This window comes from Sessilibacter sp. MAH3 (assembly GCF_054658275.1).
Window position 1 is genome coordinate 132,638 of the sequence record NZ_BAAGIE010000003.1, and the last position, 57,671, is coordinate 190,308.

General features: G+C 42.9%; 44 protein-coding genes and 2 rRNA genes (1 of these 46 cut by a window edge). 32 read left to right on the forward strand and 14 right to left on the reverse strand.

Going from position 1 to position 57,671, the window contains the following annotated elements:
* Positions 1-29 precede the first annotated feature (29 nt).
* A 23S ribosomal RNA gene (locus ACYQ2C_RS03325) occupies positions 30-2,902 on the forward strand.
* 287 nt (positions 2,903-3,189) lie between these two features.
* Positions 3,190-3,305, forward strand: a 5S ribosomal RNA gene (rrf, locus tag ACYQ2C_RS03330).
* A 903-nt stretch (positions 3,306-4,208) separates the two neighbouring features.
* On the opposite strand, the gene ACYQ2C_RS03335 is transcribed toward rrf, so the two are convergent.
* From ACYQ2C_RS03335 to ACYQ2C_RS03350, 4 genes are all read right to left on the reverse strand, one after another.
* Positions 4,209-4,907, reverse strand: a complete 699-nt coding sequence (locus ACYQ2C_RS03335) for an OmpA family protein (protein WP_460103441.1) — start codon at positions 4,905-4,907, stop codon at positions 4,209-4,211.
* A gap of 196 nt (positions 4,908-5,103) precedes the next feature.
* Positions 5,104-5,376 carry a 30S ribosomal protein S20 gene (gene rpsT / locus ACYQ2C_RS03340; RefSeq protein ID WP_460052167.1) on the reverse strand — a complete coding sequence of 91 codons (273 nt, stop codon included), beginning with the start codon at positions 5,374-5,376 and terminating at the stop codon, positions 5,104-5,106.
* A 198-nt stretch (positions 5,377-5,574) separates the two neighbouring features.
* Positions 5,575-5,973, reverse strand: a complete 399-nt coding sequence (locus tag ACYQ2C_RS03345; RefSeq protein ID WP_460052169.1) for a hypothetical protein — start codon at positions 5,971-5,973, stop codon at positions 5,575-5,577.
* A 1,293-nt stretch (positions 5,974-7,266) separates the two neighbouring features.
* Entirely contained in the window at positions 7,267-7,578 is a 312-nt protein-coding gene (locus ACYQ2C_RS03350) for a YebG family protein (RefSeq protein WP_460103436.1), read from the reverse strand.
* A gap of 206 nt (positions 7,579-7,784) precedes the next feature.
* Between ACYQ2C_RS03350 and murJ the strand changes: the two genes are divergently transcribed.
* The 16 genes from murJ (at position 7,785) to ACYQ2C_RS03430 (ending at position 28,887) form a co-directional block, all read left to right on the forward strand.
* Positions 7,785-9,389, forward strand: a complete 1,605-nt coding sequence (gene murJ, locus ACYQ2C_RS03355) for a murein biosynthesis integral membrane protein MurJ (RefSeq protein ID WP_460103433.1) — start codon at positions 7,785-7,787, stop codon at positions 9,387-9,389.
* A gap of 77 nt (positions 9,390-9,466) precedes the next feature.
* Positions 9,467-10,435, forward strand: coding sequence for a bifunctional riboflavin kinase/FAD synthetase (gene ribF / locus ACYQ2C_RS03360; protein ID WP_460103430.1), 969 nt, complete (start codon positions 9,467-9,469; stop codon positions 10,433-10,435).
* A 95-nt stretch (positions 10,436-10,530) separates the two neighbouring features.
* Complete coding sequence (gene ileS, locus ACYQ2C_RS03365; protein WP_460103428.1) at positions 10,531-13,329, forward strand: isoleucine--tRNA ligase; 2,799 nt, start codon at positions 10,531-10,533, stop codon at positions 13,327-13,329.
* A 40-nt stretch (positions 13,330-13,369) separates the two neighbouring features.
* Complete coding sequence (gene lspA / locus ACYQ2C_RS03370) at positions 13,370-13,888, forward strand: signal peptidase II (RefSeq protein ID WP_460052175.1); 519 nt, start codon at positions 13,370-13,372, stop codon at positions 13,886-13,888.
* Between the two features lie 8 nt (positions 13,889-13,896).
* Positions 13,897-14,346: an FKBP-type peptidyl-prolyl cis-trans isomerase gene (locus ACYQ2C_RS03375; RefSeq protein ID WP_460103424.1), complete on the forward strand. Its 450-nt coding sequence runs from the start codon at positions 13,897-13,899 to the stop codon at positions 14,344-14,346.
* Between the two features lie 45 nt (positions 14,347-14,391).
* On the forward strand, positions 14,392-15,330 hold the full coding sequence (gene ispH / locus ACYQ2C_RS03380) for a 4-hydroxy-3-methylbut-2-enyl diphosphate reductase (protein WP_460103422.1): 939 nt from the start codon (positions 14,392-14,394) through the stop codon (positions 15,328-15,330).
* A 258-nt stretch (positions 15,331-15,588) separates the two neighbouring features.
* Positions 15,589-16,086, forward strand: a complete 498-nt coding sequence (locus tag ACYQ2C_RS03385; protein WP_460052179.1) for a type IV pilin protein — start codon at positions 15,589-15,591, stop codon at positions 16,084-16,086.
* Between the two features lie 328 nt (positions 16,087-16,414).
* On the forward strand, positions 16,415-16,930 hold the full coding sequence (locus tag ACYQ2C_RS03390) for a GspH/FimT family pseudopilin (protein ID WP_460052181.1): 516 nt from the start codon (positions 16,415-16,417) through the stop codon (positions 16,928-16,930).
* Positions 16,931-16,954: 24 nt separating this feature from the next.
* On the forward strand, positions 16,955-17,440 hold the full coding sequence (pilV, locus tag ACYQ2C_RS03395; RefSeq protein WP_460052182.1) for a type IV pilus modification protein PilV: 486 nt from the start codon (positions 16,955-16,957) through the stop codon (positions 17,438-17,440).
* Between the two features lie 30 nt (positions 17,441-17,470).
* Positions 17,471-18,520 carry a PilW family protein gene (locus ACYQ2C_RS03400; protein ID WP_460052183.1) on the forward strand — a complete coding sequence of 350 codons (1,050 nt, stop codon included), beginning with the start codon at positions 17,471-17,473 and terminating at the stop codon, positions 18,518-18,520.
* A 36-nt stretch (positions 18,521-18,556) separates the two neighbouring features.
* Positions 18,557-19,102 (forward strand): pilus assembly PilX family protein, encoded by a 546-nt coding sequence (locus tag ACYQ2C_RS03405; protein ID WP_460052184.1) that lies wholly within the window; start codon positions 18,557-18,559, stop codon positions 19,100-19,102.
* An 85-nt stretch (positions 19,103-19,187) separates the two neighbouring features.
* Positions 19,188-22,706, forward strand: coding sequence for a pilus assembly protein (locus ACYQ2C_RS03410; protein WP_460103416.1), 3,519 nt, complete (start codon positions 19,188-19,190; stop codon positions 22,704-22,706).
* Positions 22,707-23,135: 429 nt separating this feature from the next.
* Positions 23,136-23,594, forward strand: coding sequence for a type IV pilus modification PilV family protein (locus ACYQ2C_RS03415; RefSeq protein ID WP_460052187.1), 459 nt, complete (start codon positions 23,136-23,138; stop codon positions 23,592-23,594).
* On the forward strand, positions 23,591-24,589 hold the full coding sequence (locus tag ACYQ2C_RS03420; protein WP_460052188.1) for a PilW family protein: 999 nt from the start codon (positions 23,591-23,593) through the stop codon (positions 24,587-24,589). The genes ACYQ2C_RS03415 and ACYQ2C_RS03420 overlap by 4 nt, the downstream gene beginning before the upstream one ends.
* 9 nt (positions 24,590-24,598) lie before the next feature.
* Positions 24,599-25,129 carry a pilus assembly PilX family protein gene (locus ACYQ2C_RS03425; protein WP_460103412.1) on the forward strand — a complete coding sequence of 177 codons (531 nt, stop codon included), beginning with the start codon at positions 24,599-24,601 and terminating at the stop codon, positions 25,127-25,129.
* Between the two features lie 131 nt (positions 25,130-25,260).
* On the forward strand, positions 25,261-28,887 hold the full coding sequence (locus tag ACYQ2C_RS03430) for a pilus assembly protein (RefSeq protein WP_460103409.1): 3,627 nt from the start codon (positions 25,261-25,263) through the stop codon (positions 28,885-28,887).
* A gap of 695 nt (positions 28,888-29,582) precedes the next feature.
* On the opposite strand, the gene ACYQ2C_RS03435 is transcribed toward ACYQ2C_RS03430, so the two are convergent.
* Positions 29,583-30,155, reverse strand: coding sequence for a GspH/FimT family pseudopilin (locus ACYQ2C_RS03435; RefSeq protein ID WP_460052192.1), 573 nt, complete (start codon positions 30,153-30,155; stop codon positions 29,583-29,585).
* A 303-nt stretch (positions 30,156-30,458) separates the two neighbouring features.
* Between ACYQ2C_RS03435 and ACYQ2C_RS03440 the strand changes: the two genes are divergently transcribed.
* Both ACYQ2C_RS03440 and ACYQ2C_RS03445 read left to right on the forward strand, forming a co-directional pair.
* A complete protein-coding gene (locus ACYQ2C_RS03440) occupies positions 30,459-37,757 on the forward strand; it encodes an RHS repeat domain-containing protein (protein ID WP_460103405.1) in 7,299 nt (2,432 codons plus the stop codon).
* Positions 37,757-38,077, forward strand: a complete 321-nt coding sequence (locus ACYQ2C_RS03445; RefSeq protein WP_460103403.1) for a hypothetical protein — start codon at positions 37,757-37,759, stop codon at positions 38,075-38,077. The genes ACYQ2C_RS03440 and ACYQ2C_RS03445 overlap by 1 nt, the downstream gene beginning before the upstream one ends.
* Before the next feature lie 61 nt (positions 38,078-38,138).
* On the opposite strand, the gene ACYQ2C_RS03450 is transcribed toward ACYQ2C_RS03445, so the two are convergent.
* On the reverse strand, positions 38,139-38,243 hold the full coding sequence (locus tag ACYQ2C_RS03450) for a SymE family type I addiction module toxin (protein ID WP_460052195.1): 105 nt from the start codon (positions 38,241-38,243) through the stop codon (positions 38,139-38,141).
* A 250-nt stretch (positions 38,244-38,493) separates the two neighbouring features.
* Between ACYQ2C_RS03450 and ACYQ2C_RS03455 the strand changes: the two genes are divergently transcribed.
* The 3 genes from ACYQ2C_RS03455 (at position 38,494) to ACYQ2C_RS03465 (ending at position 41,543) form a co-directional block, all read left to right on the forward strand.
* A complete protein-coding gene (locus ACYQ2C_RS03455; protein WP_460103443.1) occupies positions 38,494-39,528 on the forward strand; it encodes a transposase in 1,035 nt (344 codons plus the stop codon).
* Positions 39,529-39,627: 99 nt separating this feature from the next.
* Positions 39,628-39,990, forward strand: coding sequence for a hypothetical protein (locus ACYQ2C_RS03460; protein WP_460103399.1), 363 nt, complete (start codon positions 39,628-39,630; stop codon positions 39,988-39,990).
* 554 nt (positions 39,991-40,544) lie between these two features.
* Positions 40,545-41,543, forward strand: coding sequence for a hypothetical protein (locus tag ACYQ2C_RS03465; protein WP_460103397.1), 999 nt, complete (start codon positions 40,545-40,547; stop codon positions 41,541-41,543).
* Positions 41,544-41,741: 198 nt separating this feature from the next.
* On the opposite strand, the gene ACYQ2C_RS03470 is transcribed toward ACYQ2C_RS03465, so the two are convergent.
* Entirely contained in the window at positions 41,742-41,984 is a 243-nt protein-coding gene (locus tag ACYQ2C_RS03470; RefSeq protein ID WP_460103394.1) for a hypothetical protein, read from the reverse strand.
* A gap of 508 nt (positions 41,985-42,492) precedes the next feature.
* Between ACYQ2C_RS03470 and ACYQ2C_RS03475 the strand changes: the two genes are divergently transcribed.
* The 3 genes from ACYQ2C_RS03475 to ACYQ2C_RS03485 all read left to right on the forward strand — a co-directional run bounded on the left by ACYQ2C_RS03475 (position 42,493) and on the right by ACYQ2C_RS03485 (position 44,325).
* A complete protein-coding gene (locus tag ACYQ2C_RS03475; protein ID WP_460103392.1) occupies positions 42,493-43,374 on the forward strand; it encodes a DUF4382 domain-containing protein in 882 nt (293 codons plus the stop codon).
* A 201-nt stretch (positions 43,375-43,575) separates the two neighbouring features.
* Positions 43,576-43,929: a hypothetical protein gene (locus ACYQ2C_RS03480; protein WP_460103390.1), complete on the forward strand. Its 354-nt coding sequence runs from the start codon at positions 43,576-43,578 to the stop codon at positions 43,927-43,929.
* Between the two features lie 48 nt (positions 43,930-43,977).
* On the forward strand, positions 43,978-44,325 hold the full coding sequence (locus ACYQ2C_RS03485; protein ID WP_460103387.1) for a hypothetical protein: 348 nt from the start codon (positions 43,978-43,980) through the stop codon (positions 44,323-44,325).
* Between the two features lie 99 nt (positions 44,326-44,424).
* Here ACYQ2C_RS03485 and dapE read toward each other — a convergent pair whose 3' ends face one another.
* The 7 genes from dapE to map all read right to left on the reverse strand — a co-directional run bounded on the left by dapE (position 44,425) and on the right by map (position 52,877).
* On the reverse strand, positions 44,425-45,576 hold the full coding sequence (gene dapE / locus ACYQ2C_RS03490; RefSeq protein ID WP_460103386.1) for a succinyl-diaminopimelate desuccinylase: 1,152 nt from the start codon (positions 45,574-45,576) through the stop codon (positions 44,425-44,427).
* Between the two features lie 369 nt (positions 45,577-45,945).
* On the reverse strand, positions 45,946-46,977 hold the full coding sequence (gene dapD / locus ACYQ2C_RS03495) for a 2,3,4,5-tetrahydropyridine-2,6-dicarboxylate N-succinyltransferase (RefSeq protein WP_460103384.1): 1,032 nt from the start codon (positions 46,975-46,977) through the stop codon (positions 45,946-45,948).
* A gap of 53 nt (positions 46,978-47,030) precedes the next feature.
* A complete protein-coding gene (locus ACYQ2C_RS03500) occupies positions 47,031-47,375 on the reverse strand; it encodes an ArsC family reductase (RefSeq protein ID WP_460103382.1) in 345 nt (114 codons plus the stop codon).
* Between the two features lie 104 nt (positions 47,376-47,479).
* Entirely contained in the window at positions 47,480-48,172 is a 693-nt protein-coding gene (gene nth / locus ACYQ2C_RS03505; protein WP_460103380.1) for an endonuclease III, read from the reverse strand.
* Positions 48,173-48,195: 23 nt separating this feature from the next.
* Positions 48,196-49,386: a succinyldiaminopimelate transaminase gene (dapC, locus tag ACYQ2C_RS03510; protein ID WP_460103377.1), complete on the reverse strand. Its 1,191-nt coding sequence runs from the start codon at positions 49,384-49,386 to the stop codon at positions 48,196-48,198.
* An 18-nt stretch (positions 49,387-49,404) separates the two neighbouring features.
* On the reverse strand, positions 49,405-52,104 hold the full coding sequence (locus tag ACYQ2C_RS03515; protein ID WP_460103374.1) for a [protein-PII] uridylyltransferase: 2,700 nt from the start codon (positions 52,102-52,104) through the stop codon (positions 49,405-49,407).
* Entirely contained in the window at positions 52,104-52,877 is a 774-nt protein-coding gene (gene map / locus ACYQ2C_RS03520; protein WP_460052213.1) for a type I methionyl aminopeptidase, read from the reverse strand. The genes ACYQ2C_RS03515 and map overlap by 1 nt, the downstream gene beginning before the upstream one ends.
* 471 nt (positions 52,878-53,348) lie before the next feature.
* Between map and rpsB the strand changes: the two genes are divergently transcribed.
* From rpsB to ACYQ2C_RS03550, 6 genes are all read left to right on the forward strand, one after another.
* The gene (gene rpsB, locus ACYQ2C_RS03525) at positions 53,349-54,092 is read left to right on the forward strand and encodes a 30S ribosomal protein S2 (protein WP_460052215.1); all 744 of its coding nucleotides are present in this window, start codon (positions 53,349-53,351) and stop codon (positions 54,090-54,092) included.
* 183 nt (positions 54,093-54,275) lie between these two features.
* On the forward strand, positions 54,276-55,154 hold the full coding sequence (gene tsf, locus ACYQ2C_RS03530; protein ID WP_460052216.1) for a translation elongation factor Ts: 879 nt from the start codon (positions 54,276-54,278) through the stop codon (positions 55,152-55,154).
* 241 nt (positions 55,155-55,395) lie between these two features.
* The gene (gene pyrH, locus ACYQ2C_RS03535; protein WP_460052218.1) at positions 55,396-56,139 is read left to right on the forward strand and encodes a UMP kinase; all 744 of its coding nucleotides are present in this window, start codon (positions 55,396-55,398) and stop codon (positions 56,137-56,139) included.
* Positions 56,140-56,175: 36 nt separating this feature from the next.
* On the forward strand, positions 56,176-56,733 hold the full coding sequence (frr, locus tag ACYQ2C_RS03540; protein WP_460052219.1) for a ribosome recycling factor: 558 nt from the start codon (positions 56,176-56,178) through the stop codon (positions 56,731-56,733).
* A 32-nt stretch (positions 56,734-56,765) separates the two neighbouring features.
* Positions 56,766-57,506 carry a polyprenyl diphosphate synthase gene (uppS, locus tag ACYQ2C_RS03545; protein WP_460052220.1) on the forward strand — a complete coding sequence of 247 codons (741 nt, stop codon included), beginning with the start codon at positions 56,766-56,768 and terminating at the stop codon, positions 57,504-57,506.
* Positions 57,499-57,671, forward strand: the 5' portion of a protein-coding gene (locus ACYQ2C_RS03550) for a phosphatidate cytidylyltransferase (RefSeq protein WP_460103368.1). 676 nt of this gene lie beyond the right edge of the window; 173 of the gene's 849 nt are visible here — the first part of the coding sequence; its start codon is at positions 57,499-57,501; its stop codon lies off the right edge, out of view. Before uppS ends, ACYQ2C_RS03550 begins: the two co-directional genes overlap by 8 nt.

A 57,671-nucleotide genomic window follows, 5' to 3' on the forward strand; every position in this document is an offset into this window, starting at 1 on the left:
CGAAAAAAAATCAGTGGCTTGAGTTATATGGTCAAGCGACTAAGTGCACACGGTGGATGCCTTGGCAGTTAGAGGCGATGAAGGACGTAGGAGCCTGCGATAAGCGCGGGGGAGCCGGCAAACATGCTATGATCCCGCGATTTCCGAATGGGGAAACCCACCTGTTTACAGGTATCTTACATTGAATACATAGGTGTAAGAAGCGAACCCGGAGAACTGAAACATCTAAGTACCCGGAGGAAAAGAAATCAACCGAGATTCCCTAAGTAGCGGCGAGCGAACGGGGAGAAGCCGATTGTTACTGTGTTAGTGGAACCTTCTGGAAAGTTGGGCGATACAGGGTGATAGCCCCGTACACGAAGATGCAGTAATGACACATTAAGTAGGGCGGGACACGTGTTATCCTGTCTGAAGATGGGGGGACCATCCTCCAAGGCTAAATACTCCTAACTGACCGATAGTGAACCAGTACCGTGAGGGAAAGGCGAAAAGAACCCCTGTGAGGGGAGTGAAATAGAACCTGAAACCGTGTGCATACAAGCAGTCGGAGCAGACTTGTTCTGTGACGGCGTACCTTTTGTATAATGGGTCAGCGACTTACTGTCTGTAGCAAGGTTAACCGTGTAGGGGAGCCGTAGAGAAATCGAGTCTTAATAGGGCGATAGTTGCAGGCAGTAGACCCGAAACCCGGCGATCTACCCATGGCCAGGTTGAAGGTGCCGTAACAGGCACTGGAGGACCGAACCGTCATCTGTTGAAAAAGATTCGGATGAGCTGTGGGTTGGAGTGAAAGGCTAATCAAGCCGGGAGATAGCTGGTTCTCCCCGAAAACTATTTAGGTAGTGCGTCATGTCTCACCCTCGGGGGTAGAGCACTGTTTGGGCTAGGGGGTCATCCCGACTTACCAACCCCATGCAAACTCCGAATACCGAGGAGTGCAATCATGGCAGACAGACGGCGGGTGCTAACGTCCGTCGTCGAGAGGGCAACAACCCAGACCGCCAGCTAAGGTCCCAAATTACAGTTAAGTGGGAAACGATGTGGGAAGGCTTAGACAGCTAGGAGGTTGGCTTAGAAGCAGCCATCCTTTAAAGAAAGCGTAATAGCTCACTAGTCGAGTCGGCCTGCGCGGAAGATTTAACGGGGCTCAAACTGTAAACCGAAGCTGCGGATGCTTTTAAGCATGGTAGGGGAGCGTTCTGTAAGCCGCTGAAGGTAAGTTGTAAAGCTTGCTGGAGGTATCAGAAGTGCGAATGCTGACATGAGTAACGATAAAGGGGGTGAAAAACCCCCTCGCCGGAAGACCAAGGTTTCCTGTCCAACGTTAATCGGGACAGGGTTAGTCGGCCCCTAAGGCGAGGCAGAAATGCGTAGTCGATGGGAAACGGGTTAATATTCCCGTACTTTTTATTACTGCGATGGAGGGACGGAGAAGGCTAGGCCAGCACGGCGTTGGTTGTCCGTGTTTAAGCGCGTAGGCTGAGGACTTAGGCAAATCCGGGTCCTTAAGGCTGAGACGTTACGACGAGCTCACATGTGAGTGAAGTGGTTGATGCCCTGCTTCCAGGAAAAGCTTCTAAGCTTCAGGTAATAAAGAACCGTACTCGAAACCGACACAGGTGGTCAGGTAGAGAATACCAAGGCGCTTGAGAGAACTCGGGTGAAGGAACTAGGCAAAATGGTACCGTAACTTCGGGAGAAGGTACGCCGGTTTTGGTGATGGGACTTGCTCCCTAAGCTGAGGCCGGTCGAAGTGACCAGGTGGCTGCAACTGTTTATTAAAAACATAGCACTCTGCAAACACGTAAGTGGACGTATAGGGTGTGACGCCTGCCCGGTGCTGGAAGGTTAATTGATGGGGTTAGCGTAAGCGAAGCTCTTGATCGAAGCCCCAGTAAACGGCGGCCGTAACTATAACGGTCCTAAGGTAGCGAAATTCCTTGTCGGGTAAGTTCCGACCTGCACGAATGGCGTAATGATGGCCACGCTGTCTCCACCCGAGACTCAGTGAAATTGAAATCGCAGTTAAGATGCTGCGTTCCCGCGGCTAGACGGAAAGACCCCGTGAACCTTTACTATAGCTTGACACTGAACTCTGAGCCTACTTGTGTAGGATAGCTGGGAGGCTTTGAAGCGGTGACGCCAGTTACCGTGGAGCCGTCCTTGAAATACCAGCCTGGTATGTTTGGGGTTCTAACGCTGGCCCATTATCTGGGTTGCGGACAGTGTCTGGTGGGTAGTTTGACTGGGGCGGTCTCCTCCCAAAGAGTAACGGAGGAGCACGAAGGTTGGCTAATCATGGTCGGAAATCATGAGGTTAGTGTAATGGCACAAGCCAGCTTGACTGAGAGACTGACACGTCGATCAGGTACGAAAGTAGGTCATAGTGATCCGGTGGTTCTGTATGGAAGGGCCATCGCTCAACGGATAAAAGGTACTCCGGGGATAACAGGCTGATACCGCCCAAGAGTTCACATCGACGGCGGTGTTTGGCACCTCGATGTCGGCTCATCACATCCTGGGGCTGAAGCCGGTCCCAAGGGTATGGCTGTTCGCCATTTAAAGTGGTACGCGAGCTGGGTTTAGAACGTCGTGAGACAGTTCGGTCCCTATCTGCCGTGGGCGTTGGAAAGTTGAGAAGAGTTGCTCCTAGTACGAGAGGACCGGAGTGAACGAACCTCTGGTGTTCGGGTTGTCATGCCAATGGCATTGCCCGGTAGCTATGTTCGGACGGGATAACCGCTGAAAGCATCTAAGCGGGAAGCCTCCTTCAAGATTAGCTTTCCCTGGGATCTTGAATCCCCTAAAGGGCCGTTGAAGACTACGACGTTGATAGGCTGGGTGTGGAAGCGTTGTGAGGCGTTGAGCTAACCAGTACTAATTGCCCGTGAGGCTTGACCATATAACTGAAGACATTGGTTGAGCGACAAGCTTAGGAAACTAAGCAAACGATACATCGACAGAGCTTAAACAGCTGTCACGGATTCTGACTCAGAGTAATGCAAAGTGTTAACTGAGCATTAACTTAAAGGGTCAAACAGCAAAGCAACTTCTATTACTTAAATACTTCTACCACCCTATTGCGTGATTGTGTTGACACTTGATCGCTATGTACTCTTAAAAGCTTAAAAGAGTGAATAGCAATAAAAAGTTCAAGAGAACGGAAAGACACAAACACCTACAGAATTGCTTGACGACCATAGAGCATTGGAACCACCTGATCCCATCCCGAACTCAGTAGTGAAACGATGCATCGCCGATGGTAGTGTGGGGTCTCCCCATGTGAGAGTAGGTCATCGTCAAGCTCTTAACTCTAAAAGGGCCATCCTAAAAGATGGCCCTTTTTTTATGCCTTCTTAAAAACAATCTATATACCCTTCAAAAATAACTCGCTAAATTAAAACTCTCATCAGCGTTTTTAATAAATATCCAACTCATCTTGGATGAGTTAATTTCAATTACCCAATACTAGTTAGATGATTGAAGATTACTCAGAATAGTTAGCTATTTTTGGCCAGCCCGGTGTTTGGGGCTATGGTTCTATTGCTAGTGGCCTATCTCCCTAAGTCAATTTGTTTCGTTAAACGCTGCGATGACTTGCTAGTTTCAGTGTTTTTTAACCACCGCTCCTGGGAATTTAAATGTTGCGACTAAAATCGATTACAATTTGCCGGCAACTTACCTTTATTAAATGAAAATGAGGAGGTCAATGTTGCCAGAAAATGAATGTTAATGGCGGCAATAATTTATTCGTATTTGAAGTTTGAGTATTACTCATACTCATTAGCGATCAATGCAATCCTCTCGTTATATAATTGCAGTAATTAATTACGATAAATCGGCTTCGGCTTTATTTCTGGTATTAAACAACCTTTATGTATTTTTAATAATAATGGCAAAGATTGGTCGAGAAGAATCGGGCCAAATTCAAGGTTTTTTTGTACGTTATGAATACGTCGTTGTTTTTGGGGCATAATGTATTTACTGTGGTTAAAACCTGTTTAATTGAACTGTTTCGCCATTTGTTAGATTGCTTCTAACAAATGGCGGGCTTTGTCTGAAATATTTAATTAACTCTGACTGGCGATATTTCCGTATAAGTACGTTCCACCAGATACGGATTTGGGTACAAAAAAGCCCGGCGAACCGGGCAAAGTTATGGCGAGTGATTAAGGAGAGATGAAATAAAGGTGTTATGAAAAAGCGCTTTAAAAGCGAGATACAAAGTTATTGCTTGTATTGGTTAAAAAGTCGATGTCTACACGACGCTCAAGTGCGTAAGCTTCACGGTCACCTTTTTGTGCTTGGGAGAAATTCGAGCCTTCGCCGCGAGTGATAATTCGAGACTCTTCTACACCCATCAGCAATAATTTATCTTTCACCGACTTCGCACGATATTGCGAAAGAACATTATTGTAGTCGTCGTTACCACGTGGATCGGTATGGCCAACCAGTTCGATATTGATATCGGGGTTTTCCATCAGCACTTCCGCAATGGCATCTACAACGCCTTCAGCATCTGTGTTTAGCTGGTCCGAATTGGTGCTGAAGAACACGCGCATTGGCAGTGTTTCTAGTTGTAGCTTGTAAGGCTCTGGTTGGCTGTTTTGGTCTACCAATAAAGCTTGGTTCACGGCGAGTTCCTCTTCTAAATAAGCGATTTCAGATGTTGCTGCTTTAAGGGATGCAGTAGATTCATCCGCTCTTTTTATCTCATCGCCAAGATACGCTCCTGCAAGTGAGCCGATAACAAAGCCTACAGGTCCTCCGACAATGGTGCCAACAATGGTTGATGTCGCAAAGGTGGCTCCTTGTTTTGCTTCGGTAGCGGTGGTTGCTGCTAACGATTGCGTGGCGCCAGTTACAAGTGCAAGTGAAAGAGTAGAAAGTGCGATTAGTTTTTTCATGTCCGTTTCCCGTGAATTTAAAAATCTGTGTGTTTTGTTTCGATAGGGTTATTAAACACAGGGAAGTAGGCTTCGGAATGGGTGCTTTAGGGCGAGTCAGCGATAGAATGTGGCAGAATATGGCAATTGCAGATTATTGCGGGCGTAAAAAAAGCCGCATGAGCGGCTTCTTCTGTTGTTTGACGACAAGCTAATCTTAAGCAGCGGTGCTTAATGCTTTAACTTGAGCGTTCAAACGGCTCTTGTGACGAGCAGCTTTATTCTTATGAATAATGCCTTTATCTGCAATTCGATCGATTACAGGTACTGCAGCCGTATACGCTGCTTTAGCTGCTTCTTGGTCACCGGCTGCAATGGCTGCATTAACTTTTTTAATATAAGTACGCACCATTGAGCGCAGGCTGGCGTTATGCTTACGCGCTTTGTCGTTTTGGCGAGCACGTTTTTTTGCTTGAGGTGAATTTGCCACCGTGTTGCTCCTGTGAATGGGCTGTTAAAACTAAGGACGCAGCATTATGCGTTTTTTTTAGTCTGTGTCAATTCGAATTTTAGAGATTTTTCTAATTATAGATAGATATCTCATCTTGCTTAGTTAGATTGAGCGCTTCACATAGGAAGTCGGCCATTCCTGTATCGTGAAGGTATCTAATAGCTCGATGATGGGTATCTATTGAAAAGCTGAGCGTGGCTTCGGAACTAGGTTTATGGCCAGCATACGTGGCTCAAGAAGCTGTGCTTGCTCTAGTTTTTGTGCAAGTCCACTTGGATAGGTATCTGGTAGTCTCGACTCTAAAACTAAATCATCATTAGTCTCGTACTGGAGACGCTTATCAGCGCGATCAGTTTCAATTCGGCTGCGACAGCCAATTTCCTCAATCGCCATTGCTAAGCGTTTAGCGTAGGTTTTGTCCAGTCCCTGTTTCAGAATGTTTACCTTGCCTGAAAACAGATTTTTCAGCTGGCTACCGTTTCTCACGCCAAAACGATCTGCAAACGCCATCATGGCCGCTTCACGATTTTTGCCTGGGAAGGTTTCACCCCAAAAAACAACTTTATAAGTATCCATAGTGCTTACTGCTTTGTTAGCTACCAAAAACATAAATACATCAATAAATGACGGAGTCAGAGTGGACCTGGTATCTAATCCATTAGAACTTTGTCCATTTTCGTAAGATAGGTTTGCATCTGAACTTAAGCGAGACCATAAGCGTGAGTTTTAGAGTTAACTCATACATGTCTTATATCGGATAAGTGCAGTTACTTTGTGATTAGTCTCTTTTCGGTAATTATATAACTGTTTAAACAATATGCAAAAGTGTGAACTACTTAATAGCTTTAAATTAAATGTTAAATTTTGTTTTCTTGTTCAAGAATAAGTAAATACTAATGTTAAGACTTGTTGTGCAAAATAATTCTGATCAGTATCTCTGATACTCATCCGTAATTTAATCAAGGGATAGAAATTAAAAATGTGATTTCCAATTCTTTAACCATTTCAATTATTTACCGTTCTTGAAATTGGCGAGGCTTGCCAGTATAGCTGGAAACTCTAGATTGATTAGAGCTTTCTATATTTTTTTGGTGGATTTTTGTAGTCGGTTTTTTTTTGGATTGTTCGATCAAATAAATCTTATTGGTTTGATCATTCCAGATTGAGATTGATAAACAAGGATTCGATTCAATGATGATATTACAAGTGAATTTCTATAAATAGCAAATCACTATAATTGTATCAAAAGAATTACTTAAATTAGGAATTAAGAGAGAAAAGCAAAAAACTGAAAATTAGATGAATATAATTTGTTAAATAGAAGTTTTGAATATAACAGTAAGATTCTCGATGTCGGCACAATTTCAATAAATGTGGATTATTAAAATTAGAGGTTCGTAATAAACATATTGTTTAATCTTGTAATTAATTCGGGTTTGCTTAAATTTATCCAAGGTGCAAATAAGGAATACGTTAAAAGAATTTTTAACTCATCTAATGAATGCTTGAACCTAAATAAAGGAACCTCCAATTAACTCAAGCATAAATTAATCAAAAGACAAAAATTGACAATGCAATTCCCGATTTTCTCAAAATTTCAATGCCTATCGTTCTTGAAATTGGCAGCAAGTCCTTGTGTCGATGGAAGCTCTGGGGCAATTAGAGTTTCCAAAAGTTTTTTGCATGAAATTAAAATTACGATCGCCGTCCTTGGCGATCTCAAACCAACATCCTGTCGGTAACATTAAAGGCTAGCAAAGAAGACTAACCCGAGAGGGGGTAATTCGTATAAATATTGGAGTCCTTTCCAAACGATATCCCTGATTTCTTAACCATCGAAAGTGATTTTCGATTGGTATAGCTCAAATTTTAAAGTGAAGACACGCCACTCAATGAAGTTACATTGCTGTCAGTTTTTGTGGCTGAAGATGATGAATCTTCAAATTTTTCCAACAGTGCGTCAGGTTTGCCTTTGCATGCTTTTACGAGTAGTTCTCGTCGTTTTGCGAGTAGCAAACCAATTTTTTCGGCCGAATCTTCGTCTAATCCAGGGATTTCCTGTTCAATTAGCGTTGTAATGTTTGCAGCAAGCTCTAGCATGCTGTCGTGTTCTTCTGCATCTTTTTTGTTGTCGAACATAGCGCCATCTCGATCACATTTCCAAACTGCTACAACAGCCATTTTCTTCCCCTTCTATAAGTACTGTATGTGTGTACAGTATTTTATTTTTGTCTGCAGGTCAACCAGTTTTAATGAGCGTTATGCATACAAAATAGTTAACGAGCTTGCCGAAGGTCTGAATTTCATAGCTCGACATTCGGTCACTTGCATATCAACACAGTAAAATCAGGTACACTGCCCAAAATTTCTGCCTAGGAATTCGCTGCTTGGAAAAATTACCACCTGAAAAAAATTCATCGTTACAAGAAGCTTCTGGAAAAAAAAGTCTGTTTCGCTCAAGTTCTATCGTCGGCTCAATGACCATGTCGTCACGCATTTTGGGATTGATTCGCGACGTATGTTTTGCGCGGTTTGTGGGTGCCGAGGCGGGGGCAGATGCCTTCTATGTGGCATTTAAGATTCCCAATTTTTTTCGCCGGTTATTTGCTGAGGGGGCGTTTTCTCAGGCATTTGTGCCGGTTCTGAGTGAATACCGTACTAAAGGCAGTTCTCAGGCCGTCAAGCTTCTCATAGATCACGTCTGTGGTGCTCTGGGATCAGTCCTGTTGCTCTTTACTGTATTGGCCGTTTTGGGCGCGCCTGTGGTTGCAACACTCTTTGCTCCTGGATTCGTGAACGATGAAGTTAAATTCGATCTGGCGACCGATCTTTTGCGAATTACGTTTCCTTATTTGTTTTTGATTTCCATGACAGGCTTTGCTGGAGCCGTGCTCAACAGTTATGACCGTTTTGCGATTCCCGCACTGACTCCGATTTGGTTGAATATCTGTTTGATTGGCGCTGCGCTTTTTGCTGCTCCTTATTTCTCGCAGCCTGCTTACGCGCTGGCTTGGGGCGTTTTGATTGCTGGGGTTGTGCAGTTGCTGTTTCAATTGCCTTTTCTGGCACAACTGCAACTCATGCCAAAGCCGAAGGTTAATTTCCGTCACGAAGGGGTTATTCAGGTACTTTCATTGATGGCACCGGCAATCTTTGGTGTTTCAGTAAGTCAGCTAAATCTACTTCTCGATACCGTGCTAGCGTCTTTCTTACCAACGGGAAGTGTTTCTTGGTTGTACTATTCTGATCGATTATCAGAGCTGCCCTTGGGCGTTTTTGCGGTGGCGATAGGTACGGTTATTTTGCCGAATTTATCGCGTTTACACGCCAGTGAAGATCCTGGCCGATTCAGTGCGACCCTTGACTGGGCACTCAGAATGATTGTGATGATTGCAGTGCCCGCTGCGCTGGCGTTGATTCTCTTAGCCGAGCCTATTCTCAGCACCTTGTTTTTATACGGTAAAACGACCGCTTTCGATATTGAAATGTCGACGTGGAGCCTTCGTGCTTATGCGTTGGGATTAGTCGCATTCATGCTTATTAAAGTGCTAGCGCCGGGTTTTTATGCGCGCCAAGATATGAAAACGCCAGTGAAAATAGGCATTAAAGCCATGATTGCTAACATGGTTTTTAATGTGGTGTTTGTGGTGCCGTTGTATTTTTATTTAAATTTAGGCCACGTTGGTCTTGCCTTGGCGACTTCTGTTTCGGCTTTCTTGAATGCAGGTTGGTTACTTCACGAGTTGAAAAAGCGCGAGGTTTATCAACCAGAGCCGGTATGGAGGCGAATGTTCTTTACGCAAGCGGTTGCTAATGGTGTTATGGCACTTTTGCTGGTCTTAATTCTCACGCAAGTACCTTCTTGGATTGAAATTAATGCCGCTCAACGATGTTTGTGGTTACTGCTTCTTTGCGTTGTTGGTGGTGGCAGTTATCTATTGAGTTTATACGCCTGCGGAATTAGGGCGAAAGACCTCCGACCTTCTCGCTAGTTAAGGAAAATGCCACACAACTTAAAAGTCATCGGTTATAATCACCGCCCTTTTTAACCCCGATGCTGGACGAGTCTGTGGCCGAGACCCAAATTAATCATGCACCCAAGTTGATCCGAGGACTGCACAACATCCGTGATATTCACCACGGTAGTGTCGTTACCCTAGGTTCGTTCGATGGTGTGCATCTCGGCCATCAAAGAGTCATAAAGCAATTGAAAGACAAGGCCGCTGAATATGGTGTGCCGTCGGTTGCAGTAATATTTGAGCCTCAGCCAATGGAGTTTTTATCGCCGCAGGCGGCTCCGGCTCGAATCATGAGGTTTCGCGAAAAAGTCAGAGCGCTGCTTGATGCCGGAATAGACCGAGTTTGTTGTTTGGAGTTTAACAATAAGCTCAGCTCACTTTCGGCCCAAGAATTTTGTGAAAAAATTCTCGTACATGGCTTGGGAGCTCGATTTGTTGTCATTGGCGATGACTTTCGCTTTGGGCAAGACCGCCAAGGGGATTTTGAGTTTCTTCAAGCACAAGGTACCAAGTGGGGCTTTGGCGTTGCTGATACCAACACGCTGGAACAAAACGGCGAAAGAATCAGTAGTACTCGTATTCGTCATCTTCTAGCCGAAGCTGACTTTGACGAGGCAAGACACTTATTAGGCAAACCGTTCACTATGAGTGGCCGGGTGGGTTATGGCAATCAGCTGGGGCGTAAACTCGGACTACCCACCGCGAACCTAGCCATCCGGCGTTATAAAACTCCCGTCCGCGGCGTGTTTGCCGTTCACGTTACACTTCCTAGTGGTGAGGTTTTACCCGCGGTGGCGAATGTCGGCGTACGGCCTACGGTTGACGGTATTGCAAAACCGATACTTGAGGCCCATGTATTAAACTTTGCGGGTGATCTTTACGGACAAATGTTAACCGTAGAGTTTTGCAAAAAGCTTCGTGATGAATCCAAGTTCGAATCTATTACTGCCCTACAGCAGCAAATTTTAAAGGATATCGAACAGGCTAAAGATTATTTTAAAGAAAACTCGTTATTTTAGAGAAAACCCAAAGTAGTTAAGTAGTTTCTTGTGTGTACCCAAAGACCTGTACATATTGGAACCTTTGAATTTTATCCCACGACTTCTGTGTTGTTATGACTGATTACAAAAAAACTCTTAATCTTCCGCAAACCAGTTTTGCGATGAAAGCTAATCTTGCTCAGCGTGAGCCAGAGTTTGTTAAACGTTGGCAGAAAGAAGGTACCTACGAAAAAATTCGTAACTCCCGTGCGGGTCGAGAAAAATTCATACTTCACGATGGCCCGCCCTATGCAAACGGCGACATCCACTTGGGTCATGCAGTTAATAAAATCCTGAAAGACATCATTGTTAAATCGAAGACTTTATCTGGTTATGACTCACCCTACGTTCCGGGTTGGGATTGCCATGGCTTACCCATTGAACATCGCGTTGAGAAAAAAATTGGCAAGGCCGGTGTTAAGGTCGATTTCAAAGCTTTCCGACAACAGTGTCGTGATTACGCAGCTAAGCAAGTAGAAGGTCAAAAGAAAGACTTTATTCGTTTGGGTGTACTTGGCGAGTGGAACAACCCCTACCTCACCATGGATAAGCAATACGAAGCTGACATTATTCGCGCACTTGGAAAAATCATCGAAAACGGCCATTTGCAAAAAGGTTTCAAGCCTGTTTACTGGTCCGTTGTGGGTGGCTCCGCGTTAGCCGAAGCTGAGGTCGAATATCAGGATAAAACCTCGTTTTCCATTGATGTTAAATTTGCTGTGGTTCACCAATCTGCTCTAAAAGCCGTGTTTGGCGCTGAGCAAACCTCAGAAACAGCTTACGTAGTTATTTGGACAACAACGCCTTGGACTCTTCCTGCCAACCAAGCCGTTAGCTTGAACGCTGAATTAGATTACGCCCTAGTGGTTGCTGGCGATGAAAGCTACGTGTTAGCCGAAGCGCTTGTTGAGTCGGTAATGCAGCGCTCTAACATTGAAGATTACAGCATTGTGGGTCGCGCCAAAGGCAGTGATCTTGAGCACTTGAAGCTTCAACATCCATTTTACGATCGACAAGTTCCAGTGATTTTAGGTGATCATGTCACTACAGACGCTGGTACCGGTTGTGTTCATACTGCTCCCGATCACGGCGGTGAAGACTTTGCTGTGTCGCAAAAATACGGTATCGAAACGCTTAACTATTTGGATGATTCCGGTATCTATCGAGCGAATGTTGAAATCTTCGCCGGTGAGCATGTGTATAAGGTCGACGAAAAAGTCATCGACGTATTAAAAGAACATAATGCGCTTTTGTGTGAAGGCAAAATTGTTCACAGCTTCCCGCATTGCTGGCGTACCAAAACTCCGCTGATTTTCCGAGCGACGCCGCAATGGTTCGTCAGTCTCACCAAAAATAATCTGCAATCTAAAGTAATGAACTGCATCGATGATGTGCAGTGGATTCCGGGTTGGGGTAAGGCTCGTATTGAATCAATGCTGGCAAACAGCCCAGACTGGTGTATTTCTCGCCAACGTACTTGGGGTGCGCCCATCGCATTGTTTGTACATAAAGAAACCCAAGAATTGCATCCAAAAACGCCAGAACTTATCGAAGAAGTGGCCAAACTGGTTGAGAAAGATGGCATGGATGCTTGGTTCGATCTTGAGCCTAGCGCCCTGTTGGGTGACGAGGCCAACGACTATCAAAAAGTTACCGACACGCTAGATGTCTGGTTCGATTCTGGTGTTTCTCACTATGCCGTGGTTAGTCGCAGAGAAAATTTAAGCTTTCCGGCAGATTTGTATTTAGAAGGTTCTGATCAACATCGTGGTTGGTTCCAGTCTTCTTTAAAAACCAGCTTGGCTATCAATGAAGCACCTCCCTATAAAGCAGTGTTAACCCACGGCTTCTTGGTGGATTCCAACGGCCACAAACTTTCTAAATCTGGCGACAACGCAATTCCACCTCAAGAAGTGCTTCAGGAGTTGGGTGCAGACGTTTTACGTCTTTGGGTTTGTGCAACAGACTTCAGTGGTGAGATGAGTGCGTCCAAAGAAATTCTAAAACGCACGGCGGATTCTTATCGCCGTATTCGTAATACCGCCAGATTCTTATTGAGCAACATTCCTGATTTTGATCCGGCTAAAGATTTATTAAGTACTGATCAACTCTTATCGTTGGATGCTTGGGCTGTGGCAAGAACTGCACAGCTGCAAACTGAATTGCGCAAAGATTACGACAGTTATCAATTGCACCTGCTGTATCAGAAGTTGCATAACTTCTGTAGCGTAGAGCTAGGTGGTTTTTACCTCGATATTATTAAAGACCGCTTGTACACAACCGCCGCCGATAGCTTGGCGCGCCGTTCTGCACAAACCGCGGTGTATTGGATAGTCGAAGCCTTGGTTCGCTGGATTGCACCGGTATTGAGTTTTACCGCCGAAGAAATTTGGGCAGCCTTGCCAGCGGTGGAGAACAGAGACGACACGGTATTTACCGCTGAGTGGTTAGAGCTGCCGCAAATTGATGCGGATATGAGTTACTGGAAAACCATTTCTAACGTAAAAACTGCGGTTAACAAGGTGCTTGAAGAAGAGCGTAATGCCGGTGTAGTTGGTGGTGGTTTGACCGCTAGTGTGACGCTTTGCGCCGAAGGTGAAATCTTTGAAGCAATTAATAAGCTCGAAGAAGAGCTTCGTTTCGTATTGATCACCTCGGCAGCTTCTATTTTACCTTTATCAGAAGCCGCCAATAATGCAAAAGATACCGATATCAAAGGTTTGAAAGTCTTGGTCAGCAAGGCTTCCGGTGAAAAATGTGTGCGCTGTTATCACGTTTTAGAAGACGTTGGCAGCAATTCAGAACACCCAGAGATTTGTCCTCGCTGTGTAACCAATATCGATGGACAAGGTGAAGTGCGTAAGTTTGCCTAGACATTTTCTAGTCACGCAAACGGCAATATAGAGGCAAATTTTGTTTAATTTATCGAAGGCTACAATCGCTTGGTATTTGATTGCTTTAGCGGTAATTTTGGTTGATCAAGTTAGTAAGTATTTAGCAACTGCCAGTTTGGAGATGCATACTCCAATAATATTTACGTCCTTTTTCAACTTTACGCTCATGTACAACGAAGGCGCAGCTTTCAGTTTTCTAAGTGACGCAGGCGGTTGGCAAAGGTATCTGTTTTCAGGTCTTGCTGGGGCGGTGAGTATAGGTTTGGTTATTTGGCTGGCAAGAATTCCGTCGTATAAACGTTGGGAGCCAATTGCTTTAGCTCTTGTACTTGGGGGCGCCATTGGTAACCTCTACGATCGAGTTGTTCTCGGCCATGTTGTCGATTTTATTGTCGTTCATTATCAAGATCATTACTGGCCTGCATTTAATATTGCCGATTCTGCGATTTCAGTTGGCGCTATAATGCTGGTAATTGACGCTTTTTTTGGCAAAAAAAAATCCGGTGAGATGGCTTCTGAGAACTTAGACAAACAGTGATGACAACTATGACAGATTTAACAATTGGTCCCGGTACCCGAGTCACGCTTCATTTCTCTTTGAAATTAGAAAATGGAGACGTAGTTGATACAACTTTTGGCGGCGAACCAGCCACTTTTGAGGTGGGTGACGGCAATCTATTAGAAGGCTTTGAGCGCGCGCTCTTTGGAATGACCTGTGGTAACAGAGAGACCTTGGTTATTAAGCCCGAAAACGGGTTTGGTCAGCGTAATCCGCAAAATATTCAAGAAATTCCTCGCTCGGAATTTGATCCAGGCATTGAAATGTCAGAGGGTTTGGTACTTTCTTTCGCCGATGCAGCAAACACCGAACTGCCGGGAGTGGTGAGCAGTTTTGATGAGCAGACGGTAAAGGTCGATTTTAATCACCCTCTATCTGGACGTGATATCCACTTTGAAGTGGAAATCATTGATGTTGCACCGGTTACCACTCATTAACGAACTCACGTTTTCTCTTTTTTGATGTAGGGAAGTTTTCAACCTATGGACATAAAACTTGCTAACCCCAGAGGGTTTTGCGCTGGTGTTGATCGTGCTATCGATATCGTGAATCGAGCTTTAGATGTATTCGGCGCTCCTATTTATGTCCGTCATGAGGTGGTTCATAACAAATTTGTGGTTGATTCTTTGCGCGATCGCGGAGCAGTATTTGTCGACGAGTTGGATCAAGTGCCGGATTCTTCGTTGGTGATCTTCAGTGCTCACGGTGTTTCAAAAACTGTTCAGCAAGAGGCTCAACGCAGAGGTTTAAAGGTCTTCGATGCGACCTGTCCGTTAGTGACCAAGGTTCATATGGAGGTTTTGCGTTTCAGCCGCAACGGCCAAGAGTGCATTCTAATCGGCCACAATGGCCATCCCGAAGTTGAGGGTACTATGGGTCAATACGATCACAGCTCCGGCGGTGAAATGTATTTGGTCGAAAACGAAGGCGATGTCGAAAATCTTCTAAGTAAGGTTCGTGATCCCAACAATCTTTCCTACGTGACCCAAACTACCCTGTCCGTTGACGATACCGCACGTGTTATTGATGCACTGCGCACAGTATTTCCCAAAATTAGCGGTCCTCGTAAAGACGACATTTGTTATGCCACCCAAAATCGTCAAGATGCTGTACGCCAGCTAGCACTGGAGTGCGATCTGGTTTTGGTGGTTGGATCGGTTAACTCCTCTAACTCGAATCGTCTGCGAGAATTAGCCGAACGCTGTGGCACCAAAGCATTTCTGCTGGATAACGCCGATGCTATCGAAGCCGATTGGCTTAAAGGAGTTTCTACCATTGGCCTTACCGCGGGTGCGTCTGCGCCAGAAGTCTTGGTAAAGGGTGTTGTTGATCGATTGGTGGCGATGGGGGCGAGCTTACCGGTGGAAATAGACGGACAAGAAGAAAATGTTCGTTTCACATTGCCAGTAGAGTTGCGCTGAATTTAATTTCTAGCTCTTGATTGGCATCACTTTTCGTTTGTTAAAAATTTTCTAGAATATTCGCTCATCCAGAATTTGTTCCGTTTGTCTGCGTTTGCCAGCGCTAGTCTGAGTTGAGCTAGTGTAAAAGAGACTTCGTCTAATCTTAATGTTAGAAATAGTCTTGAAGGTTAGAAATAGTCTTGATGGAACATCTGTCGTATCGACTCTAGGTTCGCAGAACAACACGTCTCTAGAATTAACTTATTGGAAAGGTCCATGAGCATAAATACCACCCAACGCGGTTTTACTTTAATCGAGGTAATTATCGTTGTTGCCATCATCGGAATTCTGGCTTCTATTGCTTTTCCGGCTTATCAAAGTCAGGTTGATAAAGGTTATCGCTCCGATGCGCAAGGTGCTTTAACTGCCTTCGCTCAAGCCATGGAGCGTTATTACACCGCTAACGGAACCTACGTAGGTGCAGAGGTTGGCGGTGATCCAGCCGGTGCAGAAATAGCCTTTGGCGATGCGCCTGTTGCACCACGTATTTTCTCTCAACAGGTACCGTTAAACGGCGGTGCAGCGGTTTATGATCTGGTTATCGCAGAAGCTACCGCAACCGGTTACACCATATACGCTCGACCACTTGCCGGAGCGCGCATGACCGGCGACGGTCTTTTCGCCATTCGCGGCAATGGCCGTCGCGGTTGGGATAGAAATGACAACAATGACCCATTTGAAGCAGGTGAAACCTGCTGGGAACAAGAGTGTTGATTTAGGTAGTATTGATTTAGATGGTGTTGATTTAGATGACTTTAATCTAAATTTTCTCAGGAAACCGTTCAGGTTTTTCAGCATGTTCGGCGCATTTTTAAGCTTGAGATGCGCAATACTTCTTCGATGTTTGCAAAAATAAAGTCCGAAGAATGTGTGAATAATGTTTTTTTTCACACATTCTATGGCGATTTCCTCACAGTTTTTTTAGCTCTCAAATCTTAGTCTCCCATTGATTCTGCCGACAATACCGCTGGTCAGTCGTCGGATGCTGTCAAACATAAGTTTATCTATTATCCCTTAAAAGAATTTCATTAAAGGCTCTAAAGTGAAAGATAACTCTGGATTCACCTTAATTGAGTTGTTGGTAGCCGTAGCTATCTTGGCAATTCTAGTTGCCTTCGCCATTCCCAATTTTACCGACACAACCGCTCGCAGTCGTTTGGCAGCTAACGCTAATGAAGTGCTTGGCGCCATCCAGCTTGCTAGAGCGGAGGCGCTGCGTCGCAACGGTGCTGTGTCATTAGCACCTCTTGACGGTGCAGATTGGTCAAACGGATTTGCAGTGTATATAGACGCCGGTGGTACGGCCAACGCCTATGATGATGGTGAAGAGATTCGTATTTTTGAGAACTTTGGTCGCGGTACAACCATCGCGACTGTGGGCGCTTCAACCAATATCATTTTTGATAGCCGCGGTTTTGCCAACTCTAATGGAGCCGGTGCTGCGCCTTCGGAAGAAGCGCTTCGAATTTGTGATGATCGTCCAGCAGAGGTGGGGCGTTTAGTTAATTTACTGGTATCTGGCGCCACTTGGGTGGCAGATGCAAACGACTGTAACTAGTGAGTTTAAAGAGTTGTGAAGTGTATGCGTACTTCGAATAAAAGCTCCCAAAAGGGCATTACCTTAATCGAAATTCTGGTAACCGTTATTATTCTGGCGATCGGTTTTTTAGGTCTAGCCAGCGTTCAGCTACTGGGAACTCGCAATATTTCCTCTAGTAACTATCGTTCTCTAGCAACCATTTATGCCCATGACATTGTTGAGCGCATGAGATCAAACCAAACCGGCGTTGATTTTGGTGCTTATAACAATACCAACAGTGAAGACGGCGTTGATCCCGGCTGTTCACCTTGTTCACCAGCCGAGTTGGCGCAACTTGATCTGTTCCAGTGGAATACTCTGATGACCTCTAACCCGGTTCAAGGCGGCTTACCTAATGGCAACGGAACCATTGATTATTCGGATGCGACCGAGCAATTTACTGTGACAATCACGTGGTCTGAAAACACCATAGATGATGCCGGGCCGGGGTTACAGGATCAGACTTACCAACTTGTTGTGCGACTTTGAAGTTAACGGAATTTAGTGTTAGTGATGCCCATGAAAAACTTTAACGATGCAAATCGCCTTACACAGGGTTTCACCCTAATAGAGCTGTTAGTGGCGCTATTTTTGGGTGCTGTTTTAATTTTTGGCGCAATCCAAGTCTTTGACAGCAGCCGCGAAGGTGCCCGCGTTCAAAATGCCATGGCATCGATTCAAGATGGTGGGCGGGTTGCTATGGAGCTCATCTCTCGGGATATTCGCCGCGCTGATTCCAGTGGTTGCTTGGCGGATAAGTCACGAATTCAAAATATATTGGATGCCTCTACAGCAAATTACTTGGATGACGTGCACCCATTTTTTAATTTAGGTGCGACGGCTGGCGAGAGCGGTGTTACCGGCGTTGAGTCGGCATTGGGTGACGTGATCACCGACTTTAATCCCCTTACCGCTGTTTCTACCGATTTGGACGTAATCGATGGCACCAGTATTTTACGTGTTGTGGGTGCTGCTCCGGCTTGCGACGGCATCAATGCGTTGGATAACTCCTCATTAGATGAAGATGATCCGTTGCGTTTGAGATCCGCGTGTGAAATTCCAGAGGGAACCGTTCTTCTGGTAGCCGATTGTCAACGCGCCGATATCTTTGTGAAAACTAATCCCGCCGGTGCCGGTTTGGTTATCGAACATGCTGCGACAGCAGCGGGTGGTTTTGCCAATACACAACCTACTTTTTCAAAAACCTATAAATACGACGCTCAAATTCTAGTGCCTTTTGTTCGCGAGTATTTTGTTGCGCAAGGTTCTAACGGCAACAACTCTTTGTACCGACGCGACAGTGGTCGGGTGCAAGAATTGGTAACTAATGTCGTTGATTTTCAGGTTATCTATGGACAAGACAGTAACGACAACGGTGCCGCCGATATTTTTGCCGGAACCTTCGCTGATATGTCTACAGTGGTATCGGTACGAGCCAGTTTAACCGTGCGAAGTGAACAGGCGATTATTCGCGAGCCCGGTGATGTTGATAGTCGTCCAATTATTCGCAACTACACCAGTACTAACGGAATTCGTAATCGCGTAGTTGCGTCTTCTGTGGGTGGATAATAGTTCTTTGCTCTTTTTATACGTGGGAGTTTCTTCATGAACAGCTCAAGACAAAATCAAAGCGGCGCCGTCTTGATTGTAAGCCTCGTGGTTTTATTGGTACTGACCATCGTTGTGCTTTCTGCCAACCGAAATGTTTTACTTCAAGAACGTATGACCGCGGCTATTCGTGACTCTGATATTGCGTTCCAAGCTGCGGAGTCTGGTTTAGTCGAAGCGGAAGCGTTTATTAATGATGTGCTACCGGGCCTTGGCGGATTGGGCATTTTTTCTGCCACCGGCAATGACGGTTTATACGCAGTTAATGCCGGCCCCTCTGACTATACAGACCCTGCCGTGTGGGCCGATGGTGTTACCCGCCAAGCGGTGGCAACCGCCGACGGCTACGACGTGCGTTATTTTGTCGAAAGTCTGGGTGCTTTTTCTATTGGTGGTTTAGGTGAAAGTATTGCCCTCAACAACGATTACAGTCAGCCAGAACAAGACACAGTTGCCGATGTTTTCCGCGTGGTAGTTCGTGCAGCGGGTCCAAATGGCACACCAGTAAAAGTTGTAGCTAGCTATTTCAGTGCAAATCTCTGATTTAACTTAAATTATCAGCTAATCAAATTTGTTTCGTTAATTCATTCACAAAAAATGGACAAGCTTCCGCTTGCCGGTGAGAGTTATGGGTTTCTCAAATCATAAAGTTTTTTTGCGGGCTAGAACGTTTTCACATGTTGCGTTTACGTCGGCGCTTACTTTGGCAACCTGTCACAGTGCCTTTGCCGTTAATCTACCAGATCGCCCTCTGTTAACCGAGGCGAGTATTGAGCCTAACGTCATGTTAACGCTCGACGATTCTGGTTCTATGACCAACGGCTTTAACTCCGCAGATTTCGATTCAGGGAGAACCTACTCAAACACTCCCAATAATAATAACGGGCAGGGAACAAGAGATTGTCCGAGAGCAATTGCTATTCCCGATCTAGGAGATCGATTAGATAATCTGGATGATGCTGTTAAGGAAGTTAATCGCATTGTTGCGCGTACCGATGCAGACGGTAATGCATTTTTTACCCATCTTGGCGTTGATTACGCGTGGGGTACCTCCAATGAGCGCGATGTTAGAACGGGCTTGCCACAGCGCTGTTTCTTATCGGGTGGACGCTACTTTGTTCAGTATTCTGACGATTTTGAAATCGAAGGAGCATCGGGCGGCAACTCTATTTTTACCTTTGGTAACTTCTGGAACTATTACTTCTCAAACGAGGATGGTACCGACGGTGATAACTGGGGTGAAGAAGATCAGAAGTTTGGTGTTGGTGAACGTATCGAGGTTGCTCAAGACGCCGCAAAATTGCTGTTAAGAAGTTTGGATGGTGTTCGTATTGGACTAGGTGGTTTTGACAACGGCGTTGGTGGCACAATTCTCGCCGAAATTGATTCCATTGATGCTGTTGTGGGTACGCAAAACGGCGTTGGAATTACGCAACGTGAACTGCTCATCGATCGAATCAACGATATTGTTGCAGAAGGATCTACGCCTCTCGGTGAAACACTTTCTGAAATGGGTCGATACTTTGTTGAAGGTTTCCTCGACCAGCCCTTAATCTTGCATCCAAACGACGTCAGTGGCACTCCTACTGGTACAGAGAGCGTTGAAACAGCAGGAAGAGTCTTTAACAACGAGCCTTTGTATTTAAACGGCACCCGCAGGCCTACCGCCGAGCGCCCGGTTATTCAAGCTTTCTGTCAGCGAAACTTTACGGTAATGCTTACCGATGGTGCTCCCCAGTCAGACAGTCGTCACAATCCATTGCTTGAAAACTACGACGAAGACGGCTTTGATTCCAGATTTGGCAACGACGTATTTGATGATATTGCATTGGCTTTATACGATATCGATTTACGCCCTGATTTGAACGAGTTCGACGGCGATCCCGTGCGCAACAACGTGTCTACCTATGTAATTGCCGGTTTCGATGGTGTTGGTGTTTCAACCGTTCTTACCAATGTTGTAAATAATGGCATTGGTTTTGGTGTAGATGAAAACGTAGGCCCAGGCACCTTGTACGAAGCCTCAGACGGTGACGCGTTGGTAGACGCATTCGACCGAATTTTCGAAGAAATCTTCTCAAGTGCGGGTTCTCTAACGTCGGTTACATTCAACTCGGGATCACTAGAATTAGATACTGCGCTTTACCAAGCCACCTTCTCACGCACCGAATTTTTATGGAACGGTGAGTTGGTAGCGTTTCCGATTGACGAAAACACCGGCTTGTTTTCATTGGATGCCGCTTGGAATGCTTCACGAATTCTTGATGCGCGAGTAGCCGCAAACGGACACGAAGATCGCTCAATTTATACCATGGGTAACAACAACGACGGTATATCTTTCGTAACGTCAAATTGGGGTCAGTTAACTGCGACCCAGCAGAATGATTTACGCGGCGGTGGCACTCCTGCTCAGGGCCGCGATGTTTTGAACTACCTACGTGGCGAATCTAACCCTTTATTTCGCGATCGAACAACCTCAGATGGTCGTTTAGGTTTGTTGGGTGATATTGTTAACTCATCGCCAATTGAAGTGGGAGAGCCAGAACTAAATTATCCTGATCCAGGTGTAACGGTTGGCAACGGCACTGTGAGCACTGCTTTTGGTACGGCGAGCCGCCCTTACTCACAATTTCGTGCTGCTAATGCAGGGCGTGAATCGATAGTCTATGTGGGTTCTAACGATGGAATGATGCATGCCTTCCGAGGCAGTCCTGAAGATGGTGGTCAGGAAGTATTTGCATACATTCCAAGCCAACTTTTCGACTCAAGCAGAGATGACGAAGGGCTTTTCTTCCTAACTAATGAACGTTACGACCACCGTTTTTACGTTGATGGCCCTCTTACCGCGTCAGACATCTTTATTGACCCAAATGGTGGCTCTAGTGACCGCTGGAGAACCGTTGTCGTTGGTGCGTTGAGAGCAGGCGGCAGAGGTATTTACGCGCTGGATGTTACTGATCCAAGTACTTTGAGTAATCCGAACAACGCAGCTGATGTCGTTCTTTGGGAATTTGACGGCGACGATTCACCGAATATGGGATACGTATACGGCGAAATTCGAGTTGCGTTGATGGCCAACGGCAAGTGGGCGGCAATTGTTGGTAACGGTTATAACAGCGATAACGAAGAAGCTCGGTTATTTATTATATTCTTCGAGGAAGGTGCCGACGGTACTTGGTCTACCGGTGAATGGGTTGAGCTTGAGACCGGAGTTGCTAATGACAACGGTATGGGAGCTCCTGTATTAGCCGATCTAGATGGCGACTTCATTGTCGATCGTATTTACTCGGGTGACATTCGCGGCAACATGTGGGTGTTTGATGTAAGCAGCGATAACCCAAATAATTGGGGGTCTGCATACACGCGCAGCAACGGCGAGCCGCAACCATTGTTCACCGCGCGCAATGACTCTAACCAAGTGCAAGCAATTACAACGCAACCTATTATTACCCGTAATCCAGACACGGTTACCACCGGTAATGGCGCAAACGTGTTGGTCTTCTTCGGAACCGGTAAATTTATTGAACAAGGTGACTATACCGATCTAACTCAAATGTCATTCTATGCCGTATGGGATAGAGGTGATGGCTCCCTTGATCGTGGTGATTTGGAGCCTCGTATTCTAACGACAACAACGATTACCAATGCCGATGGCGAAGAAGTTATTACTCGCCAAGTGTCTGGTGATCAGATTCGGTGGTTTAATGGATCTGAAGGCGAATGGGGTTGGTTTATGGATTTCCCAGAGCCCGGCGAGCGTGTCATTGTTGAGCCATCGATCTTGCAAGGTAGTTTATTCTTCGCGAGTTCTATACCAACGACATCGGCATGCTCTAACGGTGGTCAAGGATTCCTGAACAGTGTTTCTACTAATGGTCTTGCATCCGAAACGCCTTTATTCGATGTAAACGGTGATGGCCGTGTTGATATCGAAGATCTAGGTTATGTTGGTGAAACAGTATTGGATGGCTTACCTTCGGGTGCGGCCTACATTGGTGGTGGAGACACAGAAGATCCATGTCCTGCCCAAAATGGACAATACCAAGCGTACTCAACTTCAAGCGGTGAAATTCAATATCGCTGGGTCTGTCCAGAAGATGGAAGTACCACCGGACGCTTGTCATGGCAGGAACTTTTGTCTCAATAGACTTTGGTTTAAATCTGTAAGACTTTAAAATTAAGATCTTCATAACGTGAAAAACCCGGCTCTAGCCGGGTTTTTTTATGCCTGAATATATTGCTTATAAAATTTAAACAACCTTGTCTCCTTCTGTGTTGCGAAATTGACCGCTCATCCTCTGCGTGTCGCTGTATTTAACATCCCTAATATTCCCAGCCGCTAAATTAGTTTAGATTTTGGGTAAGTAATTAATCACACAAAATATTAATTATTTAGTTATAAATTTTGTAAATTTTTAAAACCTATTCTTCACGCAAATTATTTTCAATAAAAATTACTTCATTAGAAATTAACTCACCTAAAAGTTGATAGGCGGTTGCGGATAACTCTTACCAGCGTCTTTGGTGACTTCTGATTTTATAAACATAAGTTCTGATTCGTAAGGAGAGCAATCGGTTGAATAACCTTCGTAAAAATTCCGGAGTTACATTAATTGAAATGTTGGTGACGGTGACTATTGTTGCCATTGGTTTTTTGGGATTGTTGGGTACGCAATTAATTAGCGCAAAAAATATTTATGGTAGTGGTTATAGAAGTCTCGCCACGATTTACGCAACGGAAATGGCAGATCAACTGAGAGCGGCCAGCACACAAATAAACTCACAATTATTCGATCCAGAAAGCAGCGGTTGTGACAACAATTGTGATGTGAACGAACTTATTCAAGAAAAGATTGCTGCCTGGCAAAATAAAATAACTGCTCCAACAATTAATGGCGGATTACCAAATGGATCAGCTGCTGTGGAGTTTGATGCATCGGCCAATAATTACCGCGTTTTAATTCTTTGGAATGAACAAAATAATTCTGACGTAGATGTTCGGCAACAAGAATTTACGATGGTTGTGCAATTATGAAAAACCAAAACAATAATGTTCAACAAAAAAAATATTTTAATAGCGGTTTTAGCTTAGTCGAATTGTTGGTTGCTTTATTAATTGGGAGTCTGTTGCTGCTTGGTATTATTCAAATATTTACGGCCAGCAATCAAGGTGCCCAAGGACAAAATGCATTGCTAAGAATTCAAGAAAACGCCCGCATAGGGTTAGAATTTTTAGCGCGCGATATCAGAGCAGTTGATTACGCCGGATGTTTAGCGAATAAAACTAACATCACCAATATCATCAGTCGTACTGGTGGATTTGATCCAAGTATTCACGAATATTTCCAGTTGGGTGCCATTAATTCATTTATTGCAAATAGTGGTGAGTCTTTAGGATCAAACGAACTCATCGCGGGTTCCGACGTGTTAACGCTTGTAGGTGCTCGGCCGGTCTGTTCTGGCACCGGCGAATTGGTGACAAACACCGATAGAGTTGCACCATTACAACTTAAAAACAGCTGCGACATTCCTGATGGTAGTGTTCTGCTCGTGACAAATTGCCAGAGCGGAAACATTTTTGTTAAGTCTGGAGGTGGGACCGGGGTTATTGGCCACACAACGGCACCGGCGTTTGGCCTGTCTAATACATCGAATCAACTAAATACTGTGTATTCGGATAATGCAACTCTTCTAGAACCATACGTATACACCTATTTTATCAGTACTGGCGCGAACGGAAACACGTCTTTATTTCGACGAGAAGGTGACAGAAATTTTGAATTAATTACCAATGTTAGAAATTTGCAATTTCAATTCGCGGTAGATGCAAATTTAGATGGAGTTGCCGAGCAACTAGTCAGCACGGCATCGCTAACACCGGATCAAATCCCTTACGTTATTGGTATCGAATATAGCTTAGCCTTACAAGCTGAATCTTCTGATGTTCTCACAGAAAGAACTTTCACCACACTTACCATGATACGCAATCGAACAACACCTAATTATCGACTAATTAATCAAGGGAATTAAATGAATAAGATGTGTGCGCCAAAAAATCAAAGCGGTTCGGTATTGGTAATTAGTTTGATTGTGTTACTTGTGCTTAGCTTAATTGTTTTAGGTCTAAATAGAGATGTTGTCTTACAAGAAAAAATGACCGCTGCATTTCGAGAGTCTGCCGTGGTTTTTCAAGCAGCAGAAGCTGGTTTGTCGCAAGTGGAGCGAGAGTTAACAACGTTGCGAGATTTGTCGAGATTCACCAACAATAACGGTTTTTATCTGACAGGTAATTCACCAGATAATTATTTTGATGGAAGTATCTGGGAGAGCAATTCTACTGCTGAGATTGAACTAAATTATTCAGAATTAACCGTTAAATATTTTGTAGAGTATGTTGGTGTTGAATTAAATGACGGATCAGCCGAAACGCCCGTTCTTAGTAATCTATACGGCGCCCCAGAAACAGGAACTTCTTCCGCAATCTATCGTATTGTAGTGAGATCCAAATCTAATAATGGCGGATCTGAAAAAATATTATCTTCCTATTTTAGTGCTGGCTTTTCTTCGTAAGATAAAAGTTCGATCTACACACTTACATTTCTTGAAGTTGGCGAGACATCCTTGTGTCGCTGGAAACTCAATATTAATCAGAGCTTCCTGTCTCAAATTTATCATTATTACGTTTTTCATGGAGAAAGCGTATGCAATTAGCCGCTATAAACTTTCGAACGCTAAAGGGTGTTCAGAAAACATTAAAAATAAGAAAATTCTTTTTCCCAAAAAACGTTATTAATGTTGTGTTGATGTATTTAATGGGTTTTTCTGACTTTGCTTTAGCATTAGAATTTCCAGATCAACCGCTATTAACACCATTAGTTCCTGAACCTAACGTAATGCTGTTAATTGATAATTCTGCATCTATGGCGATGTTTGAAGTGGGCAATTATGACGCAAATATAGATTATGCAAATTGCCCAGAGTCACTACAATTACCGCTCCAACAGGTTCGCACCTTAGATAGATTTCCAACTCCGTCCAATCAAACCGTTCGAATAGCCATCGATTCAATGGGTAGAGTGAGTTTTACCTACAACGGATTTCAATATGAATGGGGTACAACGGAAGGACTAGGCCCTCAAGGCTTTGAATCGCGCTGTTTTCCAGATGTTGTAACAGACGCCTTACGCATTAATCCAGAAGGTGAAGGAATACGTCTTAATTTTAACGATGAAAACATTCCTTTATATCGAACCGTATATTCGCTTGAAGGTCGGGCAACCACTCAATCGGGTAATTTTTGGAATTTTTTCTTTTCTAATATCGATCAATCCGGACCGGCGATATTTGCAAATCGCGAGTCAAAATTTGGTGTAGGTAGACGTATAGATATTGCAGAACAGGCAGCTGAGGTACTTGTAGAGACGATATCTGATGTAAAGTTGGGGTTATCTGTATTTCAAACGCAAGTAAATACGCGCGCGGAGGCAACCGGAGCGGTTATTGTTCAGGGTATACAAACTTTGAATACTAATAATGGTGGGGCAAGTCATCGACAAGCGATATTAAATTCAATCGATAATATACAAACCAGTGGCAACACTCCCATTGCCGAAAGTCTACTCGATATCGGTCGGTATTATATGACCGGTTTTGAAGATCAAAATATTATTATTCACCCAAATACCGCCCTGGAACAAAGTCTTCTGGCTACAGATTTATTTTCAACATTGCCAGAGTATTCCGATGGTGCAATTGTTCCCACCGCCGAAAATCCAGTAATAGAAGAGTTTTGCCAGCAGAATTTTATTGTCGCACTAACCGACGGTGAGCCTAACGAGCTCAGTGTCTTAAATTCGCATATTGTTGGCGGTACCACAGTTGGTTCTAATTACCGAGGTTACAGTGATGTTATTAATTTATTTACCGGCGATTTTAACGTCATCGACTTAGGAACCCCCGATAATGGAGTAAGCTATTTACGTAATAGGGGCGTCTTAGACGACGTTGCGCTGGCTTTATTTGATATCGATCTTCGGCCAGATTTATCTGACCCAGCGAATAACCCAATCAAAAATAATGTAAGTACCTATTTTGTTGCGGGATTCTCGCCTACATTGACGGCTAACAGAGAATTAGCGGAAGCCGCTTTTAATTCCGTTGAAGGCGGTGGTCGAATTTTTCCTGCATTAGATGCCGATGAGCTTGTTGTCGCGTTCAACGAAGTCTTCGGCGAAATCTTTGCAGCGTCGGGTACATTTTCTAGTGTTGCTTTTAATTCAGCTCGATTAACCAGTGGCACTTTTTTATATCAGGCATCGTATCAAGTATCGAATAACTTTTGGGTAGGTGATTTACAAGCATTTTCAGCCGATATTACCGCAGAAAATATCAACGAAATATTCAACAATAATCCCGTCTGGAGTGCTTCAGATTTACTCACAAGGCGTGTATTAAATTCGGGCATAGACAGCCGTCAAATTTTAACAATGTCTGATTTCTCGGCATTGGAAGGAAGTTCTGGCCGCGATGGCATCGCTTTTAACTCAAACTCATTTCAACAGGGATTATTCAACGAAGAGCAAAATGCCGATTTACGAGGCGTAATTTCAAACGACAATAATCCTTTAGATGTTATCAATTATATTCGCGGCGAAGAGTCTCCTGAATTTCGCACTCGTGTATCTGGACAATTTGGTTTATTGGGCGATATTGTTAATTCTTCACCCATACAGGTGGGTGCGCCGAACCTGAATTATCCCGATTTCTCAGAAAATGCATTGGTTCCCTTCGGAGATTCAACTTTAAATGGAAGTTATTCAAACTTTGTACAATCTCATGAAAACAGGGCTCCGGTTTTGTATGTCGGTGCTAACGACGGCATGATGCATGCGTTCAGTGGCGAGACCGGTGAAGAATTATTCGCTTATATTCCCTCTATGGTTTTTGATGGCACATCCGAGCAAGAAGGGTTGTTCTATTTGACCCGTAAAAATTATCGTCACAAGTTTTACGTCGATGGCGCCATGGTTGCGTCGGATGTATTTATTAATCCCAACGGTGATAATTTTGCACGCGAATGGCGTACGATTTTGGTCGGCGCCCTACGTACCGGTGGAAAAGGTCTATTCGCTTTAGACGTTACCAATCCGGAATCGATAAGTGAAAATTCTGCTCAACAATCGGTATTGTGGGAATTTGATGGAGCAGATGGCTTATCCGGTGATTCTGATATGGGGCATATTTTTGGAAATCCACAAATTGCCATGATGAACAATGGCCAATTTGCTGTAATTACTGGCAATGGTTACAACTCCGAAAGCGGTTTGGCCAAACTGTTCATTATCTTTATAGAAGCGGGTGCCGATGGCAGATGGCAATCCGGCGATTGGATAGAATTAAATACCAATAATGATCCCGACAACGGACTTTCTGCTCCAACTCTGGTTGATTTAAATGGCGATCAAATTGTTGATAGAATTTATGCCGGTGATTTAAAAGGAAACCTCTGGGCGTTTGATGTAAGTGCTAATAACAGTGGTTTATGGCGAAGCGCATTTGGCAGAGAGGGTAATGCAACACCGCTTTACACCGCGGTTAATGATGGTGCGCAATTCCAGCAAATTACCACTGCACCCTTAATTGCGTTTAATTCGGAGACGCCAGTCATCGGCAATGAACCAAATTTATTAGTGCTATTTGGTACCGGGCAATTAATTGAGTCCAATGATTTTGCCGATACTACAGAGCAAGCATTTTATGCGGTGTGGGATAGAGGCCAAGGCGATTTAGATAGAGATGATTTACACGAAAGACGACTATTAACTGGAGCATCATTTCGCCAGCTCGATACAGCATCACCCTTCGGTGATCCTATTGCTTGGTTTAACGAGGGAACAGAAGCTGATGAGTTTGGCTGGTATATCAACCTACCCAATAATAACGAACGTATTGTTGTAGAGCCTACACTATTGGCAGGTTCGGTTTTTTTCGCAAGCGTTAGCCCTTCGCTCTCAGCTTGCTCTGGCGGTGGCACTGGATTTTTAAATGCCATTGGCCTAGATGGTTTAGCAACACGAACACCGATATTTGATTTTGATAACGACGGCCAAGTTGATAATCAAGACCAGGGTTTCGTTAGTCAAGCCATTTTTGGAGCTCCCAACGGATCTACTTTTATCGGATCACCAACTGGCGTTGAACCCTGCGGTACCAACGGTTACTTACAAGCCTATACAACATCCGATGGTAATCTTGAGTTTCGATCAATATGTCCAGAAACCTCCGGTGGATTAGGGCGCAGAGCATGGACGGAAATATTTAGGAATTAATCTGAAGTGTGGTAATAAAAAAGCCGAGTTTTAACTCGTTTTTTTTGTAGGAGACATATTTAATAAAAACTAGAATTAAGCTCTGTGTAATCTTTTTGGACCGGATGATTCGAAAAATTATTTTTAAGTTTTTTGAAACTTAATTTATTAATGACTCTATATTGTGAAAATTTTCTCTGTTTTTTTAAGGCTATAAGTTTAAAAACAGCTTCTATCTTTTGATAGTCGTGATGCTGATAATTATTAAGAATTCAATCTTTCTGTTGTGGATTTATTGGCGGATCTGAATGCGATTGTTTTAGGGCGGTGCATGGCTAGTTGTTTTTTAACAACTTGTTTGTGAGGAGTTTTAAATACTATTTGTATAGGAAACTCTGATTAACCATAGTTTCTCGCGACACAAGGATGTGTCGCCAATTTCAAGAGCGGTAAGTGATTGAAATTGTGAAGAAATTGGAAATCGCATTTTCAATTTCTGTCCTCTGATTAAATCATGGATGAGTTAATCAGAGGTTCCTATAGATATCTTTATCTTTGAGTAGTTTTGGATGATGAAGGGTAGTGATGGTCGGTAATTTAAATAACCGGCTTGATAAGTACTTTGAGGTGAACGTATAAAAATAGTTATTTCGTAAAGTATTCGACACAGTCGTCATAATTAAGTGTAGAGAAATATTTTTTTGATTTTATAATAGTTATCCACAACTAATGTCTTCACCACTACCGTTTTCTGGTATGCCGTTATTATTGTTGTCTTGTGCTAAGTAAACTCTGCCAGATCTTGAAAATATTAAAGCACGGGAATTTTCTGTAGAATTCACTTTGCTGCAATAAACTAAATTACCGCTAATGTTTTTACGAAAACTGGTGCCTAAAGGATCAAAATTAATGTAGTTGGAATTTAAGCTCGCATTTAACGTGAAGAATCCTGTATTTGAATCTCTTTCAAATATTCTATAAACATCTTCGTTATTATCTAAAGCACCATTCACGTTGTCATCAGAAAAAATAACAACACCATTCGACCAATCCTGCCCGCAAATATCAAATTCATCTAAAGCGCATACGCTAACATACTTACCGTTAGCTACAGCTGTTTGGCGAGCAAATGTAATTAAACTTAAATATCGATTTATTTCCGTTGCGGATTTGTTTTTCTGATAAATCGTATTTAGAGCTGGAATAGAAAAGGCTACCAGAATCGACGCTATCGATAGAGTTATCAATAACTCAATAATAGAAAACCCGTACGGTATTTTTTTAACCATGGTTATCGTCTTTAGTGAATTTAGAGAGTAATTAAATTTAGGTGTTCAAAAATAAAGCGTCGTCAACGTGTTTGCAATAATTCAATTACGTGAAAAATGTAGTACTTAAGTTTATTTAAGCAAATAAAAATTTGATCATAATCTTTATTAAATCAGAAAGTTTTAAAAATAACTGTCTTTACGCTTTCTTGTCTTGAGATCAATTTACAGATTATTGTATTCTTCACAGAATATATATTTGTAAATATGTGACTCAAAGAACTTCTAATAAGCGCTTAATACAAAAGTGTTAAGTTCTCTAATTTGAGCTACGAAATACATAAAATTTCACCTTGGAATGTTTTGATGAATTTTTCTGGACTCTATCGCGCGTTTAAGTTGGCTGCTTTTGCATCCCTAAGCACACTGGCATTTAACGCCACAGCTATTGATTTTGAGAACTTTGAATATGATGTATATGTTGGTGACCAAAATGGTGACGGCATAGACGATATTTATTTATCAGCGAAAGACTCATTCATCCCCATTCATGGTGAAGTGCTTGTTCCTTTAAGTATTCAGCTTGCAGACAACTACGTTCTGCAAGGCGGCGACGGCTTCTATTACGATCCTTTTGTGGTGGAGGATATCGATCTTACTAATTTCACTTTAGTGCCAAATGCAGTTGTATATGATTACAACGAAGACGGTTCTTTAGATTTGGTCGTTGGTGAAAGTCAAAACATTATTACCAACATCGCGCTTCTAGGTAGCCCAAATACCTCTGCCCCCATTTTAGTGGCAGATATAGATAAATATGACGTTTTAAGTACACCACCAACACCAGGAACAATCGGACTTGCGGAAGGACTGGTTAGTAGTGATGTTTTAAATAAGTCTGATTCTTTTGCACCGATAGCCGCCGAGTTTCGCGTTAGCGAAAGCGGTGCCGCGAACTACGCAATTTCTATATATACTCCTCCGGGGACAGCTGGCGTTTCACCTCAAATTTCTTTAAATTATTCCTCGCAGAGTGGTAACGGTTTATTAGGCTTGGGGTGGAGTCTGGGGGGGTTGTCATCTATAAGTAGATGTAGGCAATCTATGGCTGTTGATGGTCATTCGGCGCCTATCACGTGGAGTCAGAACGACAGATTTTGCTTAAATGGACAGAGGCTTCTATTGCAGTCTGGATCGAAATATGGTGAGGTTGGTGCAACTTATAAAACAGAAATTGATAGTTTCGCGACCATAATTTCTATAGGAGGAGAATTAGGTCATCCTGCCTATTTCGTTATGAAATCTAAGGATGGTTCTTCAACAGAATTTGGAAATAATTTAAGTTCCTTATTTAACAATATTTCGGGAGAAACGTTAAGTTGGTCTATAAGTAAATTCAGTGATAGTGTTGGAAATAAAATAGATTTTGAATACGAAAATACTGGACTTAGTCAGAAAATATCCAAAATAGAATACGGTTCCTCAAATTTAAATCATTCATTTTTGGAGTTTTCTTACGAAAAACGTCCTTATGATAAAATTACTGGTTATACAGCGGGATTTAAGACCGAAATATCTGACAGATTGACAGAAATTAATGTAAATACGAATTCTACACTAATTCGTAAGTATATATTAACCTACGATCACGTTAATATTGATTACTCTCGCGTTGTTAAAATTGAAGAATGTACAGATGATGAAAAATTAACTTGTCGAAGTGCCACAAATTTCGAATGGCAATATCCGATAACTGGACTTAGTTATTCGTCAGAAAATTTATACAACTTACCTACCACTAAATTTCTCGATTATAAACCATTGGACATTAATGGTGATGGAGACCTTGATTTAGCTTATATTCGCGCCTCTGGTGGATTTAGTAGCCAATATTTTACTTATGCTATTTCTGATGGCGAATCCCTCGTTCGCGCTCCCGAAGAAAAGTATTATTCTGATAACGTTGGTTCTTCCAAGGTAAAATTTGAAGTTTTAGACTACAACTCAGACGGCAGGTCGGATGTTATGATCTACGCTGAATCTCTATCGCGTTGGACATTATTTTTGTCCGAATACATCTCTGGCAATTGGAAGTTGGTGGAGAAGTCGAATATCTCTTTCCCTTTTGCCGACGAGGATACCGTATTCGCAGATGTCAACTCTGATGGATTGGCCGATGCGTTATACTACGACGAAGGTAATCTTTATGTATACCCTTTAATCAAGTCGGGCGCTTCTATTACTTCGAGTCAGTACTACAAATTTGCCTCCTCACCAACTACATATCCTATTTCTATAACTGGTGGTCCAACAATTTCAGAAGTAAATACTCACTGTAATGAATTACAATACCTTCAAGGATTTAGTACTGTCAAACTGTATCCAGGTGCAGTTGGTGATTATAATGCTGATGGTCGAATTGATCTTGTTTTTTCTATTGAGCGATATTTTGATGAGGCAGTAGATTACAACCCTCCTGGTGGTGGCGGCACCCATCCGTTGAAAGTGACTAATTCTTTAACCTCTATATCGTCGGGAACACTCTCAGCAAACTCAACAACTACAAAATCACCTTATTTACCGTCGGGCGTTAGATGTGCGGACCGTGGTTTTAAACTTAAAAATTATGTTGCATATACCTTTTCTGACGATTCTAATTCTCTGTCTTATATTGGTCGTTTATTGGATAAACATGCCTACAATGATAATGATGACAAGGTAAGAGTTTTAGCAACAGATATAAACTCTGACGGAGTTAGTGATATTGCTTCGTTTAACAAAACAGACTCGGATTATTATGTTTGGTCAGCGAAATTGGGAACAGGCGTCGGATATGAGTCCGAGATGTTTCTAATTGGCGGTAAAGAAAGTAATGTTGATAGTTTAGCGCAATTTTCCGATTTTAATAATGAAGGTTATTTAGATTTTATTTATAACGATTTCGGTGCATCAAAATTAAAAGTTAAGTATTGGTCTCCGTCAGAGCAACGTTTTTCAGCTGCGACCGATGATATTCCTCGATATTCTAGAAATTTAACAAACGAAAAATATACATATACTGAAAGCTCAACTATTCCCTATCAAAAATCTGTTTCAACCTCATCGGCTGACTTTATTACTGCAAATGATGATGATGATCGCTATTTCTTTTTAAATCTTGATGGAGCTGGTGGTAGCGATTTGATCCACTTTGACCAAAGTGAGCAAGCTTTAAAAATATATAAGAATAAAAATGTTGGTCCTACAAATCACGTTATCAAAAAATTTACGGATGGGCTCGGCGCTAAAACATATGTGAATTATGAATTATCACATTCTTCCGGCCACTATATGGGGTTAAATATTGGCGCTGTAAATTCCACCACTAACCAACAAGTATGTGTTGTAGTCGATAATTCTTACGGTGCTTTAGATAATTGCTTCACTCGCGTAAAAACCACTTTGAACCCGGCAAATTTTTACGCAGCGTTGAATAACCCTTTTGCTGGTTTACCTAACATTCAGTCAGAAGCTTTCGATATGGCTCCGGTGTTGGAAAATCAGAGTCCTAACTTTGTTGTTACATATGTTTCCAGTAGCGCTCCAACGGCTAATAATCCAGATTCTCTTGCAACAGTGTCATATTTTTATGAGCAGAGTAAATTACAAGCTGCTGGACGTGGATTTTTAGGATATAAGAAGCTCTCCACGCTGGATCACCAAACCGGAATAGAAACAACCACTACTTATAGGCAGGATTACCCCTATACAGGCAGCCCGATAAAAACGGAAAGTTTTTATAATACGCAACGTTTAAGTAGTTCTAGCAACTTATGGAATACAAAGAAAAGTGTGCGATTAGATGGTATTCGCTATCAACCTTTTATTGAAAAAGTGGAAGATATTTCATACAAAGTTTCCAGTAACTTCAAAGACGGTTTATCTGTGTCTTCGGAGATTGTAAAGAAAGTAGATACTCTTAGCGTCTTTGATGACTATGGAAATCCTACCGAAATAACAATAACAACAATCGGAGATGGTAATACTTATTCAATTTATACTCGTAATGATTATGGTTTAACCAATACATCTAGAGAATTAGGGCGTCTAAGATCAACAACAGTTGAGCATTCTAGATCGGGTTCCAATATTCCTAAAATTACGAGAACATCTAACTTTTCATATTATGGCTTTGGCTGCAATGGGCCAGAAAATATGTATGGATTGCTTTGTGTCGAAGAAACTAAGACAGGTGATCAATACACGTTAACCACAAAATATGAATACGATATATATGGTAATAAAATAAAAAATACCACTGAATCAACGGGTGAAAATGCGAGAGTCTCTGCATATTCCTATTCTGTTAACGGTCGTTATATGAACAAAATGTCCAATCATTATGGACAGGTGACTGATGAATACATTGCGTGGGATGTTCATGGACAACCCACAAAGATGAAAGATATTCTTGGGAATTTGAGTCAGAGTAAATATACAGAATTCGGAGAGAATTATTTAATTTATAGCCCTACAGGTTCTTTCTCCGTTACATATAGATCTGCACCAGAAGGCTGTCCTATCGGTGCTGTTTATAGAATTAATGTATTTTCTGTGGATGAGGCAGAATCGTTTGAGTGTATAGATAAAGTTGGTAACAGTATAAAAACCGCAAAAAAACTCTTAGATGGAACTTGGAGTTATAGCCTCTCCGAGTATGATATTTTGGGGAGAATGTCTCGTCAGTCAGAACCATATAAAGCTAACAGTGAAATATTTTGGACCGACTATTATTACGATGTGCTTGGCAATGTTGTTCGTATGGATCAACCAGATTATGCGAACAACCCAAGAAATAGCTATATAGAATACGTTGGTTTTTCTAAAATCGACACAAATGTTTTAAATCAAAAAAGAATAGAATATACCAATGTACTGGGCGAACTAATTAAAGTCATTGATAACGAAGGTACAAACATATCATATCAATACAACGCTGTTGGTGATCTTCAATCAACAAGTACCTCTTCCGGATCTACTTCTTATGTAATTGAAAATAAATACGACAACTATGGTAATAAATTACAGACAAATGATCCCGATAAAGGTACTTGGTTTTACCATTATAATGGTTATAAAGAGTTAACTAGCCAAGTAAATGCTAATGGGGACATTGTAAGCCTTGAATACGATTTCTTAGGCCGCAACATTAAGCGGACAGATCCAGATGGGGTTACCCAATGGATCTATAACAATAATAATTCAGGTAATAGCAGATCAAAAATGGATTATGAGGTGTTATTTGATACCTCTGGAGAAGTAACTTATAGAAAAGACTATTTGTATGACAGTCTTGGTCGTGTGAACGAGGTAAAGACAAAGATAGACGATGAAGAATTCTTTGAGCGTACTGTGTTCGATGTATATGGGCGCAATTACCAGAGTGCAGATGCGGCAAAAACTCAAAATAGTATGCAGTATGAATACAAAAATGGATATTTATATAAGATTAGCAACGTACAAAATGTTAACGAAATATATTATCTAGCAACTCAAATGGATGCGCGAGGCAATGTCAATCAGTACAAACAAGGAGCTGTTGTAACAAATCGCTCATACGCAGCCGAAACTGGTTTTTTAACCAACGTTAAATCGAGTGTATTAGGTGTTTTTGGAACACAAGATTTATCGTATGACTGGGATGCTCTTTCTAATCTAATATCTCGAACAGAAAAAAGCGGTAATAAAAACCTTGTAGAAAGTTTTGGTTACGATAAGTTGAACAGACTCAGTTGGTCAGAAGTTTCTGGGAGAACACGCCAAAATTATGTCTATGATTTATTTGGTAATACTACGTCAAAAACCGGTGTAGGTAATTATAAATACGGTGGTGCCTGTCTAAATGGTGCTGGACCACATGCGGTTTGCGAAATTAATAATGGTGGAACAACCGAAGCTTTTGATTACGATAACAATGGCAATATGCTCTCTCACCGTGTAAACGGTACAGTAGACCGCCAATTTGTGTATTCAAGTTTCGATAAACCAACTCGAATTACCAAAGGTGATCACACGACAGAATTTGAGTATGGTGCGGATCGTAGCCGTTATAAGCGTGTTGATAATAATGATGGTGAGATTACAACAACGCTATATATTGGCGCTATTGAAATACTAACCAAACCGGATAATAGTCGCGAAATTCGTCGTTATATCAATGGATCGGTTCTAGTTACACAGGATTATAATCTTGATGCTAACGGTAATTATCAGTTTGCTCGTGCGGTAACACGCAATATTCTTACCGACCATCTTGGATCTACCGATGTTATTGCTGATGTAAACGGACAAATTGTTCAAGAACAGAGCTTTGATGCCTGGGGTGCAAGGCGTGCAACGGCTGATGGCGTTCGTCTCGACAATATTTCACTCATATCGTTTGCAGATATTAATAATCAATACACCACTAAAGGATTTACAGGGCACGAGTCTGTAGACCAAGTTGGTGTCATTCATATGAACGGTCGAATTTATGATGCGCGGTTGAGTCGTTTTTTACAGGCAGATCCGAATGTTGATGGTGTCGATAGCACCCAAGGATACAATCGCTATTCTTATGTTCATAACAACCCTTTGAATGCTACCGACCCAACGGGTTTTTTCCTAGATAAACTGGTTGGCGCTCTTACTAATGGAATATTAGGAGAGGCTATTGCCAATGCTATTCCAGAGTTCAGGCAGGTCTTACAGATAGCCGCTTGTACCCTAGGTAATGCTTTAGGTTGTGCTGTTTCAACATTTGGAAATACGTTTGCAGCCGGTGGATCATTTAAAGACTCTTTAAAAGCAGGGGTCCAGTCGTATGCTTCTGCGAAAGCTTTTGATAGCATAGGGGATTACTTTGACGGAGCAAAAGGATCCAGTGTTTATACGCGTAGAGGTGGTTTTTATCATGGGTTAGCGCATCAATTTACAGGTGGGGTAATCTCTGAGTTGCAGGGTGGGAAATTTGGTCACGGATTTGTTTCGGCCGGCATTAGTTTTGCCGCGGGGCATTATGCTGAAAATGCTGGCTTTACTCTGGAGGAGCAGTTTGTATTTGCAGTAGTAGCCGGCGGAGTAACGAGCGAAGCAACGGGCGGCAAATTCACAAACGGTGCAACTACAGCGGTTTACCAGTTTGTATTTAATCAGGCGGCCCATCCTTCTGCACAAAAGGGGCGAAGCCTGAATCCATTTAAGATTATTAGAAAAGAGTTTCCTAAGTGGTGGAATGAGGAAGTTTCTCAGCCAGTAGGTGAAGTAGTGGATGCTTTAGCAACGAGTGCTAAAGAAAACCTAACTATTAAGGCTGGATTTGAAGGTGCATATGGTGCGGGGGCTACAGTTCAAGGAACTACAAAATTGAATGGTGATAAGGGGTATGAAATTACCTTTAACAAAGGAGTGATGTTGAATCCTGTGGGTAGTATTGGCGGTGATGTTTATTCTACAGGCGATATAAACGGCTTTTTTCAGTCTGTCGAATTTTGTGCTGTTGGTTGCATAAGTATTGAAACTAACTATCAGGATTGGAGTTTTGGTACATCTATAGGGACTGCTGCTGGATTTAATTTTCAAACAGGTACCAAAGGGGATTTCTAGTGTTTGGCGTGATATTTATTTGTTTGCTTGGTATTCAGGGGTTTTTATTAACTCAATACTTGAGGAGTCTCTCGCGTATATCAAGTATCAGTGTTGACCAGCAAAAACTTATTGGGCTTACAGTTCTGGAAAGTAGACTCACGAATTATATGTTGCTCAAAGATGTTAAGTTTTTTATATGCCTTTTGACTAAATCATATGCAAAAAGTGACATAGAAGAAGGAGTTAAAGCTCAGCTAGATACGGCGAGATTTTATCTGCTTCTGCAATATCCGGTTGTTGCCTTGCTCTTTTTGGCTCCAACACTTTTTAATCAATAACACTCAATAAGTAGGAAAGGCACTCGTTAAAAATTATTGAGTGCCTTTTTAGTTTTTACAGTTAAGGTTCGCTAGTCAGTACCAAACATCCGTCCATCACTCTGACCTTCACCGGCGAATCAATCTCAAATCCGGCTTTGATTAATAATAATAAATAAAAGGACATCCATAAAATTGACTTTCCCTCCAATCTTAGCCATAATCCCAAACTATGACTAAACCTCGTTCCGAACAAGTCTCCATCGACGACACTCCGTTTTACCACTAAATACTAAATAAAAGGACATCCATAAAATTGACTTTCCTTCCAATCTTAGCCATAATCCCAAACTATGACTAAACCTCGTTCCGAACAAGTCTCCATCGACGACACGCCGTTTTACCATTGCATGGTTCGCTGTGTGCGCCGTGCTTTTTTGTGTGGCGATGATCACGAAACCGGCGAGAATTTTGATCACCGCAAACAGTGGTTGGTCTCCCGTCTTCGTTTTTTATCCTATGTTTATGCCATTGATATTTGTTCTTACGCGGTGATGAGCAATCATTACCACGTAATTTTGCATGTGGATAAAAGTCGTGCCGAAAACTGGAGTTTGGATGAGGTGGTCGAGCGTTGGTTGCAGTTGTACAAAGGTGATAAATTAATTCAAAAGTGGATTGCCTTTCGTGCAGAGATGTCTAAGGCAGAACTGAAAAAAGCCGAAGAAATTATCGAGCAATGGCGTGAGCGTTTAACCTCGATCAGTTGGTTTATGCGGGGCGTAAATGAAACTATTGCTCGAATGGCAAACGAAGAAGACAATTGCAAAGGTAGATTTTGGGAAGGGCGCTTTAAATCGCAGGCCTTGCTTGACGAGCAAGCTCTATTAACTTGCATGGCCTATGTTGATTTAAATCCAGTCCGTGCAGGCATCGCCGATGATCTAATCGATAGTGATTTTACTTCTATTCAGCAGCGTATTTTTGATTTTGTATACACTAAAAGTGCAACTGAGAAAAATTCAAAACCGGAACAAAATCTAAATAACCATGAGAAAAAAGTCGATCTCAAATTAACAAAAAGTAATCAAAAACGAATTCAATCAAAAGTTAAAAAACAACAAAAAACGGAAAAATTACTTCAATTAGATTCCTTACCAAAATCTCACCTAAAACCACTTCATGGCAGTGTGCACACTGATCTTACTGATGCTATTCCAATAACATTTGCAGATTACTTAGAGCTGGTCGAAACCACCGGGCGATGTATTCGTGAAGACAAGCGTGGTTTTATTTCCGGTGCGTCCGAAAAAACTATCCACACTCTTGGGTTTAATCCAGAACAGTGGATTACACACGTTAAAAATTTCTCCTCTTTGTATGCTTCAAATGCAGGTTCAAAAGAAACCTTAAAGATCAAATCCGCAAAAGATAGCAAACGTTGGTATAAAGGTATTGGGTTAATATCTTAGGTTGCCGTGTGCGCTTTTAATTTTTTAAGGATTATTATAATCTGGATTTGTCCTTTATTGCTCTTCTAAAACACAACTCTCACATGGAACTGGTTTGGAATGAAAAGAAATATTGTCCTTCTTTTAATGTTTGTGAGTGTTGTTTTTATGCAACAGGCTAATGCCATCACTGAGAAGCGAATTAAACCTTCTAAGGTTAATCTTCGTAACTATGAAACCTTTGTGTCTCAGATTCGTGAAGATTTGCCTGTTGGAACCTCTATTGAGCAGGTAGAAGAGTATCTGTCTAGCAGAGGAATTAGCTACGGTGTTTCAGAAGACGAAGGTCTTATAAAATTTACAGTCCAAAACATTGCTAGTTTTTTACTTATTGTCACTACTGGCCTCCAAGTTAAGATATATGTAACTGATGAAAGTGATGTTTCAAAAATTACCGGTGAAACTTATCAAACTGGGCCATAAAAGTTCTATTCGATAGTATTAACCTCGATCTGATTTAGTGTTGAAAAATAGAGGAAACGCTGGTTAACCAAGTGTTTCCCGCGACACAAGGACGTGTTGTTAATTTCGAAAACGGTCATTGATTTATGTTGTAACAAAATTGCAAATCACACTTTCAATTTCTACCCTCTGATTTAATCATAGATAAATTGATCAAAAGTCTCTCACCTTTATACTATCAATAGTTTTGCCTAGGCTGTAATGAGCCGTCATCGATGTGTGACTTTGCATGTTAATAGAAACGTTGCTGAGACATTAAAAACAAATCTGAAAAAAGCCAAAAAATCGGTTGATTGTACGAATAATTAATCCCTGTTAGTTGGTTTATGTGCCGCTTTAATGTATTAATAAAAGTATGATTTACAAGTCTTTTTTTACTTTTTATAGCAGTATTCATGATTTTTTTGGCGATACATAATTTTGCGTATTAAAGTTAGAATTAGCGTTTTGTTGATTTAATCACTGTAAAGTTTGTTTAATTGATGGCTTCGCAATAAAAGTGAGTTTTGGTTCTTATGGCAACTAAAAAAGAGTATCTTCCTAATATAGAGCTATGGTTTGAAAGACTGGGTCACAAGTCTAAAGATGATTGGTTTCAAAGTGCTTTAGCGTCGCAACGAGATTGGTTGAAGAAAGATTATTCAGGAGCCATGGAGCAAAGATTCATGGGGGTGTCAATGGCTTATCGAAATAGAGCTTGGCGTTCCTGGTTTCTTGAAAAAGACCTTAACGCTTTTCGCTTGAATATGTTGCACCATTCTATTTTGAACATTGCGCATCACGCTCGTTTATCTGCATATTACGCAGAGTCATTGGAGCAATGGATTCTACCCGCCCTTTTGGCTAACCATTTGGAAGGCATTCATTGGCACAGTCAACACTTGGTTCCAGGTTTTAATCGCTATAATGAAGTACCAAAAACTGCCCCCGATGCCATGACACTAGGGTCTTATACAGCGCGTGGTATTCAATTTCGCTTGGTATTGCAAGCTGATTGGGAAACGGTGCTTGAGCGAGCCGAAATTGTGGTTGCTAACCCTGAAATACTAATGCGTAAGGCCGATCTATGGGATTGGAAATTTGATATCGCAATTGCTAATGGCGATGTAAAAACTATGGAGGCAATTGTACGCAAGCTATTAACGCCTGCACTTAAAAAAGCTCATGACGACGCTTATTTCGGTGCAGGAGGATTGTTTACCCCCTTGGCAATGTTGCATCTAAAAATTGCCCGTTACCACGGTTATGAATTAGATGTAGTGTCACCGTGGATTCCTCAAGAATGGCTTGACATGAAACCACTCGAAAACCCAGTAATTTTCGAAGAATCTAAACACGTTGATATATACGAAGCCTACAAAATCGATGGACATTATTGGAATGGGCCAATAGATTATCTTCCCTTAAAACCGCGAAGACCAGGCGAACCTCCAGTAACTTTTCAAGAATGCTGGGATTTGTTGTCCAGTGATGTAAAAAAAGAATATTTTTATAAGAACCCTAAAAATGACTAAAAGGCATTTTCTATTTTCGGTGGCTACGGTAACGATGATGAAAAAATTGCCAGTCTAAAAATTAAAAATCCAAATGTAATTTTGGCTTGCCTATTGACCATTTACAGGATTCTCTAATTAAATTATGGATAAGTTAATTAGAGGTTCTTATAAAAATCAATACAAAAGCCTACAGTAAAAATCTGTAGGCTTTCTTTTTTACCAACCTATAGAGCCCGTATTGTCGTCGTTTTTAGGTTTTGGTTTGCTGCCAATTTTTGTTGAGAAATGTATTTTTTCTTCGCCATATTGATTGCGTCGGTAAGAAAATTCGCTTTCGAATACAATTTTTAAATCGTCGTCTTCAATAAACGATAATGCGTCCTGTATTGCTTTCTCAATCATTTCTACGCTGATTTTATTAATCTTTTCTTTAATGTCTTTCTCTTTGGTTTCTTGCATTGTATTTTCCGTTAGTAGTTGAGCGAATCAAGAGACGTTGATTATAAAATTGAGCGTGTGAACTTATGTTTTAATTTTTATTTATGTAATCTAATTTATTGCTTGAGCTGCTTAAAAACAGCTCTTTGATAAATGCCTTTTACTTACGTTGGTTCTTTAGTTGGCGCTAATTATTGTTTTGGCGTGTAAATTCGTAAAGTTTAATTGTATTAATTTCAAACTATTTATCAATTCTTCGTCTCTAAATTTTTCTTACCTGTGTATTCAAAAATAATATATTGATAGTGTTACTTGTATCGCAGCCTGCATACTTCGTTTTCTGTTTAAATAACACTTTAGTTGTGTGTTGTTACTTACATTCTTAAGAAAAAGCTTTAGTTTTGTGAGTTGGTTCGCGTGCGGTATTGCTAAGTATTATCCATTGCGAAAATCGGTAAGCCATTTGCGTGCTTAGCCGTTAGCGTGTCTGGATAGACATTTTAAACAGTTTTAACAGAAGAGACGTATAATGGAAAAGATCAAAAAAATTCTGTCGGCAGGTTTTGTGGGTTCATCGGTTGTTCTACTTGCAGCGTGTGGTGGCGGTGGGTCTGGTACCGATAGCGTAAGTACAGGTTCACTCACATTAGGTATCACTGATGCTCCTATTGACTCTGCAGATTCCGTAACCGTGGTATTCGATTCAGTGACCCTACAAGGCCCTGAAAGAACTACGATCGAATTCGATGAGCCAATGGTCATTGATCTGTTAGATTTTCAAAATGGTGAGCGAGTCTTATTGTTAGATGAACAAGAGCTATTGGCGGGTGATTATCAATTTATCCGTTTAGGCATTGTTGAAGAAGGGTCTTTCATTGAAGTTGAGGGGCAGCAGTTTCCGTTAGAAGTACCAAGCGGCTCTCAAAGTGGTTTGCAGTTGAACAGAGGTTTTACGCTAGCTGCTGGCGGTGTTTCTGACTTTACGGTCGATTTTGATTTGCGTCGCTCTATTACAGTAACCGGTAATGGCGATTATATGCTGCGCCCTACGCTCAGAATTGTGGATGCCTTACAGGCGGTAAATTTAACCGGTGTAATCGATGAGTCCTTTATTATTGACCCAGCCTGTAACAATGGCGATAACAATGACATGGGTAATGTGGTTTATCTTTTCTCAACACAAGACGTTGTGCCGCAAGACGTGCAAGGTAATGATGGCGACCCTATCGCCAGTGCCAATGTAGAGTTTAACAGTGCAACCGGTGAGTATGAATACACTATTGGATTTGTCGCCGTTGGAAATTATACCTTAGCATTTACCTGCGATGCATTGCTGGATAATCCCGAAGAAGATAACCTAGATGTTGTTAATTTCCCATTTGTTGAAAATATCGCGGTTGGTTCCAATTAATCGCTTGCGTATTATTTTACGAAAAAGTTCTATCAGCGTTCTTCTTTTCGTTTAAAAACCACCTTTTTGGTGGTTTTTGTATTTTTGGTGTATCTGAAATTACCATTTTTAGTTAATTCGAAAGTTTATTTAAATTAACTAAGTTGTAATTCTTTCACGGCAGATGCTTTGCTAAACTTCTGATTTTCAGGGAGTGAGTAAATGTTAAAAAATATTGTGAAGTTTGGGGCTGTATTATTTTCTTGTGTGTTTTTGAGTAGTTACTCTTTGGCGGCTGCTAATCAAAATACTGGCGATATAACAATAAAGCGAATGATTAACTGGGGAAATACTGGCCAAAATGCATTAGAAATTATTACTGATCAAAGCCAAGTAACCAATCCCGCTGGCTGCACAAACACCAGTCGTTATATTCTACCACCTGATTATGCTGAAATTGGGCGCGCTATGATTTTAAGCGCTAGAGTCGCTGAAAAGCCCATTCAGTTTGTTATTTGGGGTGGTGGCTGCTTTGGTACACAAAATTATCCTCAAATCGTGAATGTTACTTTTTAAAATATTACATACTTGAAGTATAGTTTTTTTTGATTTAGAGGTAGTTCAATGAAGCGTTGTATTGTTTTTATGTTCTCAATGATGGCTTCGGTTTCCGTATTCGCAGGCTTGTCTCGAAATAATACTGTTGAATGGGTTGTTGTTAGTTCGATTCAATCTGGGCATGGTTATTTTGTGCAGTTCTCGAATGCTTTGCCTGATGATGAGTGTGCATCTGGCGCTAAATCACGAGTCAAGTTTGATAGAGACGATGATGGAATTTTATCGTTACTTCTAACGGCAAGAGCATCGTCTTCAAAGGTTGGATTTTATTACAATACAACCACAAATTTACCGAATGCCGGTGGTCACGTAGTGCCTTCTTGTGAAATCTTAAATATTTGGATAGAGAATTAATTCTTTCTCCGGGCGACAATAATCTCGGTAACAACATTTGAGGGTAAAAAGGCGAGTTAAATACTCGCCTTTTTTGTTTTTAACTAAACAAATGCAAAATTAATCTGCAAGAAGGTTTTTTAATATACCTTCATAGATAGCCGATGTGTTATCTAAGTCAGTAATACTTACGCATTCGTTAATTTGATGAATGGTTTTATTGATTGGGCCAAGTTCTACAACTTGTGCTCCCGTTGGAGCGATAAATCGGCCATCGGATGTGCCGCCTGCGGTGGATAATTTTGTGTCTATGCCGGTGTTGGATTTTATTGAGTCTACTATGGCGTCTACTAATGTGCCGGGCTCGGTAAGAAAAGCTTCGCCACTTAAATTCCAGTCGATTTCATAATCCAAATTATATTTTTTTAGAATTGCTTCTGTGCGTTCAATTAATTGTTGGTGTGTCGATTCGGTTGAGAATCTAAAATTAAAAATAACTTTTAAATGGCCTGGTACAACGTTGGTCGCGCCGGTACCACCGTTAATGTTTGATATTTGAAAGCTGGTTGCTGGGAAATAATCATTGCCGTCGTCCCAGTTTTCGGTAGCGAGTTCTGCTAGAGCTGGTGCTGCCATGTGAATAGGGTTTTTTACTAAATGCGGATACGCAACGTGACCTTGTTTACCTTTAATAGTTAACCAGCCACCAATGCTGCCGCGTCGGCCGTTTTTAATGACATCACCGGCGACTTCGGTACTGGATGGCTCACCCACCAAACACCAAGTAATTTTTTCGTTTCTTTCTTCTAGCCATTCAACAACTTTGACCGTGCCGTAATCGGCTGGGCCTTCTTCATCACTGGTGATTAAAAACGCGATACGACCCTTGTGATTTGGGTAGCTTTCTACAAAGCGCTCGCAGGCTGTAACCATGGCCGCGAGTGAGCCTTTCATGTCGGCAGCGCCGCGGCCGTACAGCATATCTTCGTGAATTGCGGCCTCAAACGGATGAAATGTCCAGTTCTCCTCCGGGCCAGTCGGTACTACGTCGGTATGGCCTGCAAATGCGAATAAAGGGCCGCCTTCACCGCGCACCGCCCAAAGATTATCTACTTTGTCGTCTCCTTCGCCCCAAGACAGAATTTGGCAGTCAAAGCCAATTGCGGCTAAACGTTCAATCATTAACGCTTGGCAGCCTGCATCGTCGGGAGTAATTGACGGTTTGCGAATAAGTTCTTGAGCAAGTTGCACGGTAGCTGAGTAGTTTGACATAAAATTCTCGGGGGTAATTGATACTTAGAAAACGAGAGCAGAGAACAAATATTAGTTAATCGTTAATCAAGATTATTTCATTGGTAGCAACTGAAACTCTGTGGCTATTTCATTCGCTTATCTTCCATTTAATGAGAGAGCAGCAATAGAGGTTATGAATTCCAATTTCTGCCAGCTAATTAAATCATGATGGAGTTATTCAGTGGTTCTAGAGTCAGTGGTTCTAGAGTCAGTGCTGAGTTTAAATACTTTTATTGAAACGTTTTTGTTGCGATACTTTTTAAAAAGAGTAGTCAGAAAACTCACCATAGTTTGTTATTCAATGAGACTCCAAAAAATTAGAGCCTCATTGTTAACTCTGCAATACGATTAGTTATGAGCGTGCAGCTCTTCGTTTAATTCGATGGCTGATTTATTGGTTTTGCATTCAACGGCGCCGGTTTGTGAGTTGCGGCGGAACAATAAATCATTTTTACCGGCAAGATCACGCGCTTTCATAACTTCTACCACAGCACCTTTGTCATCAAGTACGGTGACTTGCGTACCGGCGGTGATGTAAAGGCCAGCTTCAACGGTGCAGCGGTCGCCTAATGGAATACCAATACCAGAGTTAGCACCCAGTAGCGAACCTTCGCCCACAGAAATAACAATATTACCGCCGCCCGACAGTGTGCCCATGGTTGAGCAGCCGCCGCCTAAATCGGAACCTTCGCCGATCATCACGCCCGCAGAAATACGACCTTCGATCATGCTCTTGCCAGCGGTACCTGCGTTAAAGTTCACGAAACCTTCGTGCATGATGGTGGTACCTTCGCCAATATAGGCACCTAAACGAACGCGCGCGGTGTGAGCGATACGAACGCCGGTGGGCACTACATAGTTGGTCATTTTCGGGAATTTATCCACGCAATCGACATCGAGAATTTGGCCGTTTAGGCGAGCCTTAAGTTGACGCTCCGATAATTCAGAAAGATCTATGGCGCCTTCGTTGGTCCAGGCCACGTTCGGTAATACCGCAAACATACCGCTTAAATTAACGTTGTGCGGTTTTACCAGGCGGTGTGAAAGCAGATGCAGTTTTAAATAAGCCTCTGGCGTTGTTTTGGGTTCGGCATCGGTTTCTAAAAGCGTTGCCACAACTGGGCGAGTACTTTGGTCAAGCTGCAAAACAAGTTCAGCTAATTCGCTGTCTAGCGATGTTAATGCTTCTGAAACCGCTTTAATGTGATCGCTGGTTAACTCGATAGCCTGATTACCGTTTTGGTAATTTAATGCCGAGCTAACTGCTTGAGTAATTTCAGCGCTTGGATTTAATAAGGGTTTTGGATAGAAGACTTCAAGCCATTCGCCTTTTGAATTTTGCGTTCCTACGCCGAAGCCTAGGCTAAAAAGTGTCGTCATTATCTCGTCCTGCTTTTATAAAAATGTAATTTTAATCTTTTGAAGAGCTGTAATTAAGCGAGCCATTGCTGATATTGTTCAGCTTTAAAGCCAACATATCGTTGTTTACCGGTATCCAGTAACGGGCGCTTGATCAGCGTTGGGTGCGCGCAAAGTAGTTGGGCTGCTTGGTCACCGAACGCTTGATCTCTTTCGGTATCAGACAATTGCTTCCACGTGGTGCTGCGTTTATTGATTAGATTCTCAGCGCCGAGTTCTTGTAACCACTCGTTAACTTGAGTTTCGGTAATTCCGTCACTGCGAAAATCGTGAAATGAATAATCGATGCTATTTTCGTCGAGCCATTTACGGGCTTTTTTGACGGTGTCGCAATTTTTAATGCCGTACAGCGTTGTCATGGGCGAGCCTTTTTCTGTGGTCAAAAAGCAGATATCAAAAAGGTGCGCAAGCATAGCAAAAAAGCTTGAGCTGCTCACGTTTGCAAGTTGAGTTGCGGGCTAATTTACGGTTTTAGAACTTTCTTTGGGTGCTTGCGATTTGGATAGCAGGTTGTGCATATTTCGCAGACACGTCCATCACAGCCCCGAGCACTACAAAATTCGCGCCCATAATAAATGATCTGCAAATGCAATTTATTCCAAGAGTCTTTAGGAAAGAGCTTTTTGAGATCGCGTTCGGTTTGAGTCACATTTTTGCCGTTGGTTAAACCCCAACGCTGCGCCAAACGATGAATATGCGTATCAACTGGGAATGCCGGTACGCCAAACGCTTGCGCCATAACAACACCCGCGGTTTTATGGCCTACGCCGGGTAGCTGTTCGAGTTTTTCCATGTCGCCCGGTACTTTGCCGTCGTAGTCTTCTACCAAAATTTGCGACAGCTTTAAAATGGCTTTGCTTTTTTGAGGTGACAATCCGCAAGGGCGAATGATGGCTTGGATGTCTTCAACCGATTGCTTGGCCATATCAAACGGATTGTTGGCAAGCTTCCAGAGTCCCGGTGTCACCTTGTTCACGCGTTCATCGGTGCATTGTGCAGACAATAGTACAGCTACCAACAAAGTGTAGGAGTCGGTATGATCCAGCGGAATAGGCGGCTCGGGATAAAGCTCGTTGAGCCTGCGTAAAATAAACGCAACTCGTTCCGGTTTGGTTAGGTTTTTTTGTGGATGAGTTGCGACTGTATCTGTATTCATTGGTGTGTGAGTGCTTACAATTACTAGAGTGTTTTAGCAAAGTTAACCAGTCGTTGTGCCGCTTCAACACACTCGTCTAGGTCGGCAACCATGGCGATACGAACATAGTTTGCACCGGGATTGACACCGTCGGATTCTCTGGCCAAGTAGCTGCCCGGTAAAACCGTAACGTTCTGTTCGGCAAAAAGTCGCTTGGCAAACTCTTGGTCGTCAATGGGCGTTTTTAGCCAAAAGAAGAACGCAGCGTCCGGCATTTTTACGTCGTATGCGGTTTGTAATAGGGGCAAAACTTGCGAAAACTTCTGGCGATAGGCGTCACGGTTTTGCTCTACGTGAGACTCATCTTGCCACGCCATTGCGCTGGCTTTTTGCGCAACCATAGGCATTGCACAGCCGTGGTAGGTTCGGTATTTCAAAAACTTGGCAATAATGGCGGCATCACCGGCAACAAAGCCAGAGCGCAATCCCGGCAGGTTAGAGCGCTTAGACAAGCTTTGAAAGATCACGCAATTTTTGAAATCCATTCGACCCATGCTCGCACAGGCTTGCAATACACCGGCGGGCTTGTAATCAAAGTAAATTTCTGAATAGCATTCGTCACTGGCGATGACGAAGTTATAGCGATCAGACAGCTCAATTAACTTAACCAGATAGTCCAGTGGTGCTATGGCACCGGTTGGATTGCCGGGTGTGCATAGGTACAAAAGTTGGCAGCGCAACCAAATCTCTTCGGGTACTTCATCTAAATTCGGTAAATAACCCGATTCTTCACGGCAATTTAAATAGTAAGGCTCGGCGCCTGCCAGCAATGCTGCGCCTTCGTAAATTTGGTAAAAAGGATTGGGGGAGATAATGACCGGTGATTCTTGGGTGTTATCCACAACCGCCTGTGCGAAAGCAAACAAAGCTTCGCGGGTACCGTTTACGCTTAAAACGTTTGCGATCTTAACGCTGTTGTTTGGCAGATCGAAACGCTGTTCGCACCATTGCGCACAGGCTTGGCGAAGCTCTTCGGTGCCACTGGTTACCGGATATTGGCGCAGTAACTCTAAATTATTCGCGATGGCTTCTAACGCAAATGCCGGTGGCTCGTGTTTAGGCTCACCAATAGAGAGCGCTATGTGCGGCAGGTGCGCCGGTGGTGTAATGCCCGCTTTTAATAGCGCGAGTTTTTCAAACGGGTAGCTGTGTAGCTGCTCGATGTGTGGATTCATGTTGGGAAAATCTTTTGGTTAAGCCAGAACTTTGGCGTCTTGTTCTTGAGTTTGCTGATCCAGCTGACTTTGAATTTCTTTTTGCAGTTGCGCGCAGACGTTTGGGTCACTCAATGGCTCGCCGTTTTCGTCCGATAATAAGAACACGTCTTCGACGCGCTCGCCAAGTGTACTAATGCGCGCACTGTTTAGGTGAATGTTCAAGTCGATAAATATACGTCCAATGCGGGCCAGTAATCCGGGCCGGTCTGGAGAGATGACTTCTAGCAGGGTTTGGCCGCTCACCAAATCATTATTGATTGAGGTTTGAGTGGGCATGCGGAAATGCTTGAGCACGCGCGGCGTTCTGCGGTGAATACTGGTGGAATCTTCAAGGCCTACGGAAATTTCACGTACCAGAGAGTCGTGAATTTTCTTTAAGGTTTTCTTATCGCGCTCGATCGGATTGCCTTGCTGATCCAACACGTAGAAGTTAATCAGCGTAATGCCGGTATCGGAGGTATAAATGCGCGCTTCTTGAATGTTTAGGTTCAAGTGATCAAGTGTTAGCGCCGCAGTGGCGAATACGTTTTTGCGATCAAGGGTGCGAATGAATATTTGCGTGGCGCCTTCAACATGAAAAGTGCTGGTTTGGCTGAAGGCTACGACAAGACTTGGGTCTTCGGCATCGGCCACGGCCTGAGTTTGCCAGGCGATATCGATGTGCGATTCACGAACAAAATAATCTTCGCTGATATCGGCCCAAATGTTTAACGCTTTGTCTTTTGAAAGCTTTTTGTCGGCCAACTTGGCCAAAGCAGACTGCTGGGTCTCGTCGATCAAATCTTGTCGATCAACCGGGTTTTCGAGACCACGTCTCAGTATGCGTTTGGTCTCCATGTACAGCTGTCGCATAAGGCTGGCGCGCCAGTTATTCCAAATGGTTGGATTGGTGGCGTTCATATCGGCGACGGTGAGCGTGTATAAATAGTCGAGACGATATTGGTCGGCAACTTCTATGGCGAAATTGTGAATAACATCGGGATCGGAAATATCTTGTTTCTGGGAGACCGAAGACATCATCAAATGATTTTCGACCAACCACACAATTAGGTTGGTATCGCGGCGATTCACATTATGGCGCGTACAAAAATCGTAGGCGTCTTTAGCGCCTAATTGTGAATGATCGCCACCACGGCCTTTGGCGATATCGTGATAAAGACCCGCCATGTAAAGCAATTCCGGTTTGGGCAAATTGCGGTAAATGTAATGGGCGATTGGGTATGAATCTTTGCTCTCGGCTTGCGAGAAATGTTGCAGCATTTTCACCAGTTGTAGCGTGTGGGCATCAACCGTATAAATATGAAATAAATCGTGCTGCATTTGGCCGGTAATGCGACCAAATTCTGGTAGGTATCGACCCAATACGCCATAGCGCTTCATGCGTCGCAATAAGGTGAATAGATCGAAGGGCGCGCGCAAAATGGCGATAAACAAGCTTTGATGCAGTGGTGTGGCTCGAAATTCATCATCAATGAGATTTCTGCTGGCGCGGATCAAGCGAATGGTGCTGGCGCGAACACCCTGTATTTTCGGGTTATTGCCCATGTGTACAAAGATTTCGAGAAGCGCCGATGGGTAGCGCTCAAAGACTTTGTTGTTGGTAACTTCAATAAAGTTGTTGTTGAGCTGGAAGCGATCATTAATGGGTATGATTTCTTCCGGCACACCTTTATCTAAGATAGCTTCACTCAGGAATTGCAACAAGACATCGTTCAACTCTCGCAGAGACAAGACAACGCGGTAATACCATTGCATAAACTGCTCTACAGCCAAACGTTTTTCAGAATTGCTGTAGCCGAACATGGTTGCCAATTCGGTTTGGTAATTGAATAGCAGTCGCTCTTCAGGGCGACCCGCTAAAAGATGCAAGCCGTAGCGAACCTTCCAAAGAAATTCTTCACCGCCATTAAGAATAGAAAGCTCTCTGGAGGTAATAACGTCTTGGCCTTCCAATTGATTGATTGAATCGACGCCAAAGAAGCGCTTGGTAACCCAAACCAGAGTTTGAATATCGCGCAAGCCACCGGGCGCGTTTTTGATGTTTGGCTCAAGGTTGTATTCGGTGAAATTAAACTTCTGGTGGCGTTTTTCTTGTTCGGCAAGTTTGGCTTTGAAGAATTCTCTCGCAGGCCAAACAACATCTGGGCTGACGGCGTCTTTGAGCATAGACACTAAGTGCGGTTTACCAACAATCGAGCGGCATTCCATAAGGTTGGTAATGATCGTGATATCGTTAGACGCAAGCTTGGTGCATTGCTCGATAGTGCGTACGCTGTGGCCTATGTCTAAACCAATATCCCACAACAGCATTACAAAGCCTTCTATGCTTTTACTGGCAGACTCAATATTGTCTTCTTCGAAGAGTATCAGAATGTCGATATCCGAGTAGGGATGCAGCTGACCGCGACCGTATCCACCAACAGCGATAAGGCCGCATTGCTCGCTCCACTCAAATTGGTGCCAAGCATAATGCAGCAGGCAATCAACAAATAATGCACGTTCGTAGATAAGGCGACGAATTGGATCGCCTTGGGAAAAACGATGATCAAAATGAGCGTTGGTTTGCGAGATCGCCGCCTTAAACACGGAGATCTTGTTATCGCTAGATTCTAAATTGTGGCGAAACTTCTCCTGATCAAAAAAAATCAGGGGTTCTTCGAAGTGTGGAATCGACACTAAAAGCTTTCCTCTGAGCGAGTAGTAAAGACTTCAACGCCGGTAGCAGTAACGGCCATGGTGTGCTCCCACTGCGCTGATAGGCGACCGTCTTTGGTTTCTACGGTCCAGCCATCTTTTTTAAGTTTAGTATGAGGTTTGCCAGCGTTAATCATGGGTTCGATGGTGAAAACCATACCTTCAACCAGTTCCATGCCTGTGCCTGGTCTGCCGTAATGCAGAATTTGCGGTTCTTCGTGGAATTGTTTGCCAATGCCATGACCGCAGTATTCACGTACAACCGAGTAATAGTTTTTCTCAGCATGTTGCTGAATAACGTGGCCGATATCACCTAAACGTGTGCCCGGTTTTACCAGTTCAATACCTTTATATAAGCACTCTTGAGTTACTTTTACCAAGCGGTCGGCATGTGGAGCAACTTTGCCGACGTTGTACATCTTGCTGGTGTCGCCGTGATAGCCATCATAAATAACGGTGACATCAATATTAATGATGTCGCCTTCTTTGAGAATTTTCTTATCAGACGGAATGCCGTGGCAAATTACTTGGTTTACCGAGGTGCAGATTGATTTAGGAAATCCTTTGTAGCCCAAGCATGCCGGAATAGCTTTCTGCTCATTAACAATATAGTCGTGGCAGATTTGATCGAGCTTTTCGGTTGTTACGCCAGGCACCACGTATTCACCTATCATCTCCAGAACATCAGCGGCCATTTTGCCTGCGATTCGCATCTTCGCGATTTCTTCTGGGGTTTTAATGTGAATATTGGTCATAGTTTACCTTTGGGTCTGATTGATAGAGTGGTGCGAATTACGAGGCAAAAGACTGCTCAAGATTGAGGTTCACAATGATCACAGTGTCTGGAGCGATCTGCTTGGTAGCTCAAGGATTTACGTAATTTTCGCATAAAGTGCATAAGTATAAACCAAGCAGTAAACGTCGAGTAGGTTATGTCTTGCTCGTTTGGTGCTTATTTTTATTGCTAATTCCTTGTAAATTCTGTGCTTATCGAGCAATTAGGCGTTTTGTGTCGCGTTTTCCGTCAAAATCAAACCAGCTTTTTGTAGAAGTAGGCAGGTGTTTGTGGTATAAAGCGCGGCTCGTCTGGTAGGGGTCTGCTCCTCGGCGAAAAAAGCGTTAAAAACACAATGTCACACATACGTCGACACGACTTTCTGGGTGCTCTTTATGGGTTGAAAGTTGGGATGTATGGAGGCCCAACCCAAATAATTTAGGAATTATTTATGCCACAAGTAAGCATGCGCGACATGTTGCAAGCCGGTGTTCACTTCGGTCACCAAACCCGTTACTGGAACCCAAAAATGAATCAATACATTTTTGGTGCTCGCAACAAAATCCACATCATCAACCTTGAGCACACTGTGCCTGCCTTCAACGAAGCTCTTGAAGTTGTTCGTAAGATGGCAGCCTCTAAAAAGAAAATCCTTTTCGTTGGCACCAAGCGTGCGGCTCAAAAGAGCATTCGCGAACAAGCAGAGCGTTCTGGCCAGCCTTTCGTAAGTCACCGTTGGTTAGGTGGTATGCTTACCAACTATAAAACCATTCGTGCTTCTATCAAGCGTTACCGCGAGCTTGAAATTCAAAGCCAAGACGGTACTTTCGATAAGCTTACTAAGAAAGAAGCGTTAATGCGCACTCGCACCATGGAAAAACTAGACCGCTCAATTGGTGGTATTAAAGACATGGGTGGCCTTCCAGATGCTCTATTCATCATCGATGTTGAGCACGAGCGCATTGCTATTCAAGAAGCTAACAAGCTTGGTATTCCAGTTATCGGTATTGTTGATACCAACAGCAGCCCAGAAGGCGTTGATTACGTTATTCCAGGTAACGATGACGCAATCCGTGCAATCAAGTTGTACACCAGTGCAATTGCTGATGCTTGTCTAGAAGGTGCCGCTGCAAATCAAGCTCCTGTAAAAGACGAGTACGTTGAAGAACAGCAAGCTGACGTAGCTGCTGAGTAATCATCGAACATACGAATCTTATAGTAAAAATTTGTGCGTCATATAAATGGCATGGAAGACCGGTATAACGCGGTTTAAATCACAAATGCTTACTCATAGTTCGACATTTGATTCAAAAAGGGGCTAGCAGGCCCCTTTTTTCAAACATTATTTAATTCACGAATTTTCATAGAGGATAAAAAGATGGCAGCTATTTCTGCATCTTTAGTTAAAGATCTACGTGAGCGTACCGGTTTAGGTATGATGGAATGTAAAAAAGCTTTGCAAGAAGCTGATGGCGATATCGAATTGGCGATTGAAAACTTGCGTAAAGCCAGTGGCCTTAAAGCGGCTAAGAAAGCGGATCGTACCGCCGCAGAAGGTGTGGTTGTTGCCAAGTCTAACGACGAAGGTACTTACGCGCTAATGGTTGAAGTTAACAGCGAAACTGACTTCGTAGCTCGCGATACTAGCTTCCTAGGTTTTTGTGAAACCGTTTTAGAGAAAGCATTCGCTGACAAGCAAACCGACGTTGCTGCTCTTATGGCTGGTGACTTAGAAGACGCTCGTGAAAAACTCGTTCAAAAAATCGGTGAAAACATCAGCGTTCGTCGCATTTCGGCAGTGACTAGCGAAGCGGGCTGTGTTGGCGTTTATGTTCACTCTAACAACCGTATCGCATCGATCGTTGAATTGACTGTTGCTGGCAAAGCCGATGTTGCAAAAGACATTGCTATGCACGTAGCTGCTGTTAACCCACGTGTTAACAAGCCAGAAGATATGCCTGCTGAATTGCTTGAGAAAGAAAAAGAAATCATCAAAGCTCAACCGGATATGGCCGGTAAGCCAGACGAAATCGTTGAGAAAATGATGGGCGGCCGTATCAACAAGTTTTTGAAAGAAAACAGCTTATCTCAACAACCGTTTGTTAAGAACCCAGAGCAAACCGTTGCTCAGCTTGCTAAAGCAGCTGGCGGTGAAGTTGCTTCTTTCGTACGTTTCGAAGTGGGTGAAGGTATCGAGAAAGCAGAAGTGGACTTCGCTGCTGAAGTTGCTGCTCAGGTACAACAAGCTAACAAATAAGCTCAAATTTATTGGCATTTGCTTAGCAATAAAAACCGGGGATATCCCCGGTTTTTTTTTGTTGCGAAAGAGCTAAAAAAGCGGTTTTTGAATTTTTTTGCGGCGGTTCTAAACAGAAGTCTGTGAAAAGTATTTTACAAATCAATTTTGAACGTAATGTAAGATAATTGATTTGTGAAATTCATTACGCTTCCTGTTAAACTTCGCCGCAAATTTTTATCTGGTGTGGCGGAGCGAAACCATGGCAACAGCCCGGGACAAAAAATACAAAAGGATTTTATTAAAATTAAGCGGTGAGCAGCTTATGGGAGAAGAGGGTTTTGGTATCGATCCCAAAGTCCTTGATAAGATGGCGCTCGAAATTGGTCAACTGGTTGGCATCGGTGTCCAGGTTGGCTTAGTAATTGGCGGTGGTAACCTTTTCCGGGGCGCCGCTCTCAGTGCCGCCGGTCTCGATCGTGTTACCGGTGACCACATGGGTATGTTAGCAACAGTAATGAATGCACTGGCGATGCGCGATGCGCTAGAACGTTCCGATATTAATTGTAGTGTGATGTCTGCAATTCCTATGAGTGGTATCGTTGAGCATTACGACCGACGTCGAGCCATGCGTTTATTAGAATCCGGTGAAGTGGTAATTTTCTCCGCGGGTACCGGCAACCCATTTTTCACCACAGATTCTGCGGCTTGCTTACGCGGAATTGAAGTTGAGGTGGATTTGGTTTTGAAAGCCACCAAAGTGGATGGTGTATACACCGCAGATCCTATGAAAGATCCGTCTGCGATCAGATACGATCGCTTAAGTTACGACGAAGTCTTGAGTAAGAAGTTGGGTGTAATGGATTTAACCGCTATATGCTTGTGTCAAGAACACGATATGCCGTTACGTGTTTTCAAAATGGACAAAGTAGGCGCGTTATTAAACATAATTACCGGTGGTAGTGAAGGCACTCTCGTGGAGCAAACTCGTCCACAAGAAGGTTGAGCCTTACCGGAAGAAAAATAAGAGAGCTAGTCACTGATGATCAAAGATATTCTCAATGATGCAGAAACCCGTATGGGTAAATCAATCGAAGCACTTGGACATAACTTCAATAAAATTCGTACAGGTCGTGCTCACCCAAGTTTGTTGGATGGCATCACCGTTAACTACTACGGCTCAGAAACTCCGTTGTCACAGGCCGCCAACGTTTCAGTTTTAGACGCGCGTACTCTTTCAATATCAGCTTGGGATCGCTCTTTGATTCCTGAAATTGAAAAAGCCATCATGAAGTCAGATTTGGGGTTGAACCCATCGACAACCGGCGAGCTGATTCGTTTACCAATGCCAGCGCTTACAGAAGAGACTCGTAAGGGCTTTATCAAAACCGCTCGTGCTGAAGCAGAGCAAGCTCGTGTATCCATCCGCAACATTCGTCGCGACGCTATCGGAGACCTTAAAACTTTATTGAAAGATAAAGAAATTGGTGAAGACGAAGAACGCAAAGGCGGTGAAGACGTACAAAAGATCACGGACAAGTATATCGCCCAAGTGGATAGCGCTTTGGCAGATAAAGAAAAGGATTTGATGGAAATTTAAGGGCTGAAATTTTTAGCCTTATAGAGGTTGGCGTGACGAGCGAAGCGTTAAAACACATTGCCATTATTATGGATGGTAATAGCCGCTGGGCGAAGCAGCAGGGTATGTTGGTTGCTTCCGGCCACAAAGCCGGTGTTGAGAGAATTAGAGATGTTCTTCGGGCCAGCTTAGAGCGCGGTGTTGAGGTTTTAACGTTATTTGCTTTCAGTAGCGAGAACTGGCGTCGTCCACCAACCGAAGTAAATGCTTTAATGACGTTATTTTTGGGGTATTTACGCCGAGAAGCGCGCCAGCTGAGTGAAGAAAACGTCGCGATTCGCATTATTGGCAGTCGTGATCGTTTTAGTAAGCGCATTCAGCAAGCTATGGCTGAAGCTGAAGACATTACCCGTAATGGTCAGCGTACACTGGTCATCGCCGCCGACTATGGCGGCAAATGGGATATGACTCAAGCGGCCAAAAAAGTTGCCGAACAGGTTGCTAGTGGCTTAATAACTCCTGAAAGTATCAATGAAGACTTGATAGCCTCACATTTAAGCTTGGCCGACCTGCCGCCACTCGATCTATTAATACGAACCGGTGGCGAAGTACGCATCAGTAATTTCTTACTTTGGCAGGCTGCTTATACTGAATTTTATTTTACCAACGTCTATTGGCCAGATTTTGATGGCGTTGAACTTAATAAAGCTGTTGATGAGTTTTACTGCCGTCAGCGGCGTTTTGGCGGTCGCCACACTGATGATAATAATAAACCGGGGATAGCCAGTGCTTAAAGATAGGGTAAAAAGTGCTGTTCTGATGGCACTCGTCTTTTTAGTTGCCCTCTTTATCTTGCCTAAAATCGGCTTTTTGATGTTTGTGTCCTTCGCAACTGCTGCGGCAGCTTGGGAATGGTCGGCATTGGCTGGTCTTAAGCGTCGCCACCAGCGTATGACCTA

What these genes read in the sequence shown, in the direction of transcription:
- ispH (WP_460103422.1), top strand. Translation starts at nt 14,392, where the DNA reads ATGGACATAAAACTTGCTAACCCCAGAGGGTTTTGCGCTGGTGTTGAT.
- ACYQ2C_RS03450 (WP_460052195.1), bottom strand. Translation starts at nt 38,243, where the DNA reads ATGTCCTTTTATTTATTATTATTAATCAAAGCCGGATTTGAGATTGAT.
- ACYQ2C_RS03435 (WP_460052192.1), bottom strand. Translation starts at nt 30,155, where the DNA reads ATGGTTAAAAAAATACCGTACGGGTTTTCTATTATTGAGTTATTGATA.
- ileS (WP_460103428.1), top strand. Translation starts at nt 10,531, where the DNA reads ATGACTGATTACAAAAAAACTCTTAATCTTCCGCAAACCAGTTTTGCG.
- ACYQ2C_RS03350 (WP_460103436.1), bottom strand. Translation starts at nt 7,578, where the DNA reads ATGGCTGTTGTAGCAGTTTGGAAATGTGATCGAGATGGCGCTATGTTC.
- ACYQ2C_RS03335 (WP_460103441.1), bottom strand. Translation starts at nt 4,907, where the DNA reads ATGAAAAAACTAATCGCACTTTCTACTCTTTCACTTGCACTTGTAACT.
- ACYQ2C_RS03420 (WP_460052188.1), top strand. Translation starts at nt 23,591, where the DNA reads ATGAAAAACCAAAACAATAATGTTCAACAAAAAAAATATTTTAATAGC.
- frr (WP_460052219.1), top strand. Translation starts at nt 56,176, where the DNA reads ATGATCAAAGATATTCTCAATGATGCAGAAACCCGTATGGGTAAATCA.
- rpsB (WP_460052215.1), top strand. Translation starts at nt 53,349, where the DNA reads ATGCCACAAGTAAGCATGCGCGACATGTTGCAAGCCGGTGTTCACTTC.
- pilV (WP_460052182.1), top strand. Translation starts at nt 16,955, where the DNA reads ATGCGTACTTCGAATAAAAGCTCCCAAAAGGGCATTACCTTAATCGAA.
- ACYQ2C_RS03430 (WP_460103409.1), top strand. Translation starts at nt 25,261, where the DNA reads ATGCAATTAGCCGCTATAAACTTTCGAACGCTAAAGGGTGTTCAGAAA.
- ACYQ2C_RS03460 (WP_460103399.1), top strand. Translation starts at nt 39,628, where the DNA reads ATGAAAAGAAATATTGTCCTTCTTTTAATGTTTGTGAGTGTTGTTTTT.
- dapD (WP_460103384.1), bottom strand. Translation starts at nt 46,977, where the DNA reads ATGACGACACTTTTTAGCCTAGGCTTCGGCGTAGGAACGCAAAATTCA.
- ACYQ2C_RS03480 (WP_460103390.1), top strand. Translation starts at nt 43,576, where the DNA reads ATGTTAAAAAATATTGTGAAGTTTGGGGCTGTATTATTTTCTTGTGTG.
- pyrH (WP_460052218.1), top strand. Translation starts at nt 55,396, where the DNA reads ATGGCAACAGCCCGGGACAAAAAATACAAAAGGATTTTATTAAAATTA.
- ACYQ2C_RS03400 (WP_460052183.1), top strand. Translation starts at nt 17,471, where the DNA reads ATGAAAAACTTTAACGATGCAAATCGCCTTACACAGGGTTTCACCCTA.
- ACYQ2C_RS03465 (WP_460103397.1), top strand. Translation starts at nt 40,545, where the DNA reads ATGGCAACTAAAAAAGAGTATCTTCCTAATATAGAGCTATGGTTTGAA.
- ACYQ2C_RS03375 (WP_460103424.1), top strand. Translation starts at nt 13,897, where the DNA reads ATGACAGATTTAACAATTGGTCCCGGTACCCGAGTCACGCTTCATTTC.
- tsf (WP_460052216.1), top strand. Translation starts at nt 54,276, where the DNA reads ATGGCAGCTATTTCTGCATCTTTAGTTAAAGATCTACGTGAGCGTACC.
- ACYQ2C_RS03425 (WP_460103412.1), top strand. Translation starts at nt 24,599, where the DNA reads ATGTGTGCGCCAAAAAATCAAAGCGGTTCGGTATTGGTAATTAGTTTG.
- dapE (WP_460103386.1), bottom strand. Translation starts at nt 45,576, where the DNA reads ATGTCAAACTACTCAGCTACCGTGCAACTTGCTCAAGAACTTATTCGC.
- ACYQ2C_RS03470 (WP_460103394.1), bottom strand. Translation starts at nt 41,984, where the DNA reads ATGCAAGAAACCAAAGAGAAAGACATTAAAGAAAAGATTAATAAAATC.
- ACYQ2C_RS03475 (WP_460103392.1), top strand. Translation starts at nt 42,493, where the DNA reads ATGGAAAAGATCAAAAAAATTCTGTCGGCAGGTTTTGTGGGTTCATCG.
- ACYQ2C_RS03500 (WP_460103382.1), bottom strand. Translation starts at nt 47,375, where the DNA reads ATGACAACGCTGTACGGCATTAAAAATTGCGACACCGTCAAAAAAGCC.
- ACYQ2C_RS03385 (WP_460052179.1), top strand. Translation starts at nt 15,589, where the DNA reads ATGAGCATAAATACCACCCAACGCGGTTTTACTTTAATCGAGGTAATT.
- ACYQ2C_RS03345 (WP_460052169.1), bottom strand. Translation starts at nt 5,973, where the DNA reads ATGGATACTTATAAAGTTGTTTTTTGGGGTGAAACCTTCCCAGGCAAA.
- ACYQ2C_RS03485 (WP_460103387.1), top strand. Translation starts at nt 43,978, where the DNA reads ATGAAGCGTTGTATTGTTTTTATGTTCTCAATGATGGCTTCGGTTTCC.
- dapC (WP_460103377.1), bottom strand. Translation starts at nt 49,386, where the DNA reads ATGAATCCACACATCGAGCAGCTACACAGCTACCCGTTTGAAAAACTC.
- ACYQ2C_RS03410 (WP_460103416.1), top strand. Translation starts at nt 19,188, where the DNA reads ATGGGTTTCTCAAATCATAAAGTTTTTTTGCGGGCTAGAACGTTTTCA.
- ACYQ2C_RS03405 (WP_460052184.1), top strand. Translation starts at nt 18,557, where the DNA reads ATGAACAGCTCAAGACAAAATCAAAGCGGCGCCGTCTTGATTGTAAGC.
- map (WP_460052213.1), bottom strand. Translation starts at nt 52,877, where the DNA reads ATGACCAATATTCACATTAAAACCCCAGAAGAAATCGCGAAGATGCGA.
- nth (WP_460103380.1), bottom strand. Translation starts at nt 48,172, where the DNA reads ATGAATACAGATACAGTCGCAACTCATCCACAAAAAAACCTAACCAAA.